Origin of the sequence: Tenacibaculum sp. 190130A14a, assembly GCF_964048965.1 — a bacterium.
In the GTDB taxonomy this organism is placed as follows: domain Bacteria; phylum Bacteroidota; class Bacteroidia; order Flavobacteriales; family Flavobacteriaceae; genus Polaribacter; species Polaribacter polynesiense.
Genome location: NZ_OZ040189.1, coordinates 2998914 through 3040000 on the forward strand (window position 1 = coordinate 2998914; position 41087 = coordinate 3040000).

At 38.4% G+C, this 41087-nt stretch carries 26 protein-coding genes, 2 tRNA genes and 3 rRNA genes (2 of these 31 cut by a window edge); 10 read left to right on the forward strand and 21 right to left on the reverse strand.

What is annotated here, in order from left to right; all coding sequences use genetic code 11:
• From ABNT22_RS13915 to ABNT22_RS13985, 15 genes are all read right to left on the reverse strand, one after another.
• On the reverse strand, nt 1–846 hold the 5' portion of the coding sequence (locus tag ABNT22_RS13915) for a type IX secretion system membrane protein PorP/SprF (RefSeq protein ID WP_348718809.1). 75 nt of this gene lie to the left of the window's left edge; only the first 846 of its 921 coding nucleotides appear in the window; the start codon lies at nt 844–846; its stop codon lies beyond the left edge, outside the window.
• A gap of 9 nt (nt 847–855) precedes the next feature.
• Nucleotides 856–6639: a gliding motility-associated C-terminal domain-containing protein gene (locus ABNT22_RS13920; protein WP_348727124.1), complete on the reverse strand. Its 5784-nt coding sequence runs from the start codon at nt 6637–6639 to the stop codon at nt 856–858.
• Nucleotides 6587–6868, reverse strand: a complete 282-nt coding sequence (locus ABNT22_RS13925) for a hypothetical protein (RefSeq protein WP_348727126.1) — start codon at nt 6866–6868, stop codon at nt 6587–6589. The genes ABNT22_RS13920 and ABNT22_RS13925 overlap by 53 nt, the downstream gene beginning before the upstream one ends.
• Nucleotides 6829–8364: a hypothetical protein gene (locus ABNT22_RS13930; protein WP_348727128.1), complete on the reverse strand. Its 1536-nt coding sequence runs from the start codon at nt 8362–8364 to the stop codon at nt 6829–6831. The genes ABNT22_RS13925 and ABNT22_RS13930 overlap by 40 nt, the downstream gene beginning before the upstream one ends.
• Entirely contained in the window at nt 8282–9127 is an 846-nt protein-coding gene (locus tag ABNT22_RS13935) for a hypothetical protein (RefSeq protein WP_348727129.1), read from the reverse strand. Before ABNT22_RS13935 ends, ABNT22_RS13930 begins: the two co-directional genes overlap by 83 nt.
• On the reverse strand, nt 9088–9408 hold the full coding sequence (locus ABNT22_RS13940) for a hypothetical protein (protein ID WP_348727130.1): 321 nt from the start codon (nt 9406–9408) through the stop codon (nt 9088–9090). The genes ABNT22_RS13935 and ABNT22_RS13940 overlap by 40 nt, the downstream gene beginning before the upstream one ends.
• The gene (locus ABNT22_RS13945; RefSeq protein WP_348727132.1) at nt 9348–11102 is read right to left on the reverse strand and encodes a hypothetical protein; all 1755 of its coding nucleotides are present in this window, start codon (nt 11100–11102) and stop codon (nt 9348–9350) included. Before ABNT22_RS13945 ends, ABNT22_RS13940 begins: the two co-directional genes overlap by 61 nt.
• Nucleotides 11103–11221: 119 nt before the next feature.
• A complete protein-coding gene (locus tag ABNT22_RS13950; RefSeq protein WP_348727134.1) occupies nt 11222–12853 on the reverse strand; it encodes a hypothetical protein in 1632 nt (543 codons plus the stop codon).
• A complete protein-coding gene (locus ABNT22_RS13955; RefSeq protein ID WP_348727135.1) occupies nt 12795–15134 on the reverse strand; it encodes a hypothetical protein in 2340 nt (779 codons plus the stop codon). The genes ABNT22_RS13950 and ABNT22_RS13955 overlap by 59 nt, the downstream gene beginning before the upstream one ends.
• Nucleotides 15052–17025 carry a hypothetical protein gene (locus ABNT22_RS13960; protein WP_348727137.1) on the reverse strand — a complete coding sequence of 658 codons (1974 nt, stop codon included), beginning with the start codon at nt 17023–17025 and terminating at the stop codon, nt 15052–15054. The genes ABNT22_RS13955 and ABNT22_RS13960 overlap by 83 nt, the downstream gene beginning before the upstream one ends.
• Entirely contained in the window at nt 16965–17306 is a 342-nt protein-coding gene (locus ABNT22_RS13965; RefSeq protein ID WP_348727139.1) for a hypothetical protein, read from the reverse strand. The genes ABNT22_RS13960 and ABNT22_RS13965 overlap by 61 nt, the downstream gene beginning before the upstream one ends.
• Entirely contained in the window at nt 17267–21559 is a 4293-nt protein-coding gene (locus tag ABNT22_RS13970) for a VCBS domain-containing protein (RefSeq protein ID WP_348727141.1), read from the reverse strand. Before ABNT22_RS13970 ends, ABNT22_RS13965 begins: the two co-directional genes overlap by 40 nt.
• A gap of 483 nt (nt 21560–22042) precedes the next feature.
• Nucleotides 22043–22654: a thioredoxin family protein gene (locus tag ABNT22_RS13975; RefSeq protein WP_348714255.1), complete on the reverse strand. Its 612-nt coding sequence runs from the start codon at nt 22652–22654 to the stop codon at nt 22043–22045.
• A 10-nt stretch (nt 22655–22664) separates the two neighbouring features.
• Nucleotides 22665–23141 carry a TlpA disulfide reductase family protein gene (locus ABNT22_RS13980; RefSeq protein ID WP_348714256.1) on the reverse strand — a complete coding sequence of 159 codons (477 nt, stop codon included), beginning with the start codon at nt 23139–23141 and terminating at the stop codon, nt 22665–22667.
• A 113-nt stretch (nt 23142–23254) separates the two neighbouring features.
• Nucleotides 23255–24040, reverse strand: coding sequence for a S1/P1 nuclease (locus tag ABNT22_RS13985; protein ID WP_348714257.1), 786 nt, complete (start codon nt 24038–24040; stop codon nt 23255–23257).
• Nucleotides 24041–24161: 121 nt separating this feature from the next.
• Between ABNT22_RS13985 and ABNT22_RS13990 the strand changes: the two genes are divergently transcribed.
• From ABNT22_RS13990 to ABNT22_RS14035, 10 genes are all read left to right on the forward strand, one after another.
• Nucleotides 24162–25022 (forward strand): SPFH domain-containing protein, encoded by an 861-nt coding sequence (locus tag ABNT22_RS13990; RefSeq protein ID WP_348714258.1) that lies wholly within the window; start codon nt 24162–24164, stop codon nt 25020–25022.
• 11 nt (nt 25023–25033) lie between these two features.
• Nucleotides 25034–25192 carry a DUF4177 domain-containing protein gene (locus ABNT22_RS13995; protein WP_348714259.1) on the forward strand — a complete coding sequence of 53 codons (159 nt, stop codon included), beginning with the start codon at nt 25034–25036 and terminating at the stop codon, nt 25190–25192.
• A gap of 1 nt (nt 25193) precedes the next feature.
• A complete protein-coding gene (locus ABNT22_RS14000; protein WP_348714260.1) occupies nt 25194–25682 on the forward strand; it encodes a hypothetical protein in 489 nt (162 codons plus the stop codon).
• A gap of 2 nt (nt 25683–25684) precedes the next feature.
• Nucleotides 25685–26617 (forward strand): alpha/beta hydrolase family protein, encoded by a 933-nt coding sequence (locus tag ABNT22_RS14005; protein WP_348714261.1) that lies wholly within the window; start codon nt 25685–25687, stop codon nt 26615–26617.
• Between the two features lie 2 nt (nt 26618–26619).
• Nucleotides 26620–26784, forward strand: coding sequence for an Arc family DNA-binding protein (locus tag ABNT22_RS14010; RefSeq protein WP_299110182.1), 165 nt, complete (start codon nt 26620–26622; stop codon nt 26782–26784).
• A 100-nt stretch (nt 26785–26884) separates the two neighbouring features.
• Entirely contained in the window at nt 26885–30082 is a 3198-nt protein-coding gene (locus tag ABNT22_RS14015) for a VPS10 domain-containing protein (protein WP_348714262.1), read from the forward strand.
• Between the two features lie 63 nt (nt 30083–30145).
• Nucleotides 30146–32056 (forward strand): alpha/beta fold hydrolase, encoded by a 1911-nt coding sequence (locus ABNT22_RS14020; RefSeq protein WP_348714263.1) that lies wholly within the window; start codon nt 30146–30148, stop codon nt 32054–32056.
• A gap of 156 nt (nt 32057–32212) precedes the next feature.
• Nucleotides 32213–32854 (forward strand): DUF2490 domain-containing protein, encoded by a 642-nt coding sequence (locus tag ABNT22_RS14025; RefSeq protein WP_348714264.1) that lies wholly within the window; start codon nt 32213–32215, stop codon nt 32852–32854.
• Between the two features lie 46 nt (nt 32855–32900).
• Nucleotides 32901–34211, forward strand: coding sequence for a DUF819 domain-containing protein (locus ABNT22_RS14030; protein ID WP_348714265.1), 1311 nt, complete (start codon nt 32901–32903; stop codon nt 34209–34211).
• 84 nt (nt 34212–34295) lie between these two features.
• The gene (locus tag ABNT22_RS14035; RefSeq protein WP_348714266.1) at nt 34296–34997 is read left to right on the forward strand and encodes a DUF4369 domain-containing protein; all 702 of its coding nucleotides are present in this window, start codon (nt 34296–34298) and stop codon (nt 34995–34997) included.
• Between the two features lie 61 nt (nt 34998–35058).
• On the opposite strand, the gene ABNT22_RS14040 is transcribed toward ABNT22_RS14035, so the two are convergent.
• The 6 genes from ABNT22_RS14040 to ABNT22_RS14065 all read right to left on the reverse strand — a co-directional run.
• Complete coding sequence (locus ABNT22_RS14040; protein ID WP_348714267.1) at nt 35059–36510, reverse strand: DUF389 domain-containing protein; 1452 nt, start codon at nt 36508–36510, stop codon at nt 35059–35061.
• Nucleotides 36511–36645: 135 nt separating this feature from the next.
• Nucleotides 36646–36754, reverse strand: a 5S ribosomal RNA gene (gene rrf, locus ABNT22_RS14045).
• Nucleotides 36755–36884: 130 nt separating this feature from the next.
• A 23S ribosomal RNA gene (locus tag ABNT22_RS14050) occupies nt 36885–39752 on the reverse strand.
• 156 nt (nt 39753–39908) lie between these two features.
• Nucleotides 39909–39982, reverse strand: a tRNA-Ala gene (locus ABNT22_RS14055).
• A 93-nt stretch (nt 39983–40075) separates the two neighbouring features.
• A tRNA-Ile gene (locus ABNT22_RS14060) sits at nt 40076–40149 on the reverse strand.
• Nucleotides 40150–40227: 78 nt separating this feature from the next.
• A 16S ribosomal RNA gene (locus ABNT22_RS14065) occupies nt 40228–41087 on the reverse strand; it runs 661 nt beyond the window's last position.
• The 16S, 23S and 5S rRNA genes sit together here with 2 tRNA genes alongside, the layout of an rRNA operon.

Consider the following 41087-nt stretch of genomic DNA (forward strand, 5'->3'; position numbering starts at 1 on the left):
ATTGTAATTACTATAATTTGAAGTTGTTAAGTCATAAGCCAATCCAATATGTAAGTTCTCTGTAGCTTGTAATCCTAATAATGCACTTATTGAATCATCCCATCTCCATGCAGCTCCAGCAGTAAACTTTTCATTAAAAAGAAAATTAGCCGATACATCTAGAGACAAAGGTGCACCATTTACAACCTTGGTTAAAATAGCAGGTTTAAACTTTATACTCTGATTCAAATCAAACACATAACCTCCAATAAAGAAAAAGTGCATTCGCTCTTCTGCTACATCTCCTCCACTCTGTGCATCGTCATAATGCTCCGTTCTTATTATATTAGGAACTGCTCCTCCTATATACCAATTATCAGTATAGTAATAAATTCCAGCTCCAATGGTTGGTAAAAACCTATTAATATTTCCCCTTAAACTCTTATCATCTCTATCTTGGATAAGTCCTCTACTCCAATCTACATTTAAATGTCTTCCTCCAAGTTTTAGCCCAAAAGATAAGTTTCCTTCTTCACTTGTTCTAACTCTATAGGATGCATTAATATCTAAAAAGATTTCTCGGGCTGGACCAATTCTATCATTCGTAAGATTTACTCCAAGTCCGACTCCAGTGTAACCAATTGGAGTGTCATAACTTAAGGTTTGTGTATCTGGAGCTCCATCTACTCCAACCCATTGTGTTCTTCCTAACAAATTAATTACGGTATGACCATTTGACCCAGCATAAGCTGGATTTACACTCATGGTGTTATACATGTATTGCGTATACTGTGGATCTTGCTGAGCGTTCATATTTATTCCACTAAATATGAATGCTATTACTGTGTATATATATCTTAATTTCATATTATTTTTTTATCTGTTAATGTATAGCCATCCTACTTTCGGTTTCGAACCATCACCTAAATCAATTACATAATAGTAAGTACCAGAAGGCAACTTATCATCAACATTGATATTCGCCCTTCCATTGGAAATACCTCTAAAGGCAACATCTTCATTATTATATCCAGATGCTTTATATACCGTATTCCCCCATCTATTGAATATTTCAACAGTATTGTTTTGATATTGAGGATCATCGATACAAGAAATATAGAATATATCATTGTCTCCATCTCCATCTGGAGTTAAGATATTATAAGGAGTACCACATGGGTTGGTATCAGTATCTAAATAATCAGGAATACCATTTTCGTTAGTATCTAAAGCATCATCTGTCGTTGGATCTCCATCACCAGGACCTTCATCAATAGTATCTATTCCATCATTATCATCATCTGTATCTTGAAAATCTGGTGTACCATCTCCATCAGAATCAGGAATATCAACTGGATCTCCTCCACTATCCGGATCATAAACATCATCTATTCCATCTCCATCAGAATCTTCACCAGAAGGCAGAACATCTGGAATACCATCTCCGTTATCATCATTTCCTTCGATCACATCTAATACACCATCATTATCACTATCTGGATCGAGACTATCTGGAATACCATCTCCATCTGTATCGACACTTCCGTCACCTTCGTCAACATCTAAAATCCCATCATTGTCATCATCTAAATCATCTATATCAGGGACTCCATCTTCATCAGTATCTGCTAATACAACAATAGTAACTGTAGCCGTATCACAATTCGTTGGACTTGCTCCATTCTCACAAATCTCATATGTATAAGTATACGTTCCTGATGGGGTACCTGCAGCTACCGTTATAACTCCTGTACTTGGATCTAAACTCAACTCACTTGGATTGGTAACTCCCGTTGGGTTTGGATTCACCGTAACCTCGCCTGGATTGGTTCCTATTACTACTGAAACTCCATCTAAGGTATCATTATCGGTGATATCTGTGGTACTATCTCCTGCTGTAATAGCCGTTCCACTATAATCATCATCGTTGGCAACAATATCATTCGCTACCAAGATTGTAACTACAGCCGTATCACAATTCGTTGGACTTGCTCCATTCTCACAAATCTCATATGTATAAGTATACGTTCCTGATGGGGTACCTGCAGCTACCGTTATAACTCCTGTACTTGGATCTAAACTCAATTCACTTGGATTGGTAACTCCCGTTGGGTTTGGATTCACGGTTACCTCACCTGGATTAGTTCCTATAACTATTGGTACTCCATCTAAGGTATCATTATCGGTGATATCTGTGGTACTATCTCCTGCTGTAATAGCAGTTCCACTATAATCATCATCGTTGGCAACAATATCATTCGCTACCAAGATTGTAACTACAGCCGTATCACAATTCGTTGGACTTGCTCCATTCTCACAAATCTCATATGTATAGGTATACGTTCCTGATGGGGTACCTGCAGCTACTGTTATAACTCCTGTACTTGGATCTAAACTCAATTCACTTGGATTGGTAACTCCCGTTGGGTTTGGATTCACTGTTACCTCACCTGGATTAGTTCCTATTACTACTGAAACTCCATCTAAGGTATCATTATCGGTGATATCTGTGGTACTATCTCCTGCTGTAATAGCGGTTCCACTATAATCATCATCGTTGGCAACAATATCATTCGCTACCAAGATTGTAACTACAGCCGTATCACAATTCGTTGGACTTGCTCCATTCTCACAAATCTCATATGTATAGGTATACGTTCCTGATGGGGTACCTGCAGCTACTGTTATAACTCCTGTACTTGGATCTAAACTCAACTCACTTGGATTGGTAACTCCCGTTGGGTTTGGATTCACTGTTACCTCACCTGGATTAGTTCCTATAACTATTGGTACTCCATCTAAGGTATCATTATCGGTGATATCTGTGGTACTATCTCCTGCTGTAATAGCGGTTCCACTATAATCATCATCGTTGGCAACAATATCATTCGCTACCAAGATTGTAACTGTAGCCGTATCACAATTCGTTGGACTTGCTCCATTCTCACAAATCTCATATGTATAAGTATACGTTCCTGATGGGGTACCTGCAGCTACCGTTATAACTCCTGTACTTGGATCTAAACTCAACTCACTTGGATTGGTAACTCCCGTTGGGTTTGGATTCACGGTTACCTCACCTGGATTAGTTCCTATAACTATTGGTACTCCATCTAAGGTATCATTATCGGTGATATCTGTGGTACTATCTCCTGCTGTAATAGCGGTTCCACTATAATCATCATCGTTGGCAACAATATCATTCGCTACCAAGATTGTAACTGTAGCCGTATCACAATTCGTTGGACTTGCTCCATTCTCACAAATCTCATATGTATAAGTATACGTTCCTGATGGGGTACCTGCAGCTACTGTTATAACTCCTGTACTTGGATCTAAACTCAACTCACTTGGATTGGTAACTCCCGTTGGGTTTGGATTCACGGTTACCTCACCTGGATTAGTTCCTATAACTATTGGTACTCCATCTAAGGTATCATTATCGGTGATATCTGTGGTACTATCTCCTGCTGTAATAGCGGTTCCACTATAATCATCATCGTTGGCAACAATATCATTCGCTACTAATATTGTTACTGTAGCCGTATCACAATTCGTTGGACTTGCTCCATTCTCACAAATCTCATATGTATAGGTATAAGTTCCTGATGGGGTACCTGCAGCTACTGTTATAACTCCTGTACTTGGATCTAAACTCAACTCACTTGGATTGGTAACTCCCGTTGGGTTTGGATTCACGGTTACCTCACCTGGATTAGTTCCTATAACTATTGGTACTCCATCTAAGGTATCATTATCGGTGATATCTGTGGTACTATCTCCTGCTGTAATAGCGGTTCCACTATAATCATCATCGTTGGCAACAATATCATTCGCTACCAAGATTGTAACTGTAGCCGTATCACAATTCGTTGGACTTGCTCCATTCTCACAAATCTCATATGTATAAGTATACGTTCCTGATGGGGTACCTGCAGCTACTGTTATAACTCCTGTACTTGGATCTAAACTCAACTCACTTGGATTGGTAACTCCCGTTGGGTTTGGATTCACGGTTACCTCACCTGGATTAGTTCCTATAACTATTGGTACTCCATCTAAGGTATCATTATCGGTGATATCTGTGGTACTATCTCCTGCTGTAATAGCGGTTCCACTATAATCATCATCGTTGGCAACAATATCATTCGCTACCAAGATTGTAACTGTAGCCGTATCACAATTCGTTGGACTTGCTCCATTCTCACAAATCTCATATGTATAAGTATACGTTCCTGATGGGGTACCTGCAGCTACTGTTATAACTCCTGTACTTGGATCTAAACTCAACTCACTTGGATTGGTAACTCCCGTTGGGTTTGGATTCACGGTTACCTCACCTGGATTAGTTCCTATAACTATTGGTACTCCATCTAAGGTATCATTATCGGTGATATCTGTGGTACTATCTCCTGCTGTAATAGCGGTTCCACTATAATCATCATCGTTGGCAACAATATCATTCGCTACCAAGATTGTAACTGTAGCCGTATCACAATTCGTTGGACTTGCTCCATTCTCACAAATCTCATATGTATAAGTATACGTTCCTGATGGGGTACCTGCAGCTACTGTTATAACTCCTGTACTTGGATCTAAACTCAACTCACTTGGATTGGTAACTCCCGTTGGGTTTGGATTCACGGTTACCTCACCTGGATTAGTTCCTATAACTATTGGTACTCCATCTAAGGTATCATTATCGGTGATATCTGTGGTACTATCTCCTGCTGTAATAGCAGTTCCACTATAATCATCATCGTTGGCAACAATATCATTCGCTACCAAGATTGTAACTGTAGCCGTATCACAATTCGTTGGACTTGCTCCATTCTCACAAATCTCATATGTATAAGTATACGTTCCTGATGGGGTACCTGCAGCTACTGTTATAACTCCTGTACTTGGATCTAAACTCAACTCACTTGGATTGGTAACTCCCGTTGGGTTTGGATTCACGGTTACCTCACCTGGATTAGTTCCTATAACTATTGGTACTCCATCTAAGGTATCATTATCGGTGATATCTGTGGTACTATCTCCTGCTGTAATAGCGGTTCCACTATAATCATCATCGTTGGCAACAATATCATTCGCTACCAAGATTGTAACTGTAGCCGTATCACAATTCGTTGGACTTGCTCCATTCTCACAAATCTCATATGTATAAGTATACGTTCCTGATGGGGTACCTGCAGCTACTGTTATAACTCCTGTACTTGGATCTAAACTCAATTCACTTGGATTGGTAACTCCCGTTGGGTTTGGATTCACCGTAACCTCGCCTGGATTGGTTCCTATAACTATTGGTACTCCATCTAAGGTATCATTATCGGTGATATCTGTGGTACTATCTCCTGCTGTAATAGCGGTTCCACTATAATCATCATCGTTGGCAACAATATCATTCGCTACCAAGATTGTAACTGTAGCCGTATCACAATTCGTTGGACTTGCTCCATTCTCACAAATCTCATATGTATAGGTATACGTTCCTGATGGGGTACCTGCAGCTACTGTTATAACTCCTGTACTTGGATCTAAACTCAACTCACTTGGATTGGTAACTCCCGTTGGGTTTGGATTTACTGTTACCTCACCTGGATTGGTTCCTATTACTACTGAAACTCCATCTAAGGTATCATTATCGGTGATATCTGTGGTACTATCACCTGCTGTAATAGCCGTTCCACTATAATCGTCATCGTTTCCACAAATAATCTTTCCTAAAACAACTGTCAATACAGAAGATGCTGTACAATTATTACTATCCCTAACAGTAAAATTATATGATCCTGTTGATAATGTATTAATACTAAATGCTGTTGTGCTCCCATTATAGGTTGCTGAACTTGTTCCTGTCTGAAATAAAGTCCAATTTCCTGTTGGTAATCCATTTAAGTTTATAGTTCCATTTGTTACATCACAAGTAGGTTGCACAATGGTATTTATGATAGGTGCACTTGGTAAAGCGCTTACTATCACTTCTGCTTCACCAGAGGTTACACTGTTACACCCTGAAGCGCTATCGGTAATGACCACTCTATAATAGGTAGTTCCTGCACTGGTTGTTGGAGCCGAATAACTGGCACTATTGGCACTTGCGATATTACTAAAGCTTCCACCTGAAGTTGTGCTACTCTGCCATTGATATGATAAACTTACGCCCCCTGTTGCGGTTACACTTACGGTAGCTGTTCCGCCTTCACAGACAGTTTGAGTTGCTGTAGGTTGGGCTGTAATACTTGGATCTGCATTGACTATCACTTCTGCTTCTCCAGAGGTTACACTGTTACATCCTGAAGCGCTATCGGTAATGACCACTCTATAATAGGTAGTTCCTGCACTGGTTGTTGGAGCTGAATAACTGGCACTATTGGCACTTGCGATATTACTAAAGCTTCCACCTGAAGTTGTGCTACTCTGCCATTGATATGATAAACTTACGCCACCTGTTGCGGTTACACTTACGGTAGCAGTACCGCCTTCACAAACGGTTTGAGTTGCCGTAGGTTGAGCCGTAATACTTGGATCGGCATTGACTATCACTTCTGCTTCATTTGAAGTAACACTGTTACATCCTGATGCGCTATCGGTAATGACCACTCTATAATAGGTAGTTCCTGCACTCTGGTTGTTGGAGCTGAATAACTGCACCATTGGCACTTGCGATATTACTAAAGCTTCCACCTGAAGTTGTGCTACTCTGCCATTGATATGATAAACTTACGCCGCCTGTTGCGGTTACACTTACGGTAGCTGTTCCGCCTTCACAAACGGTTTGAGTTGCTGTAGGTTGGGCTGTAATACTTGGATCTGCATTGACTATCACTTCTGCTTCTCCAGAGGTTACACTGTTACATCCTGAAGCGCTATCGGTAATGACCACTCTATAATAGGTAGTTCCTGCAATCGGTTGTTGGAGCTGAATAACCTGGCACTATTGGCACTTGCGATATTACTAAAGCTTCCACCTGAAGTTGTGCTACTCTGCCATTGATATGATAAACTTACGCCACCTGTTGCGGTTACACTTACGGTAGCAGTACCGCCTTCACAAACGGTTTGAGTTGCCGTAGGTTGAGCCGTAATACTTGGATCGGCATTGACTATCACTTCTGCTTCATTTGAAGTAACACTGTTACATCCTGATGCGCTATCGGTAATGACCACTCTATAATAGGTAGTTCCTGCACTGGTTGTTGGAGCTGAATAACTGGCACCATTGGCACTTGCGATATTACTAAAGCTTCCACCTGAAGTTGTGCTACTCTGCCATTGATATGATAAACTTACGCCGCCTGTTGCGGTTACACTTACGGTAGCTGTTCCGCCTTCACAAACGGTTTGAGTTGCTGTTGGTTGAGCTGTAATACTTGGATCTGCATTGACTATCACTTCTGCTTCTCCAGAGGTTACACTGTTACATCCTGAAGCGCTATCGGTAATAACCACTCTATAATAGGTAGTTCCTGCACTGGTTGTTGGAGCTGAATAACTAGCACTATTGGCACTTGCGATATTACTAAAGCTTCCACCTGAAGTTGTGCTACTCTGCCATTGATATGATAAACTTACGCCACCTGTTGCGGTTACACTTACGGTAGCTGTACCGCCTTCACAAACGGTTTGAGTTGCTGTTGGTTGAGCTGTAATACTTGGATCTGCATTGACTATCACTTCTGCTTCTCCAGAGGTTACACTGTTACATCCTGAAGCGCTATCGGTAATGACCACTCTATAATAGGTAGTTCCTGCACTGGTTGTTGGAGCTGAATAACTAGCACTATTGGCACTTGCGATATTACTAAAGCTTCCACCTGAAGTTGTGCTACTCTGCCATTGATATGATAAACTTACGCCACCTGTTGCGGTTACACTTACGATAGCTGTACCGCCTTCACAAACGGTTTGAGTTGCTGTTGGTTGAGCTGTAATACTTGGATCTGCATTGACTATCACTTCTGCTTCTCCAGAGGTTACACTGTTACATCCTGAAGCGCTATCGGTAATGACCACTCTATAATAGGTAGTTCCTGCACTGGTTGTTGGAGCTGAATAACTAGCACTATTGGCACTTGCGATATTACTAAAGCTTCCACCTGAAGTTGTGCTACTCTGCCATTGATATGATAAACTTACGCCACCTGTTGCGGTTACACTTACGGTAGCAGTACCGCCTTCACAAACGGTTTGAGTTGCCGTAGGTTGGGCCGTAATACTTGGATCTGCATTGACTATCACTTCTGCTTCTCCAGAGGTTACACTGTTACATCCTGATGCGCTATCGGTAATGACCACTCTATAATAGGTAGTTCCTGCAATCGGTTGTTGGAGCTGAATAAGCGGCACTATTGGCACTTGCGATATTACTAAAGCTTCCACCTGAAGTTGTGCTACTCTGCCATTGATATGATAAACTTACGCCGCCTGTTGCGGTTACACTTACGGTAGCAGTACCGCCTTCACAAACGGTTTGAGTTGCCGTAGGTTGAGCTGTAATACTTGGATCAGCATTGACTATCACTTCTGCTTCATTTGAAGTAACACTGTTACATCCTGAAGCGCTATCGGTAATGACCACTCTATAATAGGTAGTTCCTGCACTGGTTGTTGGAGCCGAATAACTAGCACTATTGGCACTTGCGATATTACTAAAGCTTCCACCTGAAGTTGTGCTACTCTGCCATTGATATGATAAACTTACGCCGCCTGTTGCGGTTACACTTACGGTAGCAGTACCGCCTTCACAAACGGTTTGAGTTGCCGTAGGTTGAGCCGTAATACTTGGATCTGCATTGACTATCACTTCTGCTTCATTTGAAGTAACACTGTTACATCCTGAAGCGCTATCGGTAATGACCACTCTATAATAGGTAGTTCCTGCATTCGGTTGTTGGAGCTGAATAACGGCACTATTGGCACTTGCGATATTACTAAAGCTTCCACCTGAAGTTGTGCTACTCTGCCATTGATATGATAAACTTACGCCACCTGTTGCGGTTACACTTACGGTAGCTGTTCCGCCTTCACAGACAGTTTGAGTTGCTGTAGGTTGGGCTGTAATACTTGGATCTGCATTGACTATCACTTCTGCTTCTCCAGAGGTTACACTGTTACATCCTGAAGCGCTATCGGTAATGACCACTCTATAATAGGTAGTTCCTGCATGGTTGTTGGAGCTGAATAAGCGGCACTATTGGCACTTGCGATATTACTAAAGCTTCCACCTGAAGTTGTGCTACTCTGCCATTGATATGATAAACTTACGCCACCTGTTGCGGTTACACTTACGGTAGCAGTACCGCCTTCACAAACGGTTTGAGTTGCCGTAGGTTGGGCCGTAATACTTGGATCTGCATTGACAATCACTTCTGCTTCATTTGAAGTAACACTGTTACATCCTGATGCGCTATCGGTAATGACCACTCTATAATAGGTAGTTCCTGCAATCTGGTTGTTGGAGCTGAATAACTAGCACTATTGGCACTTGCGATATTACTAAAGCTTCCACCTGAAGTTGTGCTACTCTGCCATTGATATGATAAACTTACGCCGCCTGTTGCGGTTACACTTACGGTAGCAGTACCGCCTTCACAAACGGTTTGAGTTGCTGTTGGTTGAGCTGTAATACTTGGATCTGCATTGACTATCACTTCTGCTTCTCCAGAGGTTACACTGTTACATCCTGAAGCGCTATCGGTAATGACCACTCTATAATAGGTAGTTCCTGCACTGGTTGTTGGAGCTGAATAACTAGCACTATTGGCACTTGCGATATTACTAAAGCTTCCACCTGAAGTTGTGCTACTCTGCCATTGATATGATAAACTTACGCCCCCTGTTGCGGTTACACTTACGGTAGCTGTTCCGCCTTCACAGACAGTTTGAGTTGCTGTAGGTTGGGCTGTAATACTTGGATCTGCATTGACTATCACTTCTACTTCTCCAGAGGTTACACTGTTACATCCTGAAGCGCTATCGGTAATGACCACTCTATAATAGGTAGTTCCTGCACTGGTTGTTGGAGCTGAATAACTGGCACTATTGGCACTTGCGATATTACTAAAGCTTCCACCTGAAGTTGTGCTACTCTGCCATTGATATGATAAACTTACGCCACCTGTTGCGGTTACACTTACGGTAGCAGTACCGCCTTCACAAACGGTTTGAGTTGCCGTAGGTTGAGCCGTAATACTTGGATCTGCATTGACTATCACTTCTGCTTCATTTGAAGTAACACTGTTACATCCTGATGCGCTATCGGTAATAACCACTCTATAATAGGTAGTTCCTGCACTGGTTGTTGGAGCTGAATAAGCTGCACTATTGGCACTTGCGATATTACTAAAGCTTCCACCTGAAGTTGTGCTACTCTGCCATTGATATGATAAACTTACGCCACCTGTTGCGGTTACACTTACGGTAGCTGTTCCGCCTTCACAGACAGTTTGAGTTGCCGTAGGTTGGGCTGTAATACTTGGATCTGCATTGACAATCACTTCTGCTTCATTTGAAGTAACACTGTTACATCCTGAAGCGCTATCGGTAATGACCACTCTATAATAGGTAGTTCCTGCACTGGTTGTTGGAGCTGAATAACTGGCACTATTAGCACTTGCGATATTACTAAAGCTTCCACCTGAAGTTGTGCTACTCTGCCATTGATATGATAAACTTACGCCACCTGTTGCGGTTACACTTACGGTAGCAGTACCGCCTTCACAAACGGTTTGAGTTGCTGTAGGTTGGGCTGTAATACTTGGATCTGCATTGACTATCACTTCTGCTTCATTTGAAGTAACACTGTTACATCCTGAAGCGCTATCGGTAATGACCACTCTATAATAGGTAGTTCCTGCACTGGTTGTTGGAGCCGAATAACTAGCACTATTGGCACTTGCGATATTACTAAAGCTTCCACCTGAAGTTGTGCTACTCTGCCATTGATATGATAAACTTACGCCGCCTGTTGCGGTTACACTTACGGTAGCAGTACCGCCTTCACAAACGGTTTGAGTTGCTGTTGGTTGGGCCGTAATACTTGGATCGGCATTGACTATCACTTCTGCTTCATTTGAAGTAACACTGTTACATCCTGATGCGCTATCGGTAATGACCACTCTATAATAGGTAGTTCCTGCACCGGTTGTTGGAGCCGAATAAGCTGCACTATTGGCACTTGCGATATTACTAAAGCTTCCACCTGAAGTTGTGCTACTCTGCCATTGATATGATAAACTTACGCCCCTGTTGCGGTTACACTTACGGTAGCTGTTCCGCCTTCACAGACAGTTTGAGTTGCTGTAGGTTGGGCTGTAATACTTGGATCTGCATTGACTATCACTTCTGCTTCTCCAGAGGTTACACTGTTACATCCTGAAGCGCTATCGGTAATGACCACTCTATAATAGGTAGTTCCTGCAATCGGTTGTTGGAGCTGAATAACGGCACTATTGGCACTTGCGATATTACTAAAGCTTCCACCTGAAGTTGTGCTACTCTGCCATTGATATGATAAACTTACGCCACCTGTTGCGGTTACACTTACGGTAGCAGTACCGCCTTCACAAACGGTTTGAGTTGCCGTTGGTTGAGCTGTAATACTTGGATCTGCATTGACAATCACTTCTGCTTCATTTGAAGTAACACTGTTACATCCTGATGCGCTATCGGTAATGACCACTCTATAATAGGTAGTTCCTGCACTGGTTGTTGGAGCTGAATAACTAGCACTATTGGCACTTGCGATATTACTAAAGCTTCCACCTGAAGTTGTGCTACTCTGCCATTGATATGATAAACTTACGCCGCCTGTTGCGGTTACACTTACGGTAGCAGTACCGCCTTCACAAACGGTTTGAGTTGCTGTTGGTTGAGCTGTAATACTTGGATCTGCATTGACTATCACTTCTGCTTCTCCAGAGGTTACACTGTTACATCCTGAAGCGCTATCGGTAATGACCACTCTATAATAGGTAGTTCCTGCACTGGTTGTTGGAGCTGAATAACTAGCACTATTGGCACTTGCGATATTACTAAAGCTTCCACCTGAAGTTGTGCTACTCTGCCATTGATATGATAAACTTACGCCACCTGTTGCGGTTACACTTACGGTAGCAGTACCGCCTTCACAAACGGTTTGAGTTGCTGTTGGTTGGGCCGTAATACTTGGATCTGCATTGACTATCACTTCTGCTTCATTTGAAGTAACACTGTTACATCCTGAAGCGCTATCGGTAATGACCACTCTATAATAGGTAGTTCCTGCACTGGTTGTTGGAGCTGAATAACTGGCACTATTGGCACTTGCGATATTACTAAAGCTTCCACCTGAAGTTGTGCTACTCTGCCATTGATATGATAAACTTACGCCCCCTGTTGCGGTTACACTTACGGTAGCTGTTCCGCCTTCACAAACGGTTTGAGTTGCTGTTGGTTGAGCTGTAATACTTGGATCTGCATTGACTATCACTTCTGCTTCTCCAGAGGTTACACTGTTACATCCTGAAGCGCTATCGGTAATAACCACTCTATAATAGGTAGTTCCTGCACTGGTTGTTGGAGCTGAATAACTAGCATTATTGGCACTTGCGATATTACTAAAGCTTCCACCTGAAGTTGTGCTACTCTGCCATTGATATGATAAACTTACGCCACCTGTTGCGGTTACACTTACGGTAGCTGTACCGCCTTCACAAACGGTTTGAGTTGCTGTTGGTTGAGCTGTAATACTTGGATCTGCATTGACTATCACTTCTGCTTCTCCAGAGGTTACACTGTTACATCCTGAAGCGCTATCGGTAATGACCACTCTATAATAGGTAGTTCCTGCAATCGGTTGTTGGAGCTGAATAACTAGCACTATTGGCACTTGCGATATTACTAAAGCTTCCACCTGAAGTTGTGCTACTCTGCCATTGATATGATAAACTTACGCCACCTGTTGCGGTTACACTTACGATAGCTGTACCGCCTTCACAAACGGTTTGAGTTGCTGTTGGTTGAGCTGTAATACTTGGATCTGCATTGACTATCACTTCTGCTTCTCCAGAGGTTACACTGTTACATCCTGAAGCGCTATCGGTAATGACCACTCTATAATAGGTAGTTCCTGCACTGGTTGTTGGAGCTGAATAACTAGCACTATTGGCACTTGCGATATTACTAAAGCTTCCACCTGAAGTTGTGCTACTCTGCCATTGATATGATAAACTTACGCCACCTGTTGCGGTTACACTTACGGTAGCAGTACCGCCTTCACAAACGGTTTGAGTTGCCGTAGGTTGGGCCGTAATACTTGGATCTGCATTGACTATCACTTCTGCTTCTCCAGAGGTTACACTGTTACATCCTGATGCGCTATCGGTAATGACCACTCTATAATAGGTAGTTCCTGCACTGGTTGTTGGAGCTGAATAACTGGCACTATTGGCACTTGCGATATTACTAAAGCTTCCACCTGAAGTTGTGCTACTCTGCCATTGATATGATAAACTTACGCCGCCTGTTGCGGTTACACTTACGGTAGCAGTACCGCCTTCACAAACGGTTTGAGTTGCCGTAGGTTGAGCTGTAATACTTGGATCAGCATTGACTATCACTTCTGCTTCATTTGAAGTAACACTGTTACATCCTGAAGCGCTATCGGTAATGACCACTCTATAATAGGTAGTTCCTGCACTGGTTGTTGGAGCCGAATAACTAGCACTATTGGCACTTGCGATATTACTAAAGCTTCCACCTGAAGTTGTGCTACTCTGCCATTGATATGATAAACTTACGCCGCCTGTTGCGGTTACACTTACGGTAGCAGTACCGCCTTCACAAACGGTTTGAGTTGCTGTTGGTTGGGCCGTAATACTTGGATCAGCATTGACTATCACTTCTGCTTCATTTGAAGTAACACTGTTACATCCTGATGCGCTATCGGTAATGACCACTCTATAATAGGTAGTTCCTGCACTGGTTGTTGGAGCTGAATAACTAGCACTATTGGCACTTGCGATATTACTAAAGCTTCCACCTGAAGTTGTGCTACTCTGCCATTGATATGATAAACTTACGCCACCTGTTGCGGTTACACTTACGGTAGCTGTACCGCCTTCACAAACGGTTTGAGTTGCTGTTGGTTGAGCTGTAATACTTGGATCTGCATTGACTATCACTTCTGCTTCATTTGAAGTAACACTGTTACATCCTGATGCGCTATCGGTAATGACCACTCTATAATAGGTAGTTCCTGCACTGGTTGTTGGAGCTGAATAACTAGCACTATTGGCACTTGCGATATTACTAAAGCTTCCACCTGAAGTTGTGCTACTCTGCCATTGATATGATAAACTTACGCCACCTGTTGCGGTTACACTTACGGTAGCAGTACCGCCTTCACAAACGGTTTGAGTTGCTGTTGGTTGGGCCGTAATACTTGGATCTGCATTGACAATCACTTCTGCTTCATTTGAAGTAACACTGTTACATCCTGATGCGCTATCGGTAATGACCACTCTATAATAGGTAGTTCCTGCACTGGTTGTTGGAGCTGAATAACTAGCACTATTGGCACTTGCGATATTACTAAAGCTTCCACCTGAAGTTGTGCTACTCTGCCATTGATATGATAAACTTACGCCGCCTGTTGCGGTTACACTTACGGTAGCTGTTCCGCCTTCACAGACAGTTTGAGTTGCTGTAGGTTGGGCTGTAATACTTGGATCTGCATTGACTATCACTTCTGCTTCTCCAGAGGTTACACTGTTACATCCTGAAGCGCTATCGGTAATGACCACTCTATAATAGGTAGTTCCTGCACTGGTTGTTGGAGCTGAATAACTAGCACTATTGGCACTTGCGATATTACTAAAGCTTCCACCTGAAGTTGTGCTACTCTGCCATTGATATGATAAACTTACGCCCCCTGTTGCGGTTACACTTACGGTAGCTGTTCCGCCTTCACAGACAGTTTGAGTTGCTGTAGGTTGGGCTGTAATACTTGGATCTGCATTGACTATCACTTCTGCTTCTCCAGAGGTTACACTGTTACATCCTGAAGCGCTATCGGTAATGACCACTCTATAATAGGTAGTTCCTGCAATCGGTTGTTGGAGCTGAATAAGCGGCACTATTGGCACTTGCGATATTACTAAAGCTTCCACCTGAAGTTGTGCTACTCTGCCATTGATATGATAAACTTACGCCACCTGTTGCGGTTACACTTACGGTAGCAGTACCGCCTTCACAAACGGTTTGAGTTGCCGTAGGTTGAGCCGTAATACTTGGATCGGCATTGACTATCACTTCTGCTTCATTTGAAGTAACACTGTTACATCCTGATGCGCTATCGGTAATGACCACTCTATAATAGGTAGTTCCTGCACTGGTTGTTGGAGCCGAATAACTAGCACTATTAGCACTTGCGATATTACTAAAGCTTCCACCTGAAGTTGTGCTACTCTGCCATTGATATGATAAACTTACGCCGCCTGTTGCGGTTACACTTACGGTAGCAGTACCGCCTTCACAAACGGTTTGAGTTACCGTAGGTTGGGCCGTAATACTTGGATCTGCATTGACTATCACTTCTGCTTCATTTGAAGTAACACTGTTACATCCTGAAGCGCTATCGGTAATGACCACTCTATAATAGGTAGTTCCTGCACTGGTTGTTGGGGCTGAATAACTGGCACTATTAGCACTTGCGATATTACTAAAGCTTCCACCTGAAGTTGTGCTACTCTGCCATTGATATGATAAACTTACGCCGCCTGTTGCGGTTATACTTACGGTAGCAGTACCGCCTTCACAAACGGTTTGAGTTGCCGTAGGTTGAGCCGTAATACTTGGATCTGCATTGACTATCACTTCTGCTTCACCAGAGGTTACACTGTTACATCCTGATGCGCTATCGGTAATGACCACTCTATAATAGGTAGTTCCTGCACTGGTTGTTGGAGCCGAATAACTAGCACTATTAGCACTTGCGATATTACTAAAGCTTCCACCTGAAGTTGTGCTACTCTGCCATTGATATGATAAACTTACGCCACCTGTTGCGGTTACACTTACGGTAGCAGTACCACCTTCACAGACAGTTTGAGTTGCTGTAGGTTGAGCCGTAATACTTGGATCAGCATTGACTATCACTTCTGCTTCATTTGAAGTAACACTGTTACATCCTGATGCGCTATCGGTAATTACAACTCTATAATAGGTAGTTCCTGCACTGGTTGTTGGAGCTGAATAACTAGCACTATTAGCACTTGCGATATTACTAAAGCTTCCACCTGAAGTTGTGCTACTCTGCCATTGATATGATAAACTTACGCCGCCTGTTGCGGTTACACTTACGGTAGCAGTACCGCCTTCACAGACAGTTTGAGTTGCTGTAGGTTGGGCCGTAATACTTGGATCAGCATTGACTATCACTTCTGCTTCATTTGAAGTAACACTGTTACATCCTGATGCGCTATCGGTAATGACCACTCTATAATAGGTAGTTCCTGCACTGGTTGTTGGAGCCGAATAACTAGCACTATTAGCACTTGCGATATTACTAAAGCTTCCACCTGAAGTTGTGCTACTCTGCCATTGATATGATAAACTTACGCCCCCTGTTGCGGTTACACTTACGGTAGCTGTTCCGCCTTCACAGACAGTTTGAGTTGCTGTAGGTTGGGCTGTAATACTTGGATCTGCATTGACTATCACTTCTGCTTCTCCAGAGGTTACACTGTTACATCCTGAAGCGCTATCGGTAATGACCACTCTATAATAGGTAGTTCCTGCAATCGGTTGTTGGAGCTGAATAACGGCACCATTGGCACTTGCGATATTACTAAAGCTTCCACCTGAAGTTGTGCTACTCTGCCATTGATATGATAAACTTACGCCACCTGTTGCGGTTACACTTACGGTAGCAGTACCGCCTTCACAAACGGTTTGAGTTGCCGTAGGTTGAGCCGTAATACTTGGATCGGCATTGACTATCACTTCTGCTTCATTTGAAGTAACACTGTTACATCCTGATGCGCTATCGGTAATGACCACTCTATAATAGGTAGTTCCTGCATCGGTTGTTGGGGCTGAATAACGGCACCATTGGCACTTGCGATATTACTAAAGCTTCCACCTGAAGTTGTGCTACTCTGCCATTGATATGATAAACTTACGCCGCCTGTTGCGGTTACACTTACGGTAGCTGTTCCGCCTTCACAAACGGTTTGAGTTGCTGTTGGTTGAGCTGTAATACTTGGATCTGCATTGACTATCACTTCTGCTTCTCCAGAGGTTACACTGTTACATCCTGAAGCGCTATCGGTAATAACCACTCTATAATAGGTAGTTCCTGCACGGTTGTTGGAGCTGAATAACTAGCACTATTGGCACTTGCGATATTACTAAAGCTTCCACCTGAAGTTGTGCTACTCTGCCATTGATATGATAAACTTACGCCACCTGTTGCGGTTACACTTACGGTAGCTGTACCGCCTTCACAAACGGTTTGAGTTGCTGTTGGTTGAGCTGTAATACTTGGATCTGCATTGACTATCACTTCTGCTTCACCAGAGGTTACACTGTTACATCCTGATGCGCTATCGGTAATGACAACTCTATAATAGGTAGTTCCTGCACTGGTTGTTGGAGCCGAATAACTAGCACTATTAGCACTTGCGATATTACTAAAGCTTCCACCTGAAGTTGTGCTACTCTGCCATTGATATGATAAACTTACGCCGCCTGTTGCGGTTACACTTACTGTAGCAGTACCGCCTTCACAAACGGTTTGAGTTGCTGTTGGTTGAGCTGTAATACTTGGATCTGCATTGACTATCACTTCTGCTTCTCCAGAGGTTACACTGTTACATCCTGATGCGCTATCGGTAATGACCACTCTATAATAGGTAGTTCCTGCACTGGTTGTTGGAGTCGAATAACTGGCACTATTAGCACTTGCGATATTACTAAAGCTTCCACCTGAAGTTGTGCTACTCTGCCATTGATATGATAAACTTACGCCACCTGTTGCGGTTACACTTACTGTAGCAGTACCGCCTTCACAAACGGTTTGAGTTGCCGTAGGTTGGGATGTAATACTTGGATCTGCATTGACTGTAACCGTTGATTTATCTGTCAACTCTTCACTACAACTTCCATTAGATACTAAAACATTATATATCGTTGTTACAGATGGGGTTACATTAAAAGTAATATTTCCTCCAGTACCTGCAATGGCTGCCCCTACGTTACTATCATTACTCTCTAATCTTAACTGATAATTTCTTCCTAAAATACTGTTACTAACAATTATATCACCTGTACCTCCAACACAAATTGTATCATCACTTACAGCTAAAGTATCATCAATGACACATAAAGTTGCACTACTTTTTTCTCCACAAGTATTGTTTGGATGTCTTATAACAACAAAATAAGTTTTCCCATTTAAACTAGCATTAGGAACAATTCCTAAAGTAGCTGTAGTTACATTACTGTAGGGAGCCACATTCGTTAAAGCAACACCGCCAGAATCTGGATCACCGTCATACCATTGGTACGTTAGACCTCCTGATGCATTATCTGGAGTTCCATAAGTTGGGGTTCCACCAGAGTATGCTGTTGCTTGGTCTGCAGAGGCTACAACTGTGAATGATACAGAAGAGGTACTTATTGTAGTAGAAACATTACTAGGCGCTGTATCAACATCAATATTTACCGCATTTTTTTCACGATCATTAGATCCGTCATATCCATCAGTAATAGAACCTCCTGTAGTTACCTGACCACTTGAATTGAAACCATTTCCATCTAACACACCGTCTTTAGGAGTCGTATCTGTCCCTCCAGATTCTATAACATCCTCACATCCATCTCCGTCACTATCTAAATCCAAACTATCAATAATTCCATCCATATCTGTATCTGGACAAAAAGTTTCCACTGCAGAAAAACGAAATCCTTCAAGACTAGCTCCTCCAGTTGCATTAATTGTAAACTGAGTTGCTCCTTCTGGGAAAATGACATACCATTGTAGTAAATTATTACTCCATGCCCCTCCACTTTTATCTCCTGTATCTTGTGTGAAACTTCCTCCATTACTAATTGTTTGACCTCCTCCTATAATTTGATTTCCTGCTGGATCAAATACTTGGGCATCTCCTACACCTCCTGTCCAACTAATCGTATAAGTACTAAATTTTGAGCCAAAACTAGCTGAAAAATCAGACGAGGTCTTATCTACAAAACCATCTAACTTCATTTGTAAATCAGCTCCTGAAGGAATTGAAGTTATTTCAAACACCGAAGTTAAAGTCCAATTTCCACTACCATCATAAACAAAATACAATTCATCGTTATCTGAAACTCCTGATGAAACAATGCTAGATTGTCCTGTATTTGAGATAGACCAATTAGCCGTTCCTCCTGCATTGGGTAAATTTAATGTTCCTGTTGTTGCCGTTGTACTAGAAAAGGTAACAGGACTACTAGAGCATTCTTCTAAATCAAGTATTCCATCATTATCATCATCAATATCCACTCTATTAGGTATTAAATCACCATCGGTATCTGTCCCTGATCCATTTATGGTTATGATTAAATTCGCATTATCTGTATTTGAACCATCAGAAAGTGTATAGTTAAAAGTATCTACTAAAGTTTGTCCAGTTAATAAATTTATTACTAATGGATTTGTAAGATCTGGCACATATTGATAACTTCCATCTGGATTCATAAACAAAGTCCCATAAGTTCCTACGAAAGATGATCCAACAGTAACAGGATCTGTTCCAATTAATGATACTGTAATTCCACTTGCAGCTCCTTGCCAATAAATATCTGAGATTCCTGCAATTTGTCCTCCTAAATCTGCATCTGTTGCATGGGGTCCATAATTATACCCCAAAACCAATCTATCAATTGGCTCTTCAAAAAAGACATTTACATTCCCTGTTGCATCTTCTGGAACAGCACTACCAGTACCATAAAAGGTTCCTGAACCTGCATCTACGACTCCGCCAGTAGTTACGTATTTAAAACTTGCATTTGTTCCTGAAAGACTTCCTGCAATACTTATTTGATCTTGCCAAGAGGTGGATTGAGAAAAATCAATATCAACTACTAAAAATCCCAAATTATAAACCGGTTGACTAAAAGTAATTATCAATTCTGTTGAAGCAACTGGGTTACTTGAGGGATCTACTGCATACCCTAAATATCCTGTGTGCCCTCCATTTGTTGCTGTTTGATAAACCACTTGATTTTGATTGGCAATACCTATTCCATCTGGATCAGTCGATGTAAAGGTTAATAAATTTCCATCAATGGTTCTGTTTGTTCCTCCTACAGGCCCCGACAAATCAATAAAAACACCTCCTGGTGTTGAGAACTCAGTTTCCCATACAAGAATAGACAGTCCTCTATCAACAGAATCTGATCCGCCTGAAATCGGATCTGGATCTGTAATTACATTTCCTGAAGCATTTGCATCTACAAAAGCAGTTAAAGAATCGGAATTATCTAATGCGTCTGGAGCTTCATCTACCCCATTAATTGTTATCGTTAAAAATCCATAATCTATAATCGATGAACTATCAATAATCGTATATGAAATAATATCTTGTAAACTTTCTCCGCTTCTTAATCCTGTAATGGAAGAGCTGTTTTCGTCAACATCGTAAACATAACTTCCATCCGATTGAATCGTTATTGAACCATACAAAGTTGTATAAGAACTTCCTACTGCTGAAGCATACACATCCACCTCTGATACAGTAATACTTGTTCCACTATCTGCTCCAGCTCCAGTAATTACATTTCCAGAAATTGTTCCTGTATTATTGGCCATTACAGAATGTACATCATCAACCGCTGTTGGACCGGATGTAAAAACTCTAATAATTGTCTGCGCACTTGCTGAATCTCCATTAGTATCTGTAATACTTACAGTCATTGTTCTGACTCCATCGGTATACGAGGGATCTAAATCACCATAAAAAATTCGAGTTAAAAATGTTTCAAACTCTGTATCTGCAATTGGATTTCCAGAAGTCTCTGTAATACTAAAGGTTGTTGCGGTATTTTGTGTTACTTCTATTGTTGAGCCTCCTATTACATAAGTATTCGTATCTAAAGGAGTGTTAAAATAATACAACTCAAATCCAGAATCATTTATAGCAAAGAGTTCTTGGTTTGGTGTATCCTGTATTCCTGTAAAGGTAATTGTTGCACTAGCAACCCCTGCATCTGTTTCTACATTCGGAACAGTTGCGAGGTTATAAATATTACTTGTTGTTGGTTGTACCTGAAATTCATAATCCACTCCAGATTTTATTCCATCCAAATCTATAATTGGAGCGGCCATTCGAGCAATGTATGAAAAGCTTGGTCTTTTTGCTTTTTGAGAAGAAACTGCTGAACTTCTTCTTAGGAAGAAATTATTTTCTTCTCCATTAGTTACTGCTGTTAACTTTACATTTTCTACAGACCTTTTTTCTTGACTACATATATTTGCTTGAAAAAAAAGAACTAAAAAAAATGCAAGATAGCTTCGTACATAGAATTTTTTTATGCATTTAGTTTTCATTGTGGGAGACTTTTTTCGAATTTTATTCTATAACTATTAGTTTTATCTTACTTATGGGTACTGAGAGACACATCTATGTTTTTTAACAACAAATAGACATATACACAGACCTCTTCTTCAATTAGTAACTAATTAAAGAAATAGATATCATCAAATAAGAGAAAACGAACAGGGAGTACTAATAAGTAGCTATGGAGATTTTTCTAGATTTATCATAAGTGGGGACTTCGAATTATAAGATTAAATAATATTTTTCATCCTTCTTTACATATCTAAAACTTATTGATTGCAAAAAAGGTAACTGTAGCTTTTTATGAAATAAAACAGAAAAGCTATCTGAAAACTAATTTTGAAGTGTATTTGGGTTTCATAAGGTAAAAGTTTAAAGGTTTTAAGTTAGAGTAAATATATGTAAAAAAATGTTAAAAAAAAAGAGAACTGTAAAAACAGTTCTCTTTTGAACACTATAAATCAAATACTTATTTATTTTCTTTTAATAGAACAACCAATAGCTTTTGTTTCTTTATTTACTACTTCATTTCCTTTTAACAATGCATCAACAGCATTTTCAACATACCTATCTGAAACATCATTTGCTTTACGTGCGTTGTTATCTATTGCACCAATATAGGCAACTTTTAACCCTTCTTTTTCCTTATTCAAGATATACACATGTGGTGTACGTGTAGCTCCGTATTTTGGATACACTTGTTGTCCTTCATCAAACAAATAAGGGAAAGTAAAACCTTTAGATTTAGCTCTTTTTACCATACCATTAAAATCATCACCAGGCGAGGCTGCTGGATCATTTGGATTAATTGCGATAACTGGATACCCTTCATTCTTATACTTCTTGTCTAAAGCAATAATTCTATCTTCATACATTTTAGAATATGGGCACATGTTACAAGTAAACACTACAATAAAACCTTTAGCATCTTTATAATCAGCTAAAGAAACCATTTTCCCATCTACATTTTTTAAAGAAAAATCTTCTGCAATATCTCCTATTTTATATCCATCTACATAATTTATGGTAAAAGCAGTTGACACGAATACAACCATTAAGACCAAAATTGTTTTAATTGTTTTCATAATATTTAATTTAGTTTAAGAAATTTTCTAATGTTTTTTGAAGTTCTTCATAAGTAAATGATTTTTCAAAGAAAACTCGTTTATCTTTGTTATAAATCAAAGTAGCAGGTATAGAACCTGTCCAATTTTTACTAATTTTTGGAATCCAAGTATTTTGATCAGGATCATCAAGTAAAACTACTTTCGATTGAAGGTTTTCTTTTTCAATAAAAGATTTTAAAGATTCCTGTTCAAAATCTAAGCTTACCAAAATTACTTCTACATTTTCTTTTTGCAATTCTAAATTTAATTTTTCAAATGCTGGCAACTCCTTAACACATGGTTTACACCAAGTTGCCCAAAAATTAACCACATAGGTTTTGCTATCTTTCTTCTCCAATAAAGGTTTTAGCGATTCATAGTTATAAGCTTCCAACCTATGGCTTTCTTTCTGTTTACATGAAAGAAATACTAGCAATAACCCTAAAAGAAATATATTTTTCATCATCTATAAAATTATAAAAAAGTAACAAGTATTGATTTTCAATTAACTAAACATTAACAAATAAAAAAGCTCAAGTACCTATATACCTGAGCTTTTAATATTTTCAATATCATGAATTAACAAAAAATATCGTTCAATATTTTTGCCAATCTTATTCCTCCTTTTTGCAATTGCTCTCTCACAATTGGGAAATAATCATATGAATAACGATAACGAAGTTTATCACCCGACTTTGCTGAGCCGTATACTTTCTTGGTTAAACTATGTGTATCTTTCATCCAATCTAATACATCTCCTTTTTGAATAAACTTTATTTGCTCTTTTGATAAGTGCTTTGCATTATCTGCTAATTCTACATAGCTCATCCCCCACTTCTTAATAATATCTTCATCCCACACTCTATGTAAATTAGATCCTCTACCATGCCATTGTACTTGAATAGTATTTCCTCCTTTATCTTCCTTTCTTCCAACATGCATAGGCTGATGTAAATCTCCCATTAAGTGAACTAACATCTTTAAATAAAACCGTTTATCTTCTACTGAACTATTTTCATCTTTTAAAACTTTCACACATTGTTTTATTCCTGATATTAAATCACCTTTAGGGTTTTTAGGTGATTCTTCATAACTCATATCTAAAGGCATATTTACGTAATGCCAGGTATAAAACTTTCCGTATTTTTTTCTATCTGATTTTATTTCATCAGCATAAGTTGAAACAAAAGCTAAACTCTCTCCTTGTAGTAATTTTTCTATTTTTCTTTTTGCTTTTTTTGTTAAGTGCTTCTCCGCAATTTTACCTGTAGCTCTGTGACCTGTTGGGCCCCAAGTATCATTATTAGCTAATAAATTTACAGATAAAAAGCTCACTAACAATACTGTATAAAATTGAATTCTCATTAGTTGTAATAATTAAACTTTTGGCTAAGTTATAAAAAAAATATGCGGATTATTTGGAAATATCATATTTTATTACATATCTTTATAATATCATTTTGATATCATTTTAAATCAACCTATTATGAAAGCAGAAAAAATAATTAAACCCGCAAACGGATATTTAATGTTTGCCCTTGTATTAATACTCTTTGTTGGAGGAATTGTACTAACTATTAAAACCGAGAATCCAGTATTTTTACTAGCAGTAGTAACAGGATTCATCTTAGCCTTAGGCTTTATCTTAGTGAACCCTAATTCTTCTAAGGTTCTTTTATTCTTTGGTAAATATGTTGGAACCGTGAAGCAAAATGGCTTGTATTGGGCAAATCCATTGTATAAAAAGAAAACTATTTCATTACGTGCTAGTAACTTTGATAGTGAACGATTAAAGGTAAATGATAAATTAGGTAATCCTGTAATGATAAGCACTATACTTGTTTGGCGTGTTACTGAAACTTATAAAGCCGCTTTTGACGTTGACAACTACGAAAACTTTGTAAGAGTTCAAACAGATGCTGCGGTTCGAAAATTAGCTAGTATGTATCCATATGATAATTTCGCTGATGAAGGACACGAAGAAGACATTACACTTCGTTCGAGTGTAAATGAAGTAAGTGACGCCCTGGAAAAAGAACTTGAAGAGCGCCTAGCTATTGCAGGTATAGAAGTTCTAGAAGCTCGCATTGGTTATTTAGCCTATGCACAAGAAATTGCTAGTGCCATGTTAAAACGTCAACAGGCAACTGCTATTATTGCTGCAAGACATAAAATTGTACAAGGAGCTGTAGATATGGTAGATATGGCCTTAGAAGAATTAAGTAAAAAAGAAATAGTAGAATTAGATGAAGAACGTAAGGCTGCAATGGTAAGCAATCTATTAGTCATTTTATGTGGTGACAAAGAAGCGTCACCAGTAGTAAATACCGGTACTCTCAATCATTAAACGTAAAATTTATGAAAGAATATAAAGTTGAAAGTTGGAAAGTTAGTCTATCAAAAAATAATAAAAATCTAGAAAACTTCTTAAACGAACATGCTCGAAATGGATGGAAAGTAATTCATATTGCAGAACAATCTACACGTGTAGTTTTTGAAAGAGATAAAAACAGATAAGATGAAAGTATTTAAAGAAGAACAGCGATTTATTCAGTTATGGTTAATTGTACTTTTAGCCGTAAGTACCATCGTACCTTTTATAGTTATCATACGTGAATACTTGAATGGGAAAATGGATATCTATAATTTCTTAGGAACTTTAACCTTGATAATCTTTGCTACTGGATTTATATTCTTCTTTAAGTTAAAAACTAGAATCGATGAAATTGGAATTCACTATCAATTTTTTCCTTTTCATTTAAAATCCAGATTAATTAAATGGAATGAAATTACCAATGCATATGTTAGAAAATACGATGCTATTTCAGAATATGGTGGTTGGGGTATAAAAAATATTTTTTGGAAAAAAAATGGAACTGCTGTGAATGTCTCAGGGAATATTGGTATTCAACTAGAATTAATAAATGGGAAAAAGCTACTGATTGGAACACTCAAAGAACAAGAAGCGAAAAGAGTATTAGAAACTTACAACAATAAAAACGAGTAACTATGATACGTATTATAACTTTTATTATCGTATATATTTTAGGAGTAATTTCTTCTCATTCTCAAATTACATCCGAAAATGTTATTATTCATAATAATAACATAGTTCTTCCTGGTACTTTAACTTATAATTCAAGTTACAAACAACCTTTAATAATATTTGTACCCGGCTCAGGTAATCCTAATAGAGATGGTAATCAACCAAGTTTAAATATAAACCCTAATTATATTAAACAATTATCTGATAAACTTGTTCAACATCAGATAGCCTTTTTTAGATATGATAAACGCAATGTACCCAAAGAGAACATTCAACTGGTATTAAAAAAATACTTATTTACAGATTTAGTTGAAGATGCTTCTGCTGTCATTAATTATTTTAAAAATGATAATAGGTTTTCAGAAATTATACTCATTGGACATAGTCAAGGATCATTAGTTTCAATGTTAGCTTTAAACAAACAGGTTTCAAAGTTTATTTCTTTAGCAGGTTTAGGTGAAAGCGTAGACAAGACACTTGTAAGACAAATATCGCAACAAAATGAAGCACTAGGTACGATTGCTAAAAAACATATAGTAGAATTAAAAAGTACGGGTACAATACAAAAAATCAATCCATTTTTAATATCATTGTTTGCAAAACAAAACCATCCATTTTTAGTTTCTTATATGAAATATGATCCTAAAAAAGAGGTTCAGAAAATAGCTATCCCAACATTAATAATCAACGGAACGAAAGACCTACAAGTTTTAACTAAAGATGCTCAAAACTTACATTTAGCTAATCCTCAATCAAAACTAGTTCTAATTAATGGCATGAATCATGTGTTAAAACAAATTGAAGAGGATAGTGATAACTTAAAATCATATACAACACCAGATTTTCCAATTTCAGAAGAATTAACAAAATCTATAATTACCTTTGTGAAACAATAATTATGGCTAAAAAGAAAGCATTTGCACTCCGAATAAATGAAGACATGCTCAAAGCAATTGAAAAATGGGCTTCAGATGAGTTTCGATCTACCAATGGACAGATTGAATGGATGCTTATGCAAGCCCTCAAAGAAGCTAAAAGAGAGCCTAAAAAGAAAGATGAGTAACCCTCATCTTTCTTTTTATATAGACCTAGAGCATTAACATTTTTTTAAGAAGTATAATCCGTACTTTAGAAGTTTTAATTAACTAAATCAACTTTTTATAATGAAAAAACTTCTTTTGATCTGTTTTTCTTTGATAAGCTTTTTCACCTTCTCTCAAGAATTTTCCATGGACTTGGTTAAAAATATGAAACCAAGAAATATAGGTCCTGGAGGCATGAGTGGTCGTGTTACTGCCATTGATGTTGTAGAAAACAATCCTGATATTATGTACGTTGGTACAGCTTCTGGTGGTGTATGGAAATCAACCTCTGGAGGAATAAAATGGGAACCTATTTTTGAAAAAGAAGTTACTGCTTCTATTGGAGCATTAGCTATTCAACAATCTAATCCAAGTGTTATTTGGGTAGGAACAGGAGAAGGAAACCCTAGAAATAGTTTAAATGGTGGTTATGGAGTTTTTAAGTCATTAGATGGAGGGAAAACCTGGAAATCGATGGGGCTTGAAAAAACACGTCATATCCATCGTGTAATCATTGACCCTACCAATCCAAACATTGTTTATGTAGGAGCTATTGGTTCTCCATGGGGAGAACACAAAGAACGAGGTGTTTATAAAACTACTGATGGAGGTAAAACTTGGAAACAAATTTTATATAACAATATAAAAACAGGAGCTGCTGATTTAGTAATGGATCCATCAAATCCAAATAAACTAATTGCAGCAATGTGGGAACATAAACGTGATCCTTGGTTTTTTAAATCAGGTGGAAAGGGAAGTGGTTTATACATTACACATGATGGTGGAAATAATTGGACTCGTATCACCGAAAAAGAAGGTTTTCCAAAAGGAGAGTTAGGTAGAATTGGTGTGGCAATTTCAAGAAGCAACCCAAATGTCATATATGCTCTAGTAGAAGCTAAAAAAAATGCATTGTATAAAAGTGAAGATGGAGGATTTAAATGGAAAAAAGTCAGTGATAAAAAAGGAATAGGTAACCGACCTTTTTACTATTCTGAAATTTATGTAGACCCCCAAAATGAAAACAAGCTTTATACTATTTTTACTTATGTAAATGCTTCTATAGATGGAGGTAAAAATTTCAAACAATTAATGCCTGCTTATGGAGTTGATAATGGAGTCCATCCTGATCACCATGCTTGGTGGATTCACCCAAAAGATGGAAGTTTTATGATAGATGGAAATGATGGTGGGCTTAATATTACCAAAGATGGTGGTAAAACTTGGCGTTTTATTGGTAACCTTCCAGTAGCACAATTTTACCATATAAATGTGGATAATGAATTCCCTTATAATGTATATGGAGGAATGCAAGACAATGGATCATGGAGAGGACCTGCATATGTATGGAAAGCGCAAGGAATCCGTAACTCTTATTGGCAAGAAATAAGTTTTGGTGATGGTTTTGATGTTGTTCCAGATAGAGACAATTCTCGTTATGGATGGTCAATGAGTCAACAAGGTTTTGTGTCGAGGTATGACTACAAAACTGGAAACAACTATACAGTGAAACCAACTCATCCAGATGCCAAAGTTAAACTTCGTTTTAACTGGAACTCAGCTATCAATATAGATCCTTTCGATAATTCAACTTTGTACTTCGGAAGTCAATTTGTTCATAAATCAACAGACAAAGGGTTAACTTGGGAAGTAATTTCTCCGGATTTAACTACAAATGACAAAACTAAATTAAAACAATCTGAAAGTGGTGGATTAACCATGGATGCTACCGGAGCAGAGAATCACTGTACAATTTTAGTCATTGAGCCCTCTCCGTTGGAAAAAGACATGTTATGGGTTAGTACAGATGATGGACAAGTACAAATCACAAAAGATGGAGGTAACACTTGGACAAATGTTTCTCAAAATATCAAAGGACTACCAGCCAATAGTTGGATTCCTCAAATAAAAGCATCGAATAAAAATAAAGGTGAAGCATTATTAATTGCCAATGATTACAGACGTTTTAATTACACTCCATATGCCTACAGAACAAAAGATTATGGGAAAACTTGGGAAAGAATTGTTGATACTAACGATGTAGAAAGTTACACACTAAGTATTGTAGAAGATCCTGTAAATGCTAACTTACTGTTTTTAGGAACAGATGACGGATTATACATTTCTTTAGATGCAGGGAAAAAGTGGACAAAATGGACGGCTGGATTCCCTACAGTATCGGTTAAAGATTTAGTTATTCACCCGAGAGAGCATGATTTAGTTATTGGTACTTTCGGACGTGCTGCATGGGTTTTAGATGATATCCGTCCTTTAAGAAATTTAGCTGCAAATCCAGAAAACATCGCTAAAAACATAGTACTATTTGCACCTCCTACAGCCTATCAAACAGCTTACCAACAACCTACTGGAAGTAGATTTGGTGCGGATGCCTTGTATCATGGTGAAAATAGAAAAAGAGGAGCGCATTTAACTTATTTAATCAATAAACCTAAAAAAGACACTACAAAAAAATCAAGTAGTAAAACAATCACTAACAAAGAAGAACAATCGAAAAAAGTAAAATTTGATTCAATTAAATTTGAAATATTTAATGGTAATACCTTAATAAGAACTTTAAAACGAAAAGCTCCTAAAGAAAATGGAATTCATAAATTCAGATGGTTTATGGATGAAAAAGGAGTAGCAAGAGCATCTAGAAGAATCAGAAAATCTAAATCTGAACCTAGTGGAGTTAGAGTAAAACCTGGAACATATAGAGTTAAAGTTACTTTTGGAGATCAAACTTCTGAGCAATACATAAATGTTAAGTACGATCCAAGACTTACAATCTCAGACACTGCAATTAATCAAAAATACAACACACTTAAAAGATTACAAAAGCATCAAGAAACTATTGCTAATGCAGTAAAACAGTTAGTTGAAAGTAAAGAAACTGCAAATACATATAAAACTAAATTCACTAAAAAAGATAAAAAGGAATACAAAGATCAGATTAACTTATCCAAAAAAATCGTCAAGCAAATTGACAGTATTTTAGATCTGTACTTAGGAAAAATAGACAAACGTCAAGGTATTACAAGAAATCCAGAGGTTACCGTTTCCCAAAGACTAGGAACTGCTAATTGGTACATTAGTAGTCGATTTGGAGAACAAACAAATACCGAAAAACGTTTAATGAGTCAATTTGAGGAATCTTTAAAACCTGTATTGGAAAAAACCAATCAGTTTTTTGACAACGATTGGAAAGACTATAAAACTAAAATGGAAGCAATCAATATTTCTCCATTCAAGAAAACAAAATCATTTTCTTTAGAATAATTTGTTCTCTTTTTTGTTAATATATGTGTAAAGTTCTGAACACTAACCTTAAAGAATATAAAAATGAAAAAAATATTTGGACTAGCAATAATTAGCTTTTTAGTTATTGCTTGTAAAACAGATAAGGAGAAAACAGCAAACAGTTCTGATACGGCTGTTAAAGATTTAAAAGAATACACCATTAATCAAATGATGGATAATGAAAGTGTTTTTGGTGGAAGTTTTTCTCCAGACAACTCTAAGTTGTTAGTAACAAGTAATCGTTCTGGTATATACAACATGTATACTGTTTCGACAGAAAGTGGAGAATTTGAACCAATTACTAAATCAGATAGTTCATCTGTTTTTGCTACTTCCTACTTCCCAAAAGACAACAGAATGTTGTTTAGAATGGATAATAATGGTAACGAAATTTACCATATATACATGAGAGATCTTGATGGAAGCATAAAAGAATTAACTCCAGAAAAAGGAGTTAGAGCAAGTTTCTATGGCTGGGCTAAAGATGAAAAAAGTTTCTTTTTTGCTTCTAATAAAAGAGACAAAAGATTTATGGATGTCTATGAAATGGATATCGAAACACTTACATCTGAAATAATTTATGAAAATAAAGAAGGATATAATGTTGCTGGTATTTCAAACAACAAAAACTATTTTGCGCTGACTAAAACGGTAAATACAAACGATTCTGATTTATTTATTTTTGATCGAACTACAAAGAAAAACACTAAAGTTAATGCTACTTTAAGTAGTAATTCTTCAGAAGATTTTTCTCTAGATGATAAAGATTTTTTCTATACAACTGATGCTAATGGAGAATTTGCAACATTGATGAAATACAACATTGCTTCAGGAAAATCTGAAAAAGTACTTGAGAAAAATTGGGATATTTCTGGAAGCTATTTTACCAATAAAGGTAAATATAGAGTTACTTATATAAATAATGATGGTAAGAATGTAATTGAAGTATATGATATCGCTGCTGAGAAAAACATCGAACTACCAAACGTCGAAGGTCAAAGTATTACAAATGTTGGTTTTTCTAGAAACGAAACTATGATGCGTTTCTATGCGGGAGGATCTAACTCTCCTTCCAACTTATATACGTATAACTTAGAAACAAAAGAGCAAAAAAAGCTAACAGATGTTTTAAATAAAGAGATAGACCCGGCTCATTTAGTAAATGCTAAAGTGATTCGTTATCCTTCATTTGATGGAGTAACAATTCCTGCTATATACTATTTACCACACCAAGCTTCAAAAGATAATAAAGTACCAGCATTAGTTTGGGTACATGGTGGACCAGGAGGACAGTCACGTCAAGGTTTTAATTCTAGAATTCAATATTTAGTAAATCATGGGTATGCTGTTTTAGCTGTTAACAATAGAGGAAGTAGCGGTTATGGAAAAACTTTTTTTAAAATGGATGATTTAAACCATGGAGAAAAAGATTTACAAGATTGTGTTGAAGGTAAAAATTGGTTAGTAAAACAACCTGAAATTGATGGTGATAAAATTGGAATTATAGGAGGTTCATATGGAGGATATATGACCATGGCAGCTTTAACATATACGCCAGAAGAGTTTGCCGTTGGAGTAAATATTTTTGGAGTAACTAACTGGATGCGTACATTAAAAAGTATTCCTTCTTGGTGGGAATCATTCAAAGATGCTCTTTACAAAGAATTAGGAAACCCACATACAGCTGATTCGGTTCGATTAAAAAGAATTTCTCCATTGTTCCATACTGATAAAGTAACAAAACCTTTAATGGTTCTGCAAGGAGCTAAAGATCCTAGAGTATTACAAGTAGAATCTGATGAAATCGTAGCGGGTGTTAAAAAGAATGGTGTACCAGTAGAATACGTACTTTTTGAGGATGAAGGACATGGTTTTGTAAAGAAAGAAAACCAAATAGAATCTAATCAAAGAATTTTACAGTTTTTAAATAAATACTTAAAAAAACAAGAGTAGTTTTTTTTTGATATTCAACACTATGATTAGCATAGTTCCACTATCTAAAAACTTTGTTAAAGAATAGAAAAAACTCAATATTTAATTAAGAAAATCCTTTGTAAGAATGCAGGGGATTTTTTTTACATTTACTCCTTCTAAATTTTAAAATCAATTATGAAGAAATTATTTTTATTAACCTTTATTTTATTTTCAATTCAGAGTTATAGCCAATCAACAGGAGAAAAAGAACTTGGTGTTTGGTATATGTATAATGGAACACACAAATTATCAGATAAGTTTAGCTTAAAAACAATGGCTCATTTTAGATTTTTTGAAGTAGGAGATGATTTACAACAATTTATTACTCGATTAGGAGTAAATTATAAGATAAACAAAAATCTAAGTGTTACCATTGGACATGCCTTTTTAAATACAGACGGTACTTTCAATGAATTAGGAGGAGATGCTTATGAAAATAGAACTTATGAAGATTTCAATGTAAAGCATAATATATCCAAACTAGGATTTGCTCATAGACTAAGAGCTGAGCAACGCTTTTTTGAATCTGGAACAGGTCATTTTCTTCGTTATCAATTAGGACTTAGTTATCCTATTGATGAAAAATGGTCTACCTATTTGTATGATGAAATTTTTATGGATTTTGATGGTGAAAATTTTAATCAAAATTGGTTAGGTGCTGGTTTTAAGTATAAACTTTCAAAAACCTTAAAACTTCAATTAGGTTATATGAAAATTACAGATGCTGAAGATAGAAGCTTCGATAGAATCCAAATTGGAATAGCTTTAAACCACTAAAAACTTATTAAGAAATAGCTATTTTAGCAAGCTAAACAACTAATTCATGGAAAATCAACCACTATTTACTAACGATGCCATTGTTTTTGGTATTTTAATGCTTTCATTAGGTTTTGTATTCTATACCGAAAGTAAAGAATCTGGTTTTTGGAAAAAATTCTACAAAATCGTTCCTGGCCTATTTATGGCCTATTTTATTCCTGCAATATTTACAACACTTGGGGTTATTTCTCCTGAATGGGAAACTTTAAACAAAGCAGGTGAAGTTGTAGAAGCTAAGTCAAGTTTATACTATGTATCTAGTAGATTTTTATTACCTGCAGCATTAGTCTTAATGACTCTCAGTATTGACCTAAAAGCAATTTTTAATTTAGGTTCTAAAGCATTAATTATGTTCTTTACAGGAACTATCGGTATTGTAATAGGTGGTCCAATCGCTATACTATTAATTTCTTTAGTTTCTCCAGAAACTGTGGGAGGAGCAGATTTTGATGCCGTTTGGAGAGGTTTATCTACATTAGCTGGAAGTTGGATTGGTGGTGGAGCTAATCAAACTGCAATGCTTGAAATATACCAATACAATCCCGCAAAATACGGAGGAATGGTCTTTGTTGATATCGTAGTTGCTAATATTTGGATGGCAATAATATTAATAGGTATCGGAAGAAAAGATCGTATTAATAAATGGTTAAAAGCAGATACTACCGCCATTGAAGAATTAAAAGAAAAAGTTTCTAATTTTACTCAAAGTGTAAAAAGAAATCCTTCTCTAACCGACTTTATGATAATGCTAGCTATTGCTTTTGGAACTGTTGGTTTTGGGCATTTCGCTTCTACATATTTAAGTTCATTTTTTGGTTCTTGGACAGCCAGTTTAACCTCAAATACAAGTAGAAATATATTTTCATTTTTAGGTTCAGGATTCTTTTGGTTAATTAGTATCTCAACTATTGTAGCCATTGCTTTATCCTTTACAAAAGCTAAGAATTATGAAGGAGCTGGTGCTAGTAGAATTGGTAGTATCTTCATTTATATATTAGTAGCAACTATTGGTATGAAAATGGACTTAACATTAATATTTGACAACGTTGGATTAATTGCTATTGGTTTAGTTTGGATGAGTATTCATGCTGGACTACTAATACTTGTTGCTAAACTTATTAGAGCGCCATATTTCTTTTTAGCAGTAGGAAGTCAAGCAAACGTTGGTGGAGCTGCTTCTGCACCAATTGTAGCCTCTGCATTCCATCCATCTCTTGCAACTGTAGGTGTTTTGTTAGCTGTATTTGGCTACGCAATTGGTACAATTGGAGCTATTCTGTGCACAATTTTAATGGAAATAGCCTCTAAAGTTTAATTGAAATCTGCATATTTGCAACTCAAAATTTTGAATAGTATAGGTATCTCTACCTAAACTGTAAGGAACATTAATAAGAAACAAATGAAAAAAATAATCGCTCTTATAGCTATTACCCTAGTAGCTTTTGCCTGTTCTTCTAAAAAGGAAGGAAATATGATTGTTAAAGGTCAAATTAAAGGCCTTAAAAAAGGTACTTTATATCTTCAAAAAATGAAAGATACTATATTAGTATCTGTAGACTCTGTTAATTTATTAGGAGATGATAAATTTATCTTAGCTGACAATTTAGAATCACCTGTAGTATATTACATTACTTTTGATGGTAACACCAATGAAAAGAGTTTATTATTTTTTGGAGAACAAGGAGAAATAACAATTAATGATGATGTAGAGACTTTTGGACTTAATCCGCAAATTACTGGCTCAGAAAATCAAAAATCTTTGGAACAATATTTCAAAATAGTGAAAAGATTTAATGATCAAAACCTTGAGTTAATAAAATTAAATTTCAATGCTCAGAAATCTAACAACTTAGATTCTGTAAAACTAATAGAACAGAAATTTAATTCTTTATTAAAAAAACGTATCCTTTTTGCAACGAATTTTGCTCTTAACAATTCTGACAAAGAAGTTGCACCATATATTGCACTAACCGAATTATATGATGCTAATATTAAATTATTAGATACGGTAACTAATAGTTTAACGGATAAGGTTAAAAACTCAGATTACGGTAAACGCTTACAAAAGTATGTAACGAAGATAAAAAAGGATGAGAATTAATAATTCTTTATTTTTATAACCATAAAAAACCTCTTGAGTGATTCAAGAGGTTTTTTCTTTTCTATTTTATTCTTTCTATATATAAGGTATCCAATTTCAATTCTTTCTGCATCCAATTTCTAAGTTCATTCTCTTTAGACCTAACTATTGAGTCCTTTAATTTTTCGTTCCATTTAACACTTACATTAGGAATCGTATCAATTTTGATAAAATCTGAAGAACTTAAAGTTTTAGCAAAACTAATACTTTTAATATCATTGTATCTAATTTTGGCATCTTTAGCAATTTTACTAAACGGAATCGAGTTGTTGTCCCTATCAATAGCATCTTGCTCTATTCTTGTATTTAAATCAGAAATAGTGCTTTTAAGATCTTCTATTTCTTTATGTAGTCCTTTTATTACATTATCCTTCTCATCTAAATCAGCAATTGCTCTATCATAAGCATCTACGACTCTATCAACACTCCTTGCCTTATTTTCATTAATTAATAACTCAAAATCTCCAATTTTTGAATAATCCCTTAATTCATTTCTTAAAAATGTTTTCGTTGCATCAGATACGTCCCCATTAAAATACAAATGAATTTTTTTATCCTTTCTATCAATATTCTCTCGTTGTAACCATAAGTCATCGTTTGCTTCAACCTCTTGTTTTAAAAACTTAGAATAGTTAGCTTTAATAATGGTCTCCTTATATACATCAATAAATGTAAAAACCGCAGGGATCATAACTAATAATGCAACAATAGAAGCTATTCTAGCTATTCGCTTTCGTTCAACAGAATTCACATAGCGTATCATTGTAAATCGTAAAACCTTCAATACTAAAAAAGTTGCTAAGGCAATGAAAATAGCATTAATGGTAAACAGATACATTGCTCCTAAAAAGTAATCAAACTTTCCAACTGCCAAACCATACCCAGCAGTACACAATGGAGGCATTAATGCTGTTGCTATTGCTACACCAAATATAACAGATGCTATTGTCCCTTTCTTAGTTCTAGCAATAATCAGGGCTAAACCTCCAAAAAACGCAATTAAAACATCTCTAATATCTGGTCTTACTCTTCCCAATAACTCTGAAGTTTCTTCTCGTAAAGGAAACAAAAAGAAAAATAGAAAAGCTGTTAATAAACTTAACACAATCATTGTTGCTAAGTTTATCATAGACTTTCTTAATGTATCAATATCATTAATAGCAATTGACATTCCAATTCCTAAAATTGGTCCCATTAAAGGAGATATAAGCATGGCTCCAATCACCACTGCTGTTGAATTTGCATTTAAACCAATAGATGCTACAAAAATAGAACAAATTAAAATCCATGATGTTGCTCCTTTAAATGCAATATCACTCTTTATAGCCTCTATTGTAGCGGCTTGATCTGTATCGTGTCTAAAATCAAGCAATTCAAATAAAAACTTCTTAGAACTCTCCCATAAACCTATAGCATCCTTCTGAACTGCTTGTTTTGATTGCTCTACTGCTTCATCTTGTTTTTTTTCTTCCATTTAATTTAATTTGATTTTTTGTAAAAGTGAAGATAGTAAAATTCTTGATTATGTTGCCTTTGAAGTTCTTGGAATGGTCAAAATTTAGTACAAAAAAAAACCTCAATCTTTTTAATAAAAGACTGAGGTTTAAAAGAAAGGCGACGACCTACTCTCCCACCAGTGGCAGTACCATCGGCGCTAATGGGCTTAACTTCTCTGTTCGGAATGGTAAGAGGTGAGCCCCATTGCTATAATCACCTTAAACTGTTTCAGTTGTTTCAACTGTATATGTTTGACATATGGTAAAATAATATGATAATCTAAATCAAGTTTGTTTTTACGTAAAATACTCTTTCTAAAGAGTGTCCTTCCTCCCGAAGGAGGAAGACTACGTACATAAGCCTATGGGTTATTAGTACTACTCAGCTACATACATTACTGCACTTACACTTATAGCCTATCAACGTGGTGATCTTCCACGACCCTTTAAAGAAATCTCATCTTGTGGTGGGTTTCGCGCTTATATGCTTTCAGCGCTTATCCCTTCCCAACGTAGCTACCCAGCAGTGCCCCTGGCGAGACAACTGGTACACTAGAGGTTAGTCCAACTCGGTCCTCTCGTACTAAAGTCAGATCCACTCAAATTTCTAACGCCCACAGCAGATAGAGACCGAACTGTCTCACGACGTTCTGAACCCAGCTCGCGTGCCACTTTAATGGGCGAACAGCCCAACCCTTGGGACCTTCTCCAGCCCCAGGATGTGACGAGCCGACATCGAGGTGCCAAACCCCCCCGTCGATGTGAGCTCTTGGGGGAGATCAGCCTGTTATCCCCGGAGTACCTTTTATCCTTTGAGCGATGGCCCTTCCACACGGAACCACCGGATCACTATGCTCTACTTTCGTACCTGATCGACCTGTATGTCTCTCAGTCAAGCTCCCTTATGCCATTGCACTCTACGCACGGTTACCAAGCGTGCTGAGGGAACCTTTAGAAGCCTCCGTTACTCTTTTGGAGGCGACCACCCCAGTCAAACTACCCACCACGCACTGTTCTCATCACTGAGTTAGGCTCTAGATAAGCAAAGGGTGGTATTTCAAGGTTGACTCCACAACGCCTAGCGACGCTGCTTCAAAGCCTCCCACCTATCCTACACATTACTTATCCAAAGTCAATACGAAGCTATAGTAAAGGTTCACGGGGTCTTTTCGTCCCGCTGCGGGTAATCGGCATCTTCACCGATACTACAATTTCACCGAGCTCATGGCTGAGACAGTATCCAGATCGTTGCACCATTCGTGCAGGTCGGAACTTACCCGACAAGGAATTTCGCTACCTTAGGACCGTTATAGTTACGGCCGCCGTTTACTGGGGCTTCATTTGATTGCTTCGCCGAAGCTAACAACTCCACTTAACCTTCCAGCACCGGGCAGGTGTCAGGCCTTATACATCATCTTTCAATTTAGCAAAGCCCTGTGTTTTTGATAAACAGTCGCCTGGATCTTTTCACTGCGGCCCACCAGAGGTGGGCGACCTTTCTCCCGAAGTTACAGGTCTATTTTGCCTAGTTCCTTAGCCATGAATCTCTCGAGCACCTTAGAATTCTCATCCCAACTACCTGTGTCGGTTTACGGTACGGGTTCTTATAAACTGAAGCTTAGAGGTTTTTCTTGGAAGTTCTTAGCCGCACTATCCACGCGTCCGAAGAGTTGTGGTACTATCACATTTCAGCTAGGTCTGCGGATTTGCCTACAGTCCCAATACCTACGTGTTTCAACGAGCTATTCCGTCAGCTCGCGGCGGGTTCATTACTCCGTCACCCCATCGCATTTATAAGAAGTACAGGAATATTAACCTGTTGTCCATCGACTACTCCCTTCGGATTCGCCTTAGGTCCCGACTAACCCTCAGCTGATTAGCATCGCTGAGGAAACCTTAGTCTTTCGGTGAGGGGGTTTCTCGCCCCCTTTATCGTTACTTATGCCTACATTTTCTTTTCTATACGTTCCAGCATGCCTCACAGCACACCTTCAGCACATATAGAATGCTCCCCTACCACTTTATTAAGTCCATAGCTTCGGTAATATACTTATGCCCGATTATTATCCATGCAGAACCGCTCGACTAGTGAGCTGTTACGCACTCTTTAAATGAATGGCTGCTTCCAAGCCAACATCCTAGCTGTCTAAGCAGTTCCACCTCGTTTATTCAACTTAGTATATATTTGGGGACCTTAGCTGATGGTCTGGGTTCTTTCCCTCTCGGACATGGACCTTAGCACCCATGCCCTCACTGCTGAGAAACATTTTATAGCATTCGGAGTTTGTCAGGAATTGGTAGGCGGTGAAGCCCCCGCATCCAATCAGTAGCTCTACCTCTATAAAACTTTTACTCAACGCTGCACCTAAATGCATTTCGGGGAGTACGAGCTATTTCCGAGTTTGATTGGCCTTTCACCCCTATCCACAGGTCATCCAAAGACTTTTCAACGTCAACTGGTTCGGTCCTCCACTGTGTGTTACCACAGCTTCAACCTGCCCATGGATAGATCACTCGGTTTCGCGTCTACTACTACTAACTAATTGCGCCCTATTCAGACTCGCTTTCGCTTCGGCTCCGGACCTTAAATCCTTAACCTTGCTAGTAACAGTAACTCGTAGGCTCATTATGCAAAAGGCACGCCGTCACACAGTAAATGTGCTCCGACCGCTTGTAGGCGTACGGTTTCAGGTTCTCTTTCACTCCCTTACTTAGGGTTCTTTTCACCTTTCCCTCACGGTACTAGTTCACTATCGGTCTTTCAGGAGTATTTAGCCTTACCAGATGGTCCTGGCAGATTCATACAGGATTACACGTGTCCCGCACTACTCAGGGTACTGCTATATCCTCTTCGTTTACCTATACGAGACTATCACTCTCTTTGGTTAGTCTTTCCAAACTATTCTAGTTCACTTAGATTCTAATGTCGCAGCCCTACAACCCCCAATTTGCCGTAACAAATTAGGTTTGGGCTAATCCGCGTTCGCTCGCCACTACTAACGGAATCACTATTGTTTTCTCTTCCTCCGGGTACTTAGATGTTTCAGTTCTCCGGGTTTGCTCCTTTCGGTGACATGTCTTCAACATGCCGGGTTGCCCCATTCGGAAATTAACGGATCATAAATTATGTGCATCTCCCCGTTACTTATCGCAGCTTATCACGTCCTTCTTCGCCTCTGAAAGCCTAGGCATCCGCCATACGCCCTTATTTAGCTTATTGTACTTTTTGCTCTAGCATTACACTAGAACGAGCTCTTTATAATTCTTTATATTTTTATAAAAATAATTCGTTAGATATTTATCTAACTCTCTATCTTGATTCTTTACGATATCATTTTACCAATATGTCAATGAACTTTAGGTTATAAAAACCTCGTGGAGAATACCGGAGTCGAACCGGTGACCTCTTGCGTGCAAGGCAAGCGCTCTAGCCAGCTGAGCTAATTCCCCTTCTCTAGTAAGAGGAGCCTCATGAGCGATTAAGTTACTTAACACTCTCACCCAACTTCTAGAATTTCCTTACTTCGACCTTAATTAAAATAGTAGTCTCGGGCAGACTCGAACTGCCGACCTCTACATTATCAGTGTAGCGCTCTAACCAGCTGAGCTACGAGACTATTAAGATCTTAGTCTTTTTTTTAAAATTAACAGCAAAGAGTAAATTACCTCTTTTGTAACTCACCATCTTTCTCTAGAAAGGAGGTGTTCCAGCCGCACCTTCCGGTACGGCTACCTTGTTACGACTTAGCCCTAGTTATCAGTTTTACCCTAGGCCGCTCCTCTCGGTGACGGACTTCAGGCACCCCCAACTTCCATGGCTTGACGGGCGGTGTGTACAAGGCCCGGGAACGTATTCACCGGATCATGGCTGATATCCGATTACTAGCGATTCCAGCTTCACGGAGTCGAGTTGCAGACTCCGATCCGAACTGTGATATGGTTTATAGATTCGCTCCTATTCGCATAGTGGCTGCTCATTGTCCATACCATTGTAGCACGTGTGTAGCCCAGGACGTAAGGGCCGTGATGATTTGACGTCATCCCCACCTTCCTCGCGGTTTGCACCGGCAGTCTCGCTAGAGTCCCCAACTTTACTTGATGGCAACTAACGATAAGGGTTGCGCTCGTTATAGGACTTAACCTGACACCTCACGGCACGAGCTGACGACAACCATGCAGCACCTTGTAGAGAGTCCGAAGAAAGTCTATCTCTAGATCATGCACTCTACATTTAAGCCCTGGTAAGGTTCCTCGCGTATCATCGAATTAAACCACATGCTCCACCGCTTGTGCGGGCCCCCGTCAATTCCTTTGAGTTTCAATCTTGCGATCGTACTCCCCAGGTGGGACACTTATCACTTTCGCTTAGTCACTGAATAATTCCAACAACTAGTGTCCATCGTTTACGGCGTGGACTACCAGGGTATCTAATCCTGTTCGCTCCCCACGCTTTCGTCCATGAGCGTCAGTACATACGTAGTAGACTGCCTTCGCAATCGGTATTCTGTGTAATATCTATGCATTTCACCGCTACACTACACATTCTATCTACTTC

What these genes read in the sequence shown, in the direction of transcription:
- ABNT22_RS14000 (WP_348714260.1), top strand. Translation starts at nt 25,194, where the DNA reads ATGAAAGTATTTAAAGAAGAACAGCGATTTATTCAGTTATGGTTAATT.
- ABNT22_RS14035 (WP_348714266.1), top strand. Translation starts at nt 34,296, where the DNA reads ATGAAAAAAATAATCGCTCTTATAGCTATTACCCTAGTAGCTTTTGCC.
- ABNT22_RS14025 (WP_348714264.1), top strand. Translation starts at nt 32,213, where the DNA reads ATGAAGAAATTATTTTTATTAACCTTTATTTTATTTTCAATTCAGAGT.
- ABNT22_RS14040 (WP_348714267.1), bottom strand. Translation starts at nt 36,510, where the DNA reads ATGGAAGAAAAAAAACAAGATGAAGCAGTAGAGCAATCAAAACAAGCA.
- ABNT22_RS14010 (WP_299110182.1), top strand. Translation starts at nt 26,620, where the DNA reads ATGGCTAAAAAGAAAGCATTTGCACTCCGAATAAATGAAGACATGCTC.
- ABNT22_RS13990 (WP_348714258.1), top strand. Translation starts at nt 24,162, where the DNA reads ATGAAAGCAGAAAAAATAATTAAACCCGCAAACGGATATTTAATGTTT.
- ABNT22_RS13980 (WP_348714256.1), bottom strand. Translation starts at nt 23,141, where the DNA reads ATGATGAAAAATATATTTCTTTTAGGGTTATTGCTAGTATTTCTTTCA.
- ABNT22_RS13970 (WP_348727141.1), bottom strand. Translation starts at nt 21,559, where the DNA reads ATGAAAACTAAATGCATAAAAAAATTCTATGTACGAAGCTATCTTGCA.
- ABNT22_RS14020 (WP_348714263.1), top strand. Translation starts at nt 30,146, where the DNA reads ATGAAAAAAATATTTGGACTAGCAATAATTAGCTTTTTAGTTATTGCT.
- ABNT22_RS13920 (WP_348727124.1), bottom strand. Translation starts at nt 6,639, where the DNA reads ATGGTGCAGTTATTCAGCTCCAACAACCAGAGTGCAGGAACTACCTAT.
- ABNT22_RS13975 (WP_348714255.1), bottom strand. Translation starts at nt 22,654, where the DNA reads ATGAAAACAATTAAAACAATTTTGGTCTTAATGGTTGTATTCGTGTCA.
- ABNT22_RS13985 (WP_348714257.1), bottom strand. Translation starts at nt 24,040, where the DNA reads ATGAGAATTCAATTTTATACAGTATTGTTAGTGAGCTTTTTATCTGTA.
- ABNT22_RS14030 (WP_348714265.1), top strand. Translation starts at nt 32,901, where the DNA reads ATGGAAAATCAACCACTATTTACTAACGATGCCATTGTTTTTGGTATT.
- ABNT22_RS14015 (WP_348714262.1), top strand. Translation starts at nt 26,885, where the DNA reads ATGAAAAAACTTCTTTTGATCTGTTTTTCTTTGATAAGCTTTTTCACC.
- ABNT22_RS13995 (WP_348714259.1), top strand. Translation starts at nt 25,034, where the DNA reads ATGAAAGAATATAAAGTTGAAAGTTGGAAAGTTAGTCTATCAAAAAAT.
- ABNT22_RS14005 (WP_348714261.1), top strand. Translation starts at nt 25,685, where the DNA reads ATGATACGTATTATAACTTTTATTATCGTATATATTTTAGGAGTAATT.